Source organism: Corynebacterium sp. 401_CJEI, from assembly GCF_001076435.1.
Taxonomy (GTDB): Bacteria; Actinomycetota; Actinomycetes; order Mycobacteriales; family Mycobacteriaceae; genus Corynebacterium; species Corynebacterium jeikeium_D.
The window spans coordinates 1-57,671 of record NZ_JVIP01000039.1; the positions used below are offsets into that span (position 1 = coordinate 1).

At 60.5% G+C, this 57,671-nt stretch carries 45 protein-coding genes, 6 tRNA genes, 1 pseudogene and 1 riboswitch (1 of these 53 running past the window's edge); of the genes and pseudogenes, 16 read left to right on the forward strand and 36 right to left on the reverse strand.

Annotated elements, in window-relative coordinates:
- Window positions 1–43: 43 nt before the first annotated feature.
- The 10 genes from ADM64_RS08360 to ADM64_RS08405 form a co-directional block, all read right to left on the reverse strand.
- Complete coding sequence (locus ADM64_RS08360) at window positions 44–1,228, reverse strand: IS256-like element IS3503 family transposase (protein WP_049193114.1); 1,185 nt, start codon at window positions 1,226–1,228, stop codon at window positions 44–46.
- Window positions 1,229–1,444: 216 nt separating this feature from the next.
- A tRNA-Ser gene (locus ADM64_RS08365) sits at window positions 1,445–1,530 on the reverse strand.
- A 187-nt stretch (window positions 1,531–1,717) separates the two neighbouring features.
- Entirely contained in the window at window positions 1,718–2,065 is a 348-nt protein-coding gene (locus ADM64_RS08370; protein WP_065421667.1) for a metal-sensitive transcriptional regulator, read from the reverse strand.
- Window positions 2,058–4,268: a heavy metal translocating P-type ATPase gene (locus ADM64_RS08375; protein WP_049193841.1), complete on the reverse strand. Its 2,211-nt coding sequence runs from the start codon at window positions 4,266–4,268 to the stop codon at window positions 2,058–2,060. Before ADM64_RS08375 ends, ADM64_RS08370 begins: the two co-directional genes overlap by 8 nt.
- A gap of 20 nt (window positions 4,269–4,288) precedes the next feature.
- Window positions 4,289–4,498 carry a heavy-metal-associated domain-containing protein gene (locus ADM64_RS08380; protein ID WP_049172422.1) on the reverse strand — a complete coding sequence of 70 codons (210 nt, stop codon included), beginning with the start codon at window positions 4,496–4,498 and terminating at the stop codon, window positions 4,289–4,291.
- A 37-nt stretch (window positions 4,499–4,535) separates the two neighbouring features.
- On the reverse strand, window positions 4,536–5,714 hold the full coding sequence (locus ADM64_RS08385) for an HNH endonuclease signature motif containing protein (RefSeq protein WP_049193842.1): 1,179 nt from the start codon (window positions 5,712–5,714) through the stop codon (window positions 4,536–4,538).
- A 120-nt stretch (window positions 5,715–5,834) separates the two neighbouring features.
- On the reverse strand, window positions 5,835–7,355 hold the full coding sequence (locus ADM64_RS08390; RefSeq protein ID WP_049193843.1) for an AMP nucleosidase: 1,521 nt from the start codon (window positions 7,353–7,355) through the stop codon (window positions 5,835–5,837).
- Window positions 7,356–7,432: 77 nt separating this feature from the next.
- Entirely contained in the window at window positions 7,433–7,786 is a 354-nt protein-coding gene (locus tag ADM64_RS10695; RefSeq protein WP_065428898.1) for a hypothetical protein, read from the reverse strand.
- A 10-nt stretch (window positions 7,787–7,796) separates the two neighbouring features.
- A riboswitch (SAM riboswitch) is annotated at window positions 7,797–7,917 on the reverse strand.
- A 116-nt stretch (window positions 7,918–8,033) separates the two neighbouring features.
- A complete protein-coding gene (locus ADM64_RS08400) occupies window positions 8,034–9,272 on the reverse strand; it encodes an Nramp family divalent metal transporter (protein WP_049193845.1) in 1,239 nt (412 codons plus the stop codon).
- Window positions 9,273–9,340: 68 nt separating this feature from the next.
- Window positions 9,341–9,793 (reverse strand): flavodoxin family protein, encoded by a 453-nt coding sequence (locus tag ADM64_RS08405; RefSeq protein WP_049193847.1) that lies wholly within the window; start codon window positions 9,791–9,793, stop codon window positions 9,341–9,343.
- Window positions 9,794–9,934: 141 nt separating this feature from the next.
- Between ADM64_RS08405 and ADM64_RS08410 the strand changes: the two are divergent.
- Window positions 9,935–10,283: pseudogene (locus tag ADM64_RS08410) on the forward strand (DUF4288 domain-containing protein).
- Window positions 10,284–10,547: 264 nt separating this feature from the next.
- On the opposite strand, the gene gluQRS reads toward ADM64_RS08410, so the two are convergent.
- Window positions 10,548–11,486: a tRNA glutamyl-Q(34) synthetase GluQRS gene (gene gluQRS / locus ADM64_RS08420; RefSeq protein WP_241486352.1), complete on the reverse strand. Its 939-nt coding sequence runs from the start codon at window positions 11,484–11,486 to the stop codon at window positions 10,548–10,550.
- A 1,182-nt stretch (window positions 11,487–12,668) separates the two neighbouring features.
- Between gluQRS and ADM64_RS08425 the strand changes: the two genes are divergently transcribed.
- The gene (locus ADM64_RS08425; RefSeq protein WP_016421852.1) at window positions 12,669–13,445 is read left to right on the forward strand and encodes a queuosine precursor transporter; all 777 of its coding nucleotides are present in this window, start codon (window positions 12,669–12,671) and stop codon (window positions 13,443–13,445) included.
- A gap of 59 nt (window positions 13,446–13,504) precedes the next feature.
- On the opposite strand, the gene ADM64_RS08430 is transcribed toward ADM64_RS08425, so the two are convergent.
- From ADM64_RS08430 to ADM64_RS08450, 5 genes are all read right to left on the reverse strand, one after another.
- On the reverse strand, window positions 13,505–14,284 hold the full coding sequence (locus ADM64_RS08430) for an ABc transport system integral membrane protein (RefSeq protein WP_049190211.1): 780 nt from the start codon (window positions 14,282–14,284) through the stop codon (window positions 13,505–13,507).
- A gap of 13 nt (window positions 14,285–14,297) precedes the next feature.
- The gene (locus ADM64_RS08435) at window positions 14,298–15,251 is read right to left on the reverse strand and encodes an ABC transporter ATP-binding protein (RefSeq protein WP_049193911.1); all 954 of its coding nucleotides are present in this window, start codon (window positions 15,249–15,251) and stop codon (window positions 14,298–14,300) included.
- Window positions 15,252–15,515: 264 nt separating this feature from the next.
- Window positions 15,516–16,817: a tRNA guanosine(34) transglycosylase Tgt gene (tgt, locus tag ADM64_RS08440; RefSeq protein WP_049193859.1), complete on the reverse strand. Its 1,302-nt coding sequence runs from the start codon at window positions 16,815–16,817 to the stop codon at window positions 15,516–15,518.
- A 61-nt stretch (window positions 16,818–16,878) separates the two neighbouring features.
- Window positions 16,879–19,890, reverse strand: a complete 3,012-nt coding sequence (locus ADM64_RS08445) for an MMPL family transporter (RefSeq protein WP_049193860.1) — start codon at window positions 19,888–19,890, stop codon at window positions 16,879–16,881.
- Between the two features lie 426 nt (window positions 19,891–20,316).
- A tRNA-Ser gene (locus ADM64_RS08450) sits at window positions 20,317–20,407 on the reverse strand.
- 233 nt (window positions 20,408–20,640) lie between these two features.
- On the opposite strand from ADM64_RS08450, the gene ADM64_RS08455 reads away from it, so the two are divergent.
- Window positions 20,641–21,621 carry a diaminopimelate dehydrogenase gene (locus ADM64_RS08455; RefSeq protein WP_049193862.1) on the forward strand — a complete coding sequence of 327 codons (981 nt, stop codon included), beginning with the start codon at window positions 20,641–20,643 and terminating at the stop codon, window positions 21,619–21,621.
- A gap of 108 nt (window positions 21,622–21,729) precedes the next feature.
- On the opposite strand, the gene ADM64_RS08460 is transcribed toward ADM64_RS08455, so the two are convergent.
- The 3 genes from ADM64_RS08460 to ADM64_RS08470 form a co-directional block, all read right to left on the reverse strand.
- Window positions 21,730–21,918, reverse strand: coding sequence for a CsbD family protein (locus ADM64_RS08460; RefSeq protein ID WP_049193864.1), 189 nt, complete (start codon window positions 21,916–21,918; stop codon window positions 21,730–21,732).
- A gap of 137 nt (window positions 21,919–22,055) precedes the next feature.
- Window positions 22,056–22,640 (reverse strand): tRNA adenosine(34) deaminase TadA, encoded by a 585-nt coding sequence (tadA, locus tag ADM64_RS08465; RefSeq protein ID WP_414630317.1) that lies wholly within the window; start codon window positions 22,638–22,640, stop codon window positions 22,056–22,058.
- A complete protein-coding gene (locus ADM64_RS08470; protein ID WP_005510946.1) occupies window positions 22,612–23,169 on the reverse strand; it encodes a tRNA adenosine deaminase-associated protein in 558 nt (185 codons plus the stop codon). Before ADM64_RS08470 ends, tadA begins: the two co-directional genes overlap by 29 nt.
- 38 nt (window positions 23,170–23,207) lie before the next feature.
- Between ADM64_RS08470 and ADM64_RS08475 the strand changes: the two genes are divergently transcribed.
- Window positions 23,208–24,233, forward strand: coding sequence for a prephenate dehydrogenase (locus tag ADM64_RS08475; protein ID WP_049193868.1), 1,026 nt, complete (start codon window positions 23,208–23,210; stop codon window positions 24,231–24,233).
- Between the two features lie 9 nt (window positions 24,234–24,242).
- Entirely contained in the window at window positions 24,243–25,091 is an 849-nt protein-coding gene (locus tag ADM64_RS08480; RefSeq protein ID WP_049172453.1) for a CoA transferase, read from the forward strand.
- A 49-nt stretch (window positions 25,092–25,140) separates the two neighbouring features.
- Here the strand turns inward: ADM64_RS08480 and ADM64_RS08485 are convergent, their stop codons facing one another.
- The 3 genes from ADM64_RS08485 to ADM64_RS08495 form a co-directional block, all read right to left on the reverse strand.
- A complete protein-coding gene (locus ADM64_RS08485) occupies window positions 25,141–26,130 on the reverse strand; it encodes an LLM class flavin-dependent oxidoreductase (RefSeq protein ID WP_049193870.1) in 990 nt (329 codons plus the stop codon).
- Window positions 26,131–26,464: 334 nt separating this feature from the next.
- Window positions 26,465–26,537: transfer RNA gene (locus tag ADM64_RS08490), tRNA-Arg, on the reverse strand.
- Between the two features lie 232 nt (window positions 26,538–26,769).
- Window positions 26,770–30,429 (reverse strand): phosphoribosylformylglycinamidine synthase, encoded by a 3,660-nt coding sequence (locus tag ADM64_RS08495; protein ID WP_049193871.1) that lies wholly within the window; start codon window positions 30,427–30,429, stop codon window positions 26,770–26,772.
- A 211-nt stretch (window positions 30,430–30,640) separates the two neighbouring features.
- Here ADM64_RS08495 and ADM64_RS11185 point away from each other — a divergent pair, with 211 nt between their 5' ends.
- Window positions 30,641–30,766, forward strand: coding sequence for a hypothetical protein (locus ADM64_RS11185; protein WP_275043523.1), 126 nt, complete (start codon window positions 30,641–30,643; stop codon window positions 30,764–30,766).
- A 247-nt stretch (window positions 30,767–31,013) separates the two neighbouring features.
- On the opposite strand, the gene ADM64_RS08500 is transcribed toward ADM64_RS11185, so the two are convergent.
- Window positions 31,014–31,089, reverse strand: a tRNA-Arg gene (locus ADM64_RS08500).
- Between the two features lie 3 nt (window positions 31,090–31,092).
- Window positions 31,093–31,184: transfer RNA gene (locus ADM64_RS08505), tRNA-Ser, on the reverse strand.
- A gap of 211 nt (window positions 31,185–31,395) precedes the next feature.
- On the opposite strand from ADM64_RS08505, the gene ADM64_RS08510 reads away from it, so the two are divergent.
- Complete coding sequence (locus ADM64_RS08510) at window positions 31,396–32,535, forward strand: histidinol-phosphate transaminase (RefSeq protein ID WP_049193872.1); 1,140 nt, start codon at window positions 31,396–31,398, stop codon at window positions 32,533–32,535.
- A 14-nt stretch (window positions 32,536–32,549) separates the two neighbouring features.
- Here ADM64_RS08510 and ADM64_RS08515 read toward each other — a convergent pair whose 3' ends face one another.
- The 5 genes from ADM64_RS08515 to ADM64_RS08535 form a co-directional block, all read right to left on the reverse strand.
- Window positions 32,550–33,443 carry a hypothetical protein gene (locus tag ADM64_RS08515; protein ID WP_101688002.1) on the reverse strand — a complete coding sequence of 298 codons (894 nt, stop codon included), beginning with the start codon at window positions 33,441–33,443 and terminating at the stop codon, window positions 32,550–32,552.
- Entirely contained in the window at window positions 33,436–34,179 is a 744-nt protein-coding gene (locus tag ADM64_RS08520; RefSeq protein WP_049193873.1) for a hypothetical protein, read from the reverse strand. Before ADM64_RS08520 ends, ADM64_RS08515 begins: the two co-directional genes overlap by 8 nt.
- A 289-nt stretch (window positions 34,180–34,468) precedes the next feature.
- A complete protein-coding gene (locus ADM64_RS08525) occupies window positions 34,469–35,197 on the reverse strand; it encodes a hypothetical protein (RefSeq protein ID WP_049193874.1) in 729 nt (242 codons plus the stop codon).
- 62 nt (window positions 35,198–35,259) lie between these two features.
- Window positions 35,260–36,027: a DUF11 domain-containing protein gene (locus ADM64_RS08530; RefSeq protein ID WP_049193875.1), complete on the reverse strand. Its 768-nt coding sequence runs from the start codon at window positions 36,025–36,027 to the stop codon at window positions 35,260–35,262.
- A gap of 539 nt (window positions 36,028–36,566) precedes the next feature.
- Window positions 36,567–36,651 (reverse strand) — tRNA-Ser (locus tag ADM64_RS08535).
- 197 nt (window positions 36,652–36,848) lie between these two features.
- On the opposite strand from ADM64_RS08535, the gene ADM64_RS08540 reads away from it, so the two are divergent.
- A complete protein-coding gene (locus ADM64_RS08540) occupies window positions 36,849–37,817 on the forward strand; it encodes an NAD(P)H-quinone oxidoreductase (RefSeq protein WP_049193880.1) in 969 nt (322 codons plus the stop codon).
- A 16-nt stretch (window positions 37,818–37,833) separates the two neighbouring features.
- Here the strand turns inward: ADM64_RS08540 and ADM64_RS08545 are convergent, their stop codons facing one another.
- Window positions 37,834–39,102, reverse strand: coding sequence for an aminotransferase class V-fold PLP-dependent enzyme (locus tag ADM64_RS08545; RefSeq protein ID WP_049193883.1), 1,269 nt, complete (start codon window positions 39,100–39,102; stop codon window positions 37,834–37,836).
- A gap of 471 nt (window positions 39,103–39,573) precedes the next feature.
- Here ADM64_RS08545 and ADM64_RS08550 point away from each other — a divergent pair, with 471 nt between their 5' ends.
- From ADM64_RS08550 to ADM64_RS08560, 3 genes are all read left to right on the forward strand, one after another.
- A complete protein-coding gene (locus ADM64_RS08550) occupies window positions 39,574–40,542 on the forward strand; it encodes an ABC transporter permease (protein ID WP_080985633.1) in 969 nt (322 codons plus the stop codon).
- A gap of 46 nt (window positions 40,543–40,588) precedes the next feature.
- Complete coding sequence (locus ADM64_RS08555; RefSeq protein WP_005510871.1) at window positions 40,589–41,371, forward strand: ABC transporter ATP-binding protein; 783 nt, start codon at window positions 40,589–40,591, stop codon at window positions 41,369–41,371.
- Window positions 41,372–41,537: 166 nt separating this feature from the next.
- Entirely contained in the window at window positions 41,538–42,644 is a 1,107-nt protein-coding gene (locus ADM64_RS08560; RefSeq protein WP_049193884.1) for a glycosyltransferase, read from the forward strand.
- A gap of 363 nt (window positions 42,645–43,007) precedes the next feature.
- Here ADM64_RS08560 and ADM64_RS08565 read toward each other — a convergent pair whose 3' ends face one another.
- The 6 genes from ADM64_RS08565 to ADM64_RS08590 form a co-directional block, all read right to left on the reverse strand.
- On the reverse strand, window positions 43,008–44,138 hold the full coding sequence (locus ADM64_RS08565) for a hypothetical protein (RefSeq protein ID WP_049193885.1): 1,131 nt from the start codon (window positions 44,136–44,138) through the stop codon (window positions 43,008–43,010).
- A 155-nt stretch (window positions 44,139–44,293) separates the two neighbouring features.
- A complete protein-coding gene (locus ADM64_RS08570; protein ID WP_049193886.1) occupies window positions 44,294–45,469 on the reverse strand; it encodes a hypothetical protein in 1,176 nt (391 codons plus the stop codon).
- A 10-nt stretch (window positions 45,470–45,479) separates the two neighbouring features.
- On the reverse strand, window positions 45,480–47,402 hold the full coding sequence (locus tag ADM64_RS08575; RefSeq protein WP_016421829.1) for a glycosyltransferase: 1,923 nt from the start codon (window positions 47,400–47,402) through the stop codon (window positions 45,480–45,482).
- A gap of 18 nt (window positions 47,403–47,420) precedes the next feature.
- Window positions 47,421–47,954, reverse strand: a complete 534-nt coding sequence (locus ADM64_RS08580) for a GtrA family protein (RefSeq protein WP_053093006.1) — start codon at window positions 47,952–47,954, stop codon at window positions 47,421–47,423.
- A gap of 77 nt (window positions 47,955–48,031) precedes the next feature.
- On the reverse strand, window positions 48,032–49,015 hold the full coding sequence (locus ADM64_RS08585) for a hypothetical protein (RefSeq protein WP_049193889.1): 984 nt from the start codon (window positions 49,013–49,015) through the stop codon (window positions 48,032–48,034).
- A 51-nt stretch (window positions 49,016–49,066) separates the two neighbouring features.
- Window positions 49,067–49,720, reverse strand: coding sequence for a hypothetical protein (locus tag ADM64_RS08590; protein ID WP_049193890.1), 654 nt, complete (start codon window positions 49,718–49,720; stop codon window positions 49,067–49,069).
- Between the two features lie 19 nt (window positions 49,721–49,739).
- Between ADM64_RS08590 and ADM64_RS08595 the strand changes: the two genes are divergently transcribed.
- The 5 genes from ADM64_RS08595 to ADM64_RS08615 all read left to right on the forward strand — a co-directional run.
- Window positions 49,740–49,967, forward strand: a complete 228-nt coding sequence (locus ADM64_RS08595; RefSeq protein ID WP_005510976.1) for a hypothetical protein — start codon at window positions 49,740–49,742, stop codon at window positions 49,965–49,967.
- Between the two features lie 113 nt (window positions 49,968–50,080).
- On the forward strand, window positions 50,081–51,550 hold the full coding sequence (locus ADM64_RS08600) for an FAD-binding oxidoreductase (protein WP_049193891.1): 1,470 nt from the start codon (window positions 50,081–50,083) through the stop codon (window positions 51,548–51,550).
- A 25-nt stretch (window positions 51,551–51,575) separates the two neighbouring features.
- A complete protein-coding gene (locus tag ADM64_RS08605; RefSeq protein WP_049189783.1) occupies window positions 51,576–52,337 on the forward strand; it encodes a decaprenylphospho-beta-D-erythro-pentofuranosid-2-ulose 2-reductase in 762 nt (253 codons plus the stop codon).
- Between the two features lie 110 nt (window positions 52,338–52,447).
- Entirely contained in the window at window positions 52,448–54,469 is a 2,022-nt protein-coding gene (locus tag ADM64_RS08610) for a galactan 5-O-arabinofuranosyltransferase (protein ID WP_049193892.1), read from the forward strand.
- A 118-nt stretch (window positions 54,470–54,587) separates the two neighbouring features.
- On the forward strand, window positions 54,588–57,671 hold the 5' portion of the coding sequence (locus tag ADM64_RS08615; RefSeq protein ID WP_049193893.1) for an arabinosyltransferase domain-containing protein. 315 nt of this gene lie beyond the right edge of the window; only the first 3,084 of its 3,399 coding nucleotides appear in the window; its start codon is at window positions 54,588–54,590; the stop codon falls past the right edge of the window.

Sequence of the window (57,671 nt, forward strand, 5' to 3'; positions counted from 1 at the left end):
GGGTTAAGTAAAGAAAAGTGTGTCTTTTCCGGGCGTGTTGCGGTTATTTGATCCAGCCTTTTTGGATGCCGAGGTTGTGTTGGTAGCTGGTGTCGATGGCGGTGTCGTATTCTGCTGGTGCACCGATGTCATTGGTAGTGGCTGTGGTGTTGTGGGTGATCAGGTCTGTTGCTGTGGAAAGTGCGTCTTGACCCCATCGTTGGTCCCTGGCGATCTTGACCGGATCGTCAGGGACTTCTGTATGTAGATACAGCCACCAATCCATCACTGTGCGTTGATGCGGTAGTGATAGTCCGCGGTGTCTGCGGGCTAGTTCTTTTATGGGGGCGTTGATGCCACCTTCGAGGCTGTTTGTTGTTGCTGCAAGGTTGTCGGGGTCGATGGTTGTTGGTGGGGGTTGCAGGTAGGTAAACAGCAGGTCTCTGCGGTGCAGAGATAGCAATGATTGATAGGCCGCTCGGACGCGTTGGTGGGTGTAGACCTTGGTGTAGGCGCCGGTAACGGGGTCTTTGATGGTGGTTTTCTCGTTCATCCATTCCCGGTAGGTGTGGTCGAATTCGTGCAGGTGGGCGACCCATGTGGATGCTTGGTCAAGGTCGGTGATGCGAGTGAGTTTCAGGGCTAGGCGGTAGAGGGTTTTGCCGGCATCGGTGCGGGGGTTGCTGGTGGTGTGGCGGCAGACTGTTCGTTGGGCGTGGACGAGGCAGCGTTGGATGCGTGTTGTTGGCCAGCAGTGGTGGATGGCTGATTGGGCACCTTGTCCGCCGTCTGTGACTGCGATTAGTGGTGCGGCAATGGGGCGTAGGAGTTCGGTGTAGGCGGCGGTGGTTTCGTGTCTGGCCCAGGTCCAGTTGATGACGTGGGTTTTACTGGCTGCGATCAGGAGGCATCCGGACTTTAGATAGGTCGCGTCGAGGAAGATTTGGTCATGGATGCGGAATGAGTCGATGGTGGGTGTGGGGATGATCCACCAGCACCATCGGAATCGGTGGTGCATGGTTTGCCTGGTTACGCCATGGTGTGCGGCGAAGGTGGTTAGAGATTGGGTGCCGGTGGCCCATTGGATGAACAAAGCCATGGTGGCGGTGTTTTTGTTGTGGGTTTGGGTGTTGCGGGTAAAGGAGTGTCCGCAGTGGGTGCAGCGCCAACGGGTGGTTGATTTGCTGGTGGTGCCGTTTTTCTTTGTGTTGTTGCCGCATAGTGGGCAGCTGGGGCGGTTGGTGGTCATCCTTTAATCCAACCGGTGTGCGGTTAGCACAAATGTGGCCGGAGGTGCGGGATGGTGTGGGTAATAGCTTTCGGGGAGCTATTCTTTGGTGATTTGTGGTGTGTGGTCTGGGGTTATGGTGGCATGCGGACACACTTTTCTTTACTTAACCCGCAAATCCACTCACCTGCATAAATACAAGAAAACCCCCGGCGTAAACCGGGGGTTTTCACTCTGCGGAGGATGTGGGATTTGAACCCACGAGGGATGTGACTCCCGCACGCGTTCCAGGCGTGTGACATAGGCCGCTAGTCGAATCCTCCAACGTCGTTAAAGACTACCCAACAAACCTCATTTTCCCAAAACGCGCCCCCTACCTGGGAAAACGAGGCATTTAAGCGACACTTCCGCGCAACCGGTGCCACCAACAGCAACCAACTCCGGTTGCCGGTTGCCGGCTGCCGGCTGCCGACTGCTGTTTCGCCCCCACTCCCGGAATTTTTCCGGGAGTTACTTAGCCAGCCGAGCAATCGCCGCCGAGGCCTCCTCCAGCTTGGCGTCCAACTCCTCCGGGCCGCCCTCAGCCGCATGCACCACACAGTGATGGAGGTGAGCATCCAGAAGAGTTAACGCCAACGACTTCAACGCCGAATTCACCGCCGAAATCTGGGTCAAAACATCGATACAGTACTCTTCGTTCTCAATCATCCGACCAATGCCACGAACCTGCCCCTCAATGCGACGGATACGGGATTCATAACGCCGCTTCTCCACGAGATAACCGGGATCAGTGGTGTCATGGCAGCAAGAATCGTCGTCAAGCGAATGCGATTGCGACGAACAACAAGACTCACTCATGAGTTACTCCTTTTTGAATAGCTGGTTGACTCGGAGAAAAACCGCGCAGACGCAGACTGTTGCCGACCACAAAAACCGACGAAAACGCCATCGCAGCGCCAGCCAACATCGGATTCAACAACCCCAGCGCGGCGACAGGAATTGCCAAAACGTTGTAGAAAAACGCCCAAAAAAGATTCGAACGAATCGTGCGGAGCGTCCGGCGTGACAACCGCAGCGCATCCGCAGCCGCCAACAGATCACCACGCACCAGCGTGATATCCGCAGCCTCCATCGCCACATCGGTGCCCGTGCCCATCGCCATGCCCAAATCCGCCTGCGCAAGAGCCGCAGCATCATTGATGCCATCGCCGACCATCGCCACACACGCGCCGCCAGCCTGCAACTTCTCAATCGTCGCGACCTTATCCTCCGGCATCACTCCCGAAATCACATCCTCGCGAGCAATACCGACCTCATCTGCGACCCGAAACGCCGGGCCGGCGGCGTCGCCGGTCAGCAGAATCGGCCGCACCCCCCACTCCCGGAATTTCGCGACCGCAGCCGCCGACGTCGGCTTCACCGAATCCGACACCTCCAACGTGCCCAGGAGCTCGCCGTCGCGGCGCACCGCAACCACCGTCCCCCCACTCCCGGAATTTTCCCCGGAGCGGCCGACCTCGATGCGGTGGCCATCCACGGTGCCTTCAACCCCCACTCCCGGAATATCCCGGAAATCCGAAACCGGGAGTAGAGAATCCGGATCCGCCGCACGCACAATAGCCTGCGCAATCGGGTGATGCGACGCCGCCTCCACCGAAGCGGCAAGCGGCAGCAGATTTTCGGGAGTGGGAGGGACCTCCGTCAACTCCATCACACCCGTAGTCACCGTGCCGGTCTTATCCAGCACAACCGTGTCGACCTTCCGCGCCGACTCCAGCACCTCCGGGCCACGCAGCAGCACACCAGCCTTGGCACCTTCACTCGTGCCGACCAGGAGCGCTGTGGGCGTCGCTAAGCCAAGCGCACACGGGCACGCGATGATGAGCACGGCGACCGCAGCCGTGACCGCCTCACTCGCGCCGTGCCCCGTAAGCAACCACGCGCCCAGCGTGACCGCGGCGATCGCGATGACGGCGGGCACGAACACTCCCGAAACCCGATCCGCCAGCCGCTGCACCGGCGCCTTACCCGTCTGCGCCGCCTCGACCATCGCCGCCATCTGCGCCAACTGCGTCTCCGAGCCCACGCGCGTCGCCCGCACGAGCAGCCGCCCTGACGTATTGATTGTCGCTCCCGTCACCTCATCGCCAGGGCCGACCTCGACAGGCATCGGTTCGCCGGTCAGCATCGACGCATCCACCGCCGACGCGCCCTCCACGACAACGCCGTCCGTCGCGATCTTCTCACCAGGCCTAACGACGAACACCACTCCCGGACGGAGCTGTTCCACGGGCAGCCGCTTCTCCACTCCCGAACTTTCGAGAACGGAGACATCCTTGGCGCCAAGCTTCATCAACTCCCGGAGTGCCTGACCGGCGTTGCGCTTGGAGCGCTTCTCGAAGTAACGACCAATCAGCACAAACATGATGATGCCGGCCATCGCCTCGAGGTAGATGTTCATATCGGCATCACCAGGAGTGACCGTGAAGTGGAACTCGTGCTTGAGCCCCGGCAGCCCGGCACGCCCGAAGAACAACGCCCACACACTCCAGAGGAACGAAGCGGTCGTCCCCATAGTGATCAGCGTGTCCATGGTGACCTCGCCATGACGCAGATTCTTCAGTGTCGCGCGGTGGAACGGCCAGCCGGCCCACACAAAGACCGGCGCCGAGAGCGTGAGACACAGCCACTGCCAATTAGTGAACTGGAGGGCAGGAATCATCGACATTGCGATGACGGGAGCAGTGAGGATGACAGCGCCGATGACTCGGTTGCGCAGGTCTTCCAGCTCCCGGTCTTTCCCTTCGGGAGCAGCACCCGGTTCCTGTTCGGGCTCCTCCTGCGGAAGCTCAGCGGTGTACCCCGCTGCCACGATTGTGTCGATCAGTTGCTGCGGGTTGATGTCCGCCGGCGCCTCCACATGCGCCTTCTCGGTCGCATAGTTCACGCTCGCGTTAACGCCATCAAGTTTGTTCAGCTTGCGTTGGATACGGTTTGCGCACGACGCACACGTCATCCCGCCGACGGGGATATCAAGGGTGAGAAGTTGCTGCTCAGACATCCGCTTTCCTCCTTGGGGGTTTAGTTTGCGACCGCCTTGTAGCCAGCTTCATCCACTGCTGCGATTACGGCAGCGGTGTCAATGTCTGCATCCGAGGTCACGGAAAGGAAATTCCGGGAGCGGTCAACCTGGACATCAGTGATTCCCGGGAGTTCAGAGACTTCCTCCCGCACCGATGCCTCGCAGTGTCCGCATGTCATGCCAGTAACAGTAAAAGTTTGATTAGCCATACCCCAATATATACCCCCTATGGGTATATCTGTAAAGCTATTCGCGCTGACGGTAGCCCGAGTAGGCCCGCCCCGCGAGAGCTGTCGGGAAGGCAAGGTTGAATTCGGGCGGCGCGTGCGGAGACGGCGGGTGGCGGTAGACCGCGCCGGAGCCGTCGTCACGCTCGAGGTGCCCGTTGAGGCCTTGCCTGTCGTCATCGTTGGCGGCGTTGTGTTCTTTGCAGGTCATGACCATGTTTTCCATAGTCGTGGCGCCGCCGTTTTTCCTGGCGACCAGGTGATGGGCCTGCCCAGCGTGGGCGGGGCGCGGGCACCCGGGCCACGCGCAGATGGGGTTGTCGAGGATCATCGCGATGCGCTGTTCCTCCGTCGCCAGGCGCGGGTTGTGTATCGGGAGTAGGTCGGTCGGCGTGTTGTGCTCGTCGTAGACCAGCACCCAGCCGGTGTCCGCGAGCAATGCCTCGACGAATTGTCCGGGAGTGAGGACGGAGCCGTTGGAGGTCGCCGCAAACCGCGGGCTGTACTCCACGATGTCTTGCGCGGTTACGATGAGCGCGGGCTGGTAACGGAGCTTGTCGACGTCGTCAAGCGGCCCCTCCGACCCGTGTGCCAAGCGTTCTGCCAGCGCCTGACCGACACACCGATCCCGGGTGTAATCCTCGTGCGCTTTGGCGATTTCAGCTGCGCGCACGGTCAGCGGCGCGACCAGGTCGTCAATCATGTTCGCCGGACCGGTGACCTGCAGATGCTTCATCCCGCGGATGTCCGGATTCCGGGAGACGTGGGCGCGCAGGTGCTGCGGCGGCTCGTCGGTGCGGTTGAGCTCCTTGACCTTGGTGCGCATGTAGGTGTCGAGGCCCTCGAAGTCGTATGCTGCGGCGGCGCGGGTGAAGTCCAGGCGGTAGTACTCCCGGATTTCGACGTTGTTGAGTTGCCCGGAGCGCTTGTCGATCTGCATGACCGTGTCCAGCGACAGCTTCAGCTCCCGGGCGATCGCGACGGCTTTGTCGCGGGATTCGACATCCATATCGCCCTCGACCGTGCCGAACAGCCGCTCGGCACAGCGCAGCAGGCGCTTGAGGCGGAAGGGGTCGAAGCCGATGCTGGCTGCCAACTCCCGGTGCCCGGTGGATTTTTCCGGGAGTGCGGCGCGCAGGTCGGCGAGCACGTCAATACCCCGTGTCGCCAGCGCGCTGAGCAGTCCCAATGTCGTCATGGGGCTAAGGCTAGTTTCCGGGAGTGGGCGGCTTCAATCGCTTTTTGGCGTTGTCCACAGCCGTCGTAAAGCATGCACAATCTGCACAAACGGGCTTGACGACGCACTCCCGAAAGTGCCCTACCGGAACGCGACCTCTCCCACCGGCCGTCGCAACTTCCGGGAGTGGAGGGTGTCGGGAGCCGCGGCCATGTCCTCGCACGCGCGCACGGCGGCCATGAGGTGCTCTTCCTTGGAGGACTGGTAGAACTCGCGGGCGGATTTCGGGAGTTTGGGTTTGTCGTGCAGCGGCATGTCGGAGACGCTGAGTAGCGCGCCGTAGGGCACGCGGAAGCGGTAGCCGTTGGCGGCGATGGTGGCGGATTCCATTTCGACGCCGATGGCGGTGGATTTCTGCAGCTCTCGGTAGAGGTCGGCCTGGGAGCGCCACTCCCAGTTGCGGTCGGAGGTCGACAGCACGGTGCCGGTGCGCAGGCGCTTTTTCAGTTCGTCGCCGGTGAGTCCGGAGACGCGGGCGAGCGCGTTAGTGACAGCGAGCTGAATTTCCGCAATCGGTGGGATGGGCTTTTCCAGGGGCACGTAGTTGTCGAGGACTCCGTCGGCGCGGTCGTAGCCGTTGGCGAGAATCATGTCGCCGATGCGCATGCGACCGTCGAGGCCAGCGCAGTGTCCGACCATCATCCAGCAGTGCGGTCGCGTGACGGCGAGGCAGTCGGTGATGGTTTTGGCATTGGAGGGGCCGACGCCGATGTCGATGATGGTGATGCCGCATTGGTCGTCGCGAAGCAGGTGGTACGCCGGCATCTGCGAGGCGTGCGCGTGCTGACGGCAAACTCCGGGAGTGGGGATGGCGCCGATGTCGTAGCGCTGCCCACCCGGGCACGCCAGCGCCGTGTACCCGTGCGGATTTCCGGGAGTGAGGGTGGCGGCGTATTCGAGGAACACGTCCGTGTGCAGCTGGTAGTTGGTAAATAGCACGAAGCGCTGGATGTTTGCGGCGTGCGACCCGGTGTAGTGTTCGAGGCGCTGGAGGGCGAGGTCGATGCGCTGGGCGGTAAAGAGGCTCAAAGGTTTGATGAGCAGGCCCAGGTAGTCGGCTTCACCGTCGGCGATGGTGTCGTCGATGCTGGCGGAGTCGATGGGGGTAAACGTCTTCTCCACTGCCGCCAGCATGCTTGCCGACGCCCCTTCCCTCCCCGCCGCTTCCTCGGCGGCCGCGTCGAATCCGCGGCACATCCGGAGTGGGATGGGCTGGTCGGAGACGCGCACCTCGACTTCGCCGCCGTGGTTGGCGAGCAGGTCGTTGATTTGCTCGATGAGGTAGGTGCGGAACATCACCGGGCGGGTGATGGTGGTGGCATACACTCCCGGACGGTCGACGAAGCCGTGTGACAGGGAGGGGTCGACATCCTCGACGGCGCTGCCGGCCGGGACGGTGAAGCGTAGTTCGGGGTAGTAGGCGCGCACCGGCCCACTCCCGGAATTTCCTTCGGTGGCGGCGGTGTACTGCTCGACTAGGTAGGCCATCCCTGCCCGGTGGATTTCGGTGAGCCGGTCGACGGCTGCGGCGGCGTCGGTGTAGAAGTCGCCTTCGCCTTCGGTGGGCCAGAACGGGGGTGTTGCGGAGTCTCGTACCTGCATAGCCCAAGGCTAGGCGGAGAGGTTCCCGCTCGCATCCGCGCCGCGCTCATCACGCCAGGCACGCTCACGCAACCAGCTCAGTGCCGGCTCCACACTCCCTCGCGGCTGCGGCGGACCTCAAAGACCTGGTGCACATGGTAGCCGCCGATGGTGGGGATGGTGAGGAAGTGACGACCGTCGTCAAGCTCGTGCCAGAGTATGCGGCCGTAGCGTACGCCGTCGCGGACGTGGGCGCTGAGGTAGTCGGCGCGTTGCTGGCCGCGGAGGGTGGCGTAGAAGGCGGGGTCGACGGGGAGTTGAACGAGATTCCGGGAGTGGGGGTCGATGTCGGCTTCTTGCAGCCGGATGGCGACGGGTCGGCCGTCGACGAGGAGGTCAGCGGTGTGACGGCTGAGGCGGATGATGTGGACGTCGCTTATTGTGGTGTGCATTTTGCGCTCCTATTCGCTCTTCCCCGCAGGCGGTCTGTGGGGCTGATCTTCCTTTGGGGCACCGGGTCCGCGAATCGGGCGGTTGCCTATCGACGCTGTCAAAGGCCATTTCTCGTCGATATCTTGTGATCGTGTCGCCCACCCTAACACCAACTAGACAGCTTTGTCTACCATCTCCCGCACACTTTACGACGAAGCCCCCCACCTTCCACTCCCGGAAGCTACCGCCTTCCACCGCGCCCGCTGACTACCCCTTCCCCATCAGCACCAGAACCACCAGCGCCACGTTGAGCGCGATAATGAGCCCACAGATAATCCACGCGACCCGGCGCAGTAGTGGGGTGTTGGCCCAGATGCCCATCTCGGCACGCGAGGAGGTCATGCGCACCAGCGGGACCAGCGCAAACGGGATACCAATCGACAGCACCACCTGGCTGAGCACCAGCGCCCAGGTCGGCTCCACGCCGCTGGCGATAATGAGCAGCGCCGGAATGATGGTGACTATGCGGCGCACCAGCATCGGCACGTGCACTTTCAACAGGTCACGCATAATCAGGTCGCCGGCGTAGCAGCCGACAGAGGACGACGCCAGCCCGGAGGCCAACAGCCCAACGCCGAAAAGTATGCCCACCACGGGACCAAGTGCGCTGGTCACAGCGGCGTGGGCGCCTTCGATAGAGTCAGTCCCCTCCACCCCCGGGAGCGCTTCGGCCGCAAGACACAGCATGCCGATATTCACCGACCCGGCCAGCACGAGCGCACCGAAGACATCGATACGCGTGGCACGCAGGTGTTGGCGCAGCGAGGCGTCATCTTCCACCTTGTACTCGCGGTCGCGCACCAGCCCGGAGTGCAGGTAGACCGCATGCGGCATCACGGTCGCGCCCAGCATGGACGCCGCCAGCACCACGGTGTGCGCGCCTTGGAAGCGCGGCAGAATTCCGCTGGCCATCTCCCCGAGACTCAAGCCCGTGACAAACAGCCCGGCCAGGAACCCCACCGTAATGACCAGCAGGAACGCCACAATCACGCCTTCAAAAGTGCGCTGCGAACGCCCGCCTTGCAGCAGCAACAGCCCCAGCGAGACCACACCGACAATGACGCCGCCGAGCAGCATCGGCGTCCCGAAGAGCAGGTACAGCGCGGTGGCACCACCAATAATTTCCGCCACATCCGTCGCTGCTGCCACAATCTCGGCCTGCACCCAGTACGCCAGTCGCCCCGGCCGGTTCGAACCAAAGCGGTCGGCAACACCTGCGGTCAGCGACCGCCCCGTCACCAGGCCGTACTTCGCCGACAGGTACTGCACAACCATCGCCATGAGGTTGGACACCACCAGCACCCACAGCAGCAGATACCCATAGCTCGCGCCCGCAGACAGGTTCGCAGCCACATTTCCGGGGTCCACGTAGGCAATCGCCGCCACAAACGCAGGCCCCAGCAGACTCATCATGGGCTTGCGGTTTTTCTCGCTTGACGACGTCACCTGCGACCCCTGTGCCCCTGAATCTTTCACCAGGCCATTATTTCACGGCTTCGACACTAAATCTTCAATCAGCCCAAAATTTGGGCAGCCATGGTGCCACCGAGATTTACCAGGCGGTCGGAGATGTCGTCGTCAAGCGAACCGACAAACACGACGGGTTCGGCCGCAAGCTCCCACTTGTAGCCGGTCGTGATGGTTTTCATGGCGTTTTCCGCGCCGGTGGTGTCGAAACCGCCGCGGATCCAGTATGAAAATGGCAGCCCCTTAGTGACTTCCTGCGCCTCCCGGAAGGTGGTGTCGAAGAAGTGCTTGAGCGCGCCGGAGATGTAGCCGAAGTTGGCGGAGGTGCCGAGCAGGATGGCGTCGGCGCTGGTCAGGTCATCGATGGTGGCATCGAGAGCCTCGACGACCTTGACATTCACGCCCTCTAGCGCGGGATCGTTGGCACCCTCGAGCGCGTGGCTTAGGACTTCCTGCAGAAGCGGGGTCGGGGAATGGTGGACGACAAGAAGAGTAGGCATGCCCCGAGGGTAACGAAGTAGTAGGGTAAGCATAGGTTTCAGCAACAATCCAATGTGTATCAATTCGAGTAGTCGTGGCATCCAACAAGAAAGCCTCAAATTCGTACTGAACTAGGCGGAATTCGAAGAACGGAAAATTAGATGGAACCATACATCGGAATTGCAGTTTTTGAGTTAATAAAGCAAAGAGATTCAACCTCAGTGAATGGGAGCTTCTTCCGTGAGAGACTTATACATTGTCTATGCCGATTCTGATAGTGCCGCATACGCGCAGGTCGAAGCATTAGCCCACGAAAATGAATTAGTCCCAGAAGAGCCTTCCCACTCGGGAGGATCTGTCACGTTGCGCCACATCGTAGATGTCGCCCCCGCTCTTTACGGTCGCGTCGATACAGACATCGACATCTATTCTCGCCACTTCGCTTCCCTCGAGGATTACAAGCGCTTCGAAATGAAATTAGGTGGCAAAGATCCTCTAGCAGAGCCCTAGGCCCCGCATCATGAATCGCTACCGAAACTTCGCCGCTGCCGCACTCTTCCTAGCCTTGGCTTGCTACATTGGACTGTTTTTCGTCAGCACTGCACTCTCCAATTTCTGGACAATACCCCTCGCTGCCGGAGTCTTCGGATTCGGTCTGGTTAGCTTTCTTGCAGCACTGAAGGCCCGATCAAACGGTTTGACAATCGTGGCGGCACTAGTTGCTTTCGCACTCTTGCCGATAACGTATGCGCTAGCGGTAGTTCTCGGCGGCCCCTAGAAAATCACCTGTTCGCGAGGAATTTTCATGCCCGCGCGTAGGGCTTCCGGGAGGTCAGCGATGGAGTCGATCTCTGTATTACCGCCACCATCGCTACCAACACCGCCACCGAGCGAATCCAGAATCCACCGCTGCGCTGCATCCACGGGCACCTCGCCGAGAGTCACGTCGCCATCACGCTTGGACAACCGGCGCCCCTCCGAGTTCACCACCAGTGGTACGTGCACGAACGAAGGCGTCGCGTACCTCAAAAGACCAGCCAAGTACGCCTGACGCGGGGCGGAGGACATCAGGTCATCGCCACGCACGACCTCGGTCACCCCCTGCTCGGCATCGTCGACGACGACTGCGAGGTTGTAGGCCCACATGCCATCGGCACGCTGGAGGACAAAGTCATCGATCGGGGCGGTAATCTCGCCATACAGTTCATCGGTCGCGGTCCCCTCAGTCACCTGCGATTTCAGGCGTATCGACGGTCTTCTCCCCGCCGCCGCAAATTCGGCTTTCTTCGCGGCGAGGTGCTCGTCGTCAAGCGAACGGCACGTGCCGGGATACTGACCTGGCACGCCATGCGGCGCGGAGGAGGCGGCGAGGATTTCGCGGCGCGTGCAGAAGCAGGGATAGGTCAGGCCGCGTTGCGTGAGGTCGGCGAGCGCGGATTCATACAGGTCAGAGCGTTCTGACTGGCGGACCGGGGCGCCATCCCAGTCGATGCCGATGGCCTCGAGATCGGCGAGCTGCTGCACCTCATACTCGGGGCGGGAGCGCTGGCGGTCGATATCTTCGATACGCACGATGAAGCGGCCACCCTGCGCGCGGGCGTGCGCCCAGGCGAGAACTGCGGTGCGCAGGTTTCCCAGGTGCAGCCGACCGGTCGGCGAAGGGGCGTAGCGGCCGGTGGGAGGTAGGAGCGTTGAACAGTTGATGGTTATCACTTGCTTTAAATTGGCCACCATTACAGATTAGCGAGCCGACTAGAAGAAATGCGACAATCCCTTCATCCAATTAAAGTTCATACAATCTTACATATTGACTATCGGCTACCCCCAGATTAGACGGTTACCAAAATAACGTCATTAATCCCCATAGGACATTAATTATTTTGTTATAGTTTTCCCATGTCGGCCTATCAAACATATTTGAGGACACTCAATAATGACTAAAAAGGGACACATAACCCGTCGTAAATTCACATCATTAATCCTAGCTGTAAGCGCTACCGTCACATCTCTTTGCGCAATGCATCCAGGAACAGCCTCCGCAAGCCCACATAGCGCTGACACATTACTCGACCAGGGAACAACCGTCTTTGGAGGCAGCGCACAGAGCAACAACCCTGCATCATATGATTATGTTCCCAAAACATCGACAGCTACTTCCGCCGTGAGAAGTGCTTCAGGATATGCATGGATTCCAGCATTCCACTACCAATTTGGAGGGGTAAACATCCCAGTTCCCGGCGGACAAATCTTCCACCGCATTGATGGCCAGCGCACTCACATTAACGAAGAAACTGCCACATACAGCGCACCTGCGAATATTTGCAATTATCGTTTCGACTTCCAAAATCGCGATAATTTCGGCCGAATTGTATCTACTAGATCGACTGGCATACATAACGGTTGTCAATTCGGAATGGTGGGGCATGCGCCACTCAAAAACTTTGATATCCAACCTGGAATGATGTGCGCCCGCCTTTTCGTAAGTGGATCTTTCCGAGGTGAGCAATGTCACCACATCTACAGATAAAATCACTACAGTTCATTTCCGCTGCAGGAATAGCGGTAAGCATTCTTTGCATACTAGGTATCGCAAATGGCATGTATACGCTGGGACAGCTTGCTCAGCAAACTACTCACATGAGCACAACCGCTGTCACTGCAAAGGCCGACAGGGCATTGCTCTATTCTGAAATTTCTCTAGTGTCTCTCATCGTTAGCTGCATTGCACTATTTATTTGCAGCATTCGTATGAAAAATATTAGTTACGAGAAGAAATCCTAGCGGCTCACAGAGAGACTGGCCCCCGGAGATTTCGGCTCTCGCTAGAAAAATTCAACCTCGAAGACTTCATCGGCGCTCGCTTGGAGCCCTAAGCGGCAGGTAACATTCCCTCCCGTGACAAATAACGAAAACCTGCCCAAGTCTGGGCCGGGCAACGCCGAGGCTGCCGCTGTGAGCACCTCGCACGCGCCCGAGAACGCAACTAAGTCCGACTCCACAGCAACCACGCCACGCCACATCCCGGTACCGAAATCGCTGTACCCGATGTTCACGGCCATTTTCATTGGCGTGCTGATTGTCTCCAACATCACCGCCACCAAGGGCGTGGAAATCTTCGGCCTGGCCACCGACGGTGCCTTCTTCCTCTTCCCCTTGAGCTACGTCATCGGCGACGTGCTTTCCGAGTGCTATGGCTACAAAGCCACCCGCCGCACCGTGTGGACCGGTTTCGCCATCCTCGCCGGCGCAATGCTCTGCTTCTTTGCCGCCATCAAGCTCCCGGCGGCACCGTGGTACGAGAATCAGGAAGCCTTCGCCACTGTGCTGGGCACCGTCCCGCAGCTTGTTCTCGCAGGTCTGGCCGGTTATGTCGTCGGTCAGCTGCTCAACGCCTGGTCGCTCAACGCCATTAAGAAGCGCACTGGTGAAAAGGCTCTCTGGGCGCGACTGATGGGCTCGACTGTGGTTGGCGAGTTCGTCGATACGCTCATCTTCTGCTCCATCGCCGCCACCGCTATCGGCATCGATACCTGGGGTACCTTCGTCAACTACGTCATCGTCGGCTTCATCTGGAAGACCGCCGTCGAGATTGTAGTCATGCCAGTCACCTACGCCGTCATCGCGTGGGTCAAGCGCCGCGAAGGCTACTACGACACGCGCGTTCCCGCTTAACGACGAAAAAAGTGCCGCGACCTCGCCTGAGAAGCGAGTAGTCGCGGCACTTTTTGCTTTTACTTCACATCCCGTTTGGCATTGACCCAATGAGCAACGCCAACAGCCACAACAATCCAGGCCACCAGCACCACGATGTTGAACCACATCGGCTGCGTCATGCCGGCCTCAAACCCGATGCGTGGATTCTCCGGATTTGCCATCAGACCGCCCAATTGCGTCGACAACTGCTGAATGCGTGCACCCGGCGTGACCAGCCACAGTGGCCGGAAAATCGCATACGCCAGCGCCGCGAACTCCAGCATGCTTTCCACCACCAGAATCCACACCAGCGGAATAGCGACAGCGGCCACGCGCGAGCGCGTCAGCACTCCCAGCGACATCGCGATTAGTCCAAACACTACAAAGCCAAGCACTCCGGCGAGCATGTCCGTGGCAGCGTCGCCGCCCTTGAACTCCACGCGCGGGGAAACCGTCACCGATAGCCAAGCAAGCGCCACACCAATGACCCAACAGACAGCAATCAGCACAAGGGTCAGCGTCATCCGTGCCGAAAGCCACAGGCTCCTTCGGTCCTGCGTCAAGAACGCATGCGCATTCATCTGATCGTTGTACTCACCCGCCAGGGTGGAGCCACCAAAGGCAATCACGATCATGTTGAAGATCACGGTCCCCAACAGCAGCAATTCCCAATCAGCGGTTGCACCAGCGTCCGCCGCCATGCTGAAAGCCGCCATCGGCCCAGCTATCGAGCCCACCAACAACACCACATACACCCACGTGCCACGCAGGCTGGCTAGCTTCGTCCACTCCGACCGCAAAGCGTTTCCAAAACTCATCTCAGTCACTCCCCTACTGCCCAATCGCCTGCGCGCGGTATTCCTGCGATTCCTGGGTCGCAGCCAGGAACTTTTCCTCCAGGTTGTCGCGCTTCGTGTGCAACCGCGTCACCAACAGCCCCTCACGCAGAGCAGCGGCCGCAATGTCGCGGCGGAGTTGCTGCTCGCTGATGCCGTCGTAAAGCGGAATGCGCAATTGCTTATCGACGTCAACCCCACGCGCGACCGGCCCTAACGCCTGCAGCAGCCGAGCGGGGTCATCGACTTCAACTTCGATGACCGTGCCGTCGGAAAGGAATTCATCCATGCTGTACTCGCCGATCATGCGACCGCGGCCGATGACGACGATGCGGTCGGCGGTGAGCTGCATCTCGGAAAGGAGGTGCGACGACACGAGGACAGCGCAGCCCTGTGCGGCCAGCGCCTTGATGGTGTGGCGCATCCACGAGACGCCTTCGGGGTCCAGGCCGTTGACCGGCTCATCCAAAATCAGATGCTGCGGCTTGCCGAGCAGAGCCGCTGCCACTCCCAGACGCTGCTTCATGCCCAGCGAGTAGCCGCCGACCTTGTCCTTCGCCGCCTCGGTCATGCCGACCTGCTCAAGGCACTCTTCCACGCGGGTGTCGGGGATGCCGGCGCCGCGGGCGAGGGCCCGCAGATGAGCGCGGCCCGAACGAGCCTTGTTGTGCCAACCGGCATCCAGAATTGCACCGGCGATGCTGGGCTTATTCTTCAGCGTGGAAAAGGGCTGGTTGCTGTAGGCGTTGCCCTGGGAATCCGTCCCGGTGAACAAGGCCTGGCCCGTGGTCGGGGTATCGAGGCCCAGCATGCAGCGCATGGTGGTGGACTTGCCGGAGCCATTTGGGCCGAGAAAACCTGTCACTACACCGTCGGGAACGGTGAAGGACAGGTCATCGACGGCTAATTTCGAACCGTACTTCTTGCTGAGTCGTTCAACCGTGATCATGTCCTCCATGATGCCGGTTGAGACTGCCTCGCGCAGTAGAGCTAGGTCTAGTTTTGGGCTTCCCCCGGGCCCGCCCAGCCGCCACTTCACGCCACTGGACTGATTCGGGTGTTCCCTGCCACTTCACGCCACTGGTGTCACCTCATGCCACCTCCACAGATGGCACGAGGTGACATGGCTGTCGTGAAGTGCGAAAAGGCAGAAGCCTAGCCCCAGCCCAGCCACAGCCCAACCGACCCAAGCACTCCCCAGCCCAGCCGGCCCCTAATTCCCCACCGCACGACCACCGTTGGCGTAGTAGCGGCCCATGAACTCATCGCGATACTCGAAGAACCGGTCCTCCAGGATCGCAGCCCGAATGTTCTCCACCAGCTGCACCATGAAAAACAGGTTGTGAATCGTGCACAGCGTGCCAGCCAGGTACTCCTTGGCCTTCAACAGATGATGCAGGTAGGCCCGGGAATAATTCAGCGAAGTGTAGGAGGGCACCTCCGCATCCACGGGGCGGAAGTCGTTCTTGAAGCGGGCATTCGTCAAGGTCATCCGGCCATCGAGCGTGTACACACCACCACGGCGGGCAAGCCTGGTCGGAGCCACGCAGTCAAAGGTGTCGGCACCGGCCTCGACAGCGGCGAAAATATCGTCCGGCTCGGAAATCCCCAGCAGGTGGCGGGCGCGGTCGTCGGGAAGCTCGTCGTTGACCCAACCGCAGATCAGGCCCAGATTCTGCTTCTCAATCGCCCCACCAATGCCATAGCCGTGGAAGCCGAGCTGGCCGGCGTCCTCGAACTCGCGGGAGAGCTCCACCAGCCCGCGCGCGGCCTTGCGGCGCAGGTCTTCGTACTGCGCACCCTGCACGACACCGAATAACTGCTGGATGGGCAACTGGCCGTCGTCAAGCGAATGGACGTGCGCGTCAACCTGACCGCGCGAAACTGTCAGCTCGTTGTGAGCCTCCAGGCAACGGCGCGCCCAGCGGTGCGTGCGCTCGACGGATGCCTCCTGGTAGCCGCGGGTGTTCATGAGCGTGGTGAGCTCGTCAAATGCCATCATGATGTCTGCGCCCAGCGCGTGCTGAATACGCATGGAAACTTCCGGCGTGAAGCGATGCTCGGAGCCATCGATGTGCGAGCGGAAAGTCACGCCGTCCTCATCGACGAACGCGTTGCGCTCTTTGCCCTCGGCGACGATGTCGTCTTTCTGCATGCCGGTGACGTCCATCGCGAGGGTCTTTTTAAAGCCCGCGCCGAGGCTGAGCACCTGGAATCCGCCGGAGTCGGTGAATGTCGGGCCGTTCCAGTTGGAGAACTTTGCCAACCCGCCGGCCTGGTCGACGATTTCCTCGCCGGGCTGCAGGTACAGGTGGTACGCGTTCGACAGCATGGCCTGCGCGCCGGTGGATCGCACCTGCTCGGGCGTGAGCGTCTTCACGGTCGCCTTCGTGCCGACCGGAATGAACGCCGGCGTAGCAATATCGCCATGCGGGGTGTGGATGGTGCCAGCACGTCCGCGCGCGCCTTCGATTTGCTTTACGACGTCAAAGCCCGTCGTCCTCGACTGCGACATGAAGCTCCTTGGTTGTGGTCCAGTGCTAATGCCTTGAGGTTACCTGGGTGCTATTCGCGAGTTACTCAGCGCTGTCGTTTTCCTCGGGTTGGGCAGCGTTTTCCGGGTCCCACACGGCGCGGCTACGACGTGGCGCTTCCTCTTCGAGTCCTTCGCGCTTCATCAGTTCCGCAACCGTAATCTTCTTCCGCTTACGAGCCGGGCTGTAGTACGGGCGGACCTCGACGTCCTTGGCATTTTCCGGGTTCGGCTGGGCGTCGGTTGGTTCAGCTGGTTCGGGCTGCATGAGCTGTTCGGTCGGCTCCGGCTGCTCCGGCTGCTCTGGCTGTGCCGGCTGCTCCGGATCAAAAGGCGCCGTAGGGGCGGACAGTTCGGCCTGCTCAGAGCGTTCGGCCTGCTCAGCCTGGTCAGCGGGTTCGAGCTCCTTCAGCTTTGCCTTCTTCCGCTTCGGAATCCAGCGGTTACGCTTCTTGGTCGCGACAGCCACAGCAGTACCACCAGCTGCGCCCGTTGCAGCGGCCGCGCCCTCTGCACCAGCACCGACTTCACCATCGGCACTGTCTGCTTCGTCCTCGTCAGCGTCAGCCCCGCCAAAGCCACGCCCAGCGCCTTCGCTTTCGGGCAACAGGGACTCACCGCGAGCCATACGCTCGCGGCGGCCCTTCTCCACCAGTTCCTCGGAAACCTCTTCCAGGGCAGAGCCTTCGACATCCACAGAAGGCAACACCTTGTCCAGCCACTTCGGCATGTACCAAGTAGCGCGGCCAAGCAGGAACATGGCTGCCGGGATGAAGGTCATGCGGATAACGAAGGCGTCGAAAAGCACTGCGGCACCCAGCGCGAAACCGAATACCTTGATGATCGCCAGGGGTTGCCCGGCGAACGCCGCGAAGACGGAGATCATAATAATCGCAGCGGCCGTGACCACACGAGCGCCAAGAGTAAAGCCTTCAACGACCGATTCTTCGACCGCGTTGTACTTCGATTCTGGCGAGGATTCACCCTTGTTGTGGGTGTAATGCTCGCGCATGCGGGAAACCAGGAAGACCTGATAGTCCATGGCCAAACCGAACGTCACACCAATGAGGAAGATTGGCACAAAGCTGACCAGCGGACCCGGAGTGCTAATCACACCCCAGAGGCCATCCTGGAAAAATGCCACCGTGACACCGAATGCGGCTGCGACAGAGAGCAAGAAGCCCACACCGGCAGTCACCGGCACCATCAGGGAGCGGAAAATCATCAGTAGCAGAATCACTGCCAGCCCCACGACAACGCCCAAGTAGAGCGGCATTGCGCCCTGGAGACGGTCGGTGATGTCAATTTCGATAGGAACCAGGCCAGTGACACCGGTGAATAGGCCGGTGGTTTGCTCAATCTGCTTCTGCTGATCGCGCACCGCGTTCATCAGCTGCTTGGTCGCAGGATCGAGCGGACCCGACTTCGGGGTCATAATCATCTTGACCGCAGTGCCGTCATGATTCATGCCAATCATCTGGATGTGCTCGACACCGACATTGGATTTGAACTGGTCGACAGCGTAGCTATAGGAAGCCTTACGGGCGGCCTCGATGTCAGAGAGTTCCGGGTTGGTCTGTTTCAGGGACTCGATAAGTGGTTTGAGCACCGGTGCGTCGGGCTTCACATCATCCGACTTGGCAATAATGATGAGCTGTGAATTACGTCCCGCGCCGAAGCCCTCTTCAATCATGGTGATGGCCTTGCGGTTCGTGCTGTCCTTCGCCGCAGTAGAGTCCGACGGCAGCGCCAGCTTCAAGTGCATGGCCGGGTAGGCCAACGCCAACAGCAAGACGATACAGCCGACCAGGAACAACCCTGGGGCCTTGTGCACGAAGGTGACCCAACGGCGCCCCATCGTCATCTCGCCGAAGAAGGAAGAGCGGCGTCCCTTGCGCGCATTACGCGAGGGGTTGCCGGCAACACCGGACACGCGACCAGCGAAGACCTTGTCGCCCAGCAGAGACATAACTGCCGGCAGCAGGGTCAGAGAGACCAGCACTGTGAAGGCCACCGTGATTGCCGCCGAAATACCCATCAGGGACATGAACGGCACCTTGGCAACCGTCAGCGCTGCCAACGCAACGATCACAGTGAGGCCAGCGAAAACCACAGCGGAGCCCGCCGTACCGGTAGCCATGCCGATGGCGTCTTCGTTGGTCATCCCTCGGGCTCTTTCTGCCCTGTAGCGAGAGAGGATGAACAGTGCGTAGTCAATACCGACAGCCAGGCCGAACATGACGGCAAGCACCGGGGTAATCGAGTTGACGTCAGTGAATGCGGTCATCAATGTCACACCAAAGACACCGATGATGATGCCCACTACCGCCGTCACAATAGGCAAGAACGAAGCCACCAGAGAGCCGAAGGTGACAACCAGCACGATAAACGCCACGGTCACACCGATAATCTCCGAGGTCGGAGCTACCTCAATCGCGGGCTGCATGCCGGGGCCAGAGGCCTCGACCTTGATACCTGCGTCACGACCGGCCTGCATCGCGTCGAGAAGCGCCTGCATATTCTCCGGCTCGATGTCCTGCGGCATCTTGGCATCGAAAACGAAGGTGGAAATACCGTAGCGACCGTCATCGGACACGGTACGCATGGCATTGGCATCGGCCTCGGCAACATCCTTGGGCAGGCCGGCGGCCATGCCCTGTTCCTTGACCATCGCCTGCATCTTCGGATTGAGGTCTACCGGGTTGTGAAGTTGCAAATCGTCGGCGATTTGGCCGACATTGTCGCGGATGCCGTTAATGACCTGGTCAACAGCTTCTTTATTCTGTGGGTCATCGAGCCTCTGCCCCTCGGGGGCCTCGAAGGCAACATAAATACGCTGCTCGCGAATTGGGTTCGGAACATCGGGGAACTTTTCCTCAATCACGTGTGAAGCCGTTGCCGACGGCATGCCGGGGATCGAGAACTGGTCGATGAACCCCTTCTGGAATGCGGCAACTGCACCGCCCAGCCCCGCCAAAATCAGGAACCACGCGATGATCACAGTCCATTTATGCAGGTAGGAGAACCTGCCGAGTTTGAACAAGGCCTTTGCCATGTCAAGTTTCCCTTACGTCTAATATTCGCCTGGACCGCCCCCAACTGCAGCTTCCCCAAGTTCGCGCTACCCAAGCACTCCCTCGGACTTCACCTGCAGTTTGAAGCCTCTTCGCTACTCCGATGCTAGCGACCACCCCGGATTGGCCAACATCAACTCTGGCGCTGACGCGGTCACTGGGGGCGGGCACGACATAAAAACCGGAAATACTTTTGCTAAGAGTAGCGGACTTCCCGGATAAACGTGAACAATGGGGTGTGTGCTACTGATGTTAATTTTGTGATTTAGGTGCTCCAGGTCGGACGCCTCACCATTTGCCGCTTTACGACGGACACCTCCCACACCTCCACCACACCCAGACAATCAGGGCCGATTAAATGCAGAACCCCCGGGGCTCCTAATTAAAGGAACCACCGGGGGTTTTATTGGCGGTGACGGAGGGATTTGAACCCTCGGTACGGGGTTACCGCACAAAGCATTTCGAGTGCTTCACCTTCGGCCGCTCGGACACGTCACCGCTAGAAAACGTTACAGGTAGCCCCTTTATCTACCAAATCCCCAGGTCAGGGCGCCCAGGCCTTCGCTAAGCCGCTCTCGGCGCACTACAACCTGCGCCACCCCAAGCCCGTCAACCCTCCACCGCACTATTCGGGGCGGCCAACACCCGCTGAGATATGAAGGAATAGTCTGTAGCTTGAAATCTAGAAACTTAAACACAGAAGTACAGCCACACAGAAAGGGTTCTCCCTCATGATTCGTTCCGCCATCATCGGCTATGGCAATTTGGGCCGCAGCGTCGAAAAGGTCATCGCTGACCAGCCGGACATGGAACTCGTCGGCGTTTTCTCCCGTCGCGATTCGCTGGACACTGAGGCCCGCGTGCTCCCGGCTGCGGATGTCGAAAAGTACAAGGACGAGGTAGACGTGCTGTTCGTGTGCCTCGGCTCGGCCACCGATGTCCCGGAGCAGGCCCCTGAGCTGGCAAAGAACTTTACGACGGTCGACACCTACGACAACCACCACGAGATTCCGAAGCACCGCGCGGCCATGGACGCCTCCGCTCGTGAGGGTGACAACATCGCCATGATCTCGACCGGTTGGGACCCGGGCCTGTTCTCCCTGAACCGCGTCCTGGGCGCTGCCATCCTGCCGGGCGCAGACCAGATGACCTTCTGGGGGCCGGGCCTGTCGCAGGGCCACTCCGATGCCGTGCGTCGTGTGCCGGGAGTGAAGAAGGGTGTCCAGTACACCAAGCCGAACCCGGAAGCTATCGAGGCCGTGAAGAAGGGCGAGGGCGCAGACCTGAAGGGTAACGAGTGCCACCTGCGCCACTGCTTCGTCGTCGCTGAAGAGACCGGCAACGCCGAGGAGGACGCCAAGCTCAAGGAGCAGATCCGCGAAACCATCGTGACCATGCCGGATTACTTTGCCCCATACGAGACCATCGTGGACTTCATCTCTGAAGAGGAGTTCGACCGCGACCACCAGGGCATGCCGCACGGCGGCCAGGTCATTACCCGTGGCCAGGCCGGTACCTCCGGCCACGTCATCGAGTTCGGTCTCGAACTGGAGCGCAACCCCGACTTCACCGCAGCCGTCCAGGTTGCCTACGGTCGCGCTGCCTACCGCCTGAAGCAGGCTGGCGAGACTGGTGCCCGTACCGTCTTCGAGATCGCCCCGTACCTACTGTCCGCCGAACCACTGGATGACCTAGTGGCTCAGAAGCTGTAGCCAGCCCCAACGCTGACAGCCGGCCATCGAAACACAAAGAACCCCAACCGTCTCCGCACATCAGAAGCGGAGAAGGTTGGGGTTATCTCTACCCGAAAGCTAAGCGCTTTACTTGTCAGTCAGCTTGCCCAAGGCCTCAGTAGCCTTGTCCTTCAGGTCCTCAGCACCCTGCTTGACCTTCGAAGCAGCCTGCTCGCCCTTGCCCTGGTTTGACAGGTCGTCATTGCCAACGGCGTCGCCGGCAGCTTCCTTAACCTTGCCGCCCAACTCGTCGGCCTTGTTCTGCAGCTCGCTCATTATGTAAGCCTCCCATGTAAACGACTTAATCTATTTCTATAGAGCCACCGTCTAGCAGCCCCACTAGTTCCGACGGTACGTGAAAATGGAGGCTCGTCACGGCCACAGCGGGAATTGTGACCTAACTGTGACCCCGCTCACGCTCCCGACTGCCGTTGCCGTTCGAAGAATTCGCGCAGGTAAACGGAGCATTCGTCGGCAAGCACACCCCCGCGCACCTGCGGCGTGAATGCATGGGCGGGATCGCGGATGACATCGGCGATGGAGCCGCACGCGCCGGTCTTGGGCGACCACGCGCCGAAGACCACGCGCCCCACGCGCCCCATGACGCACGCGCCGGCACACATCACGCACGGCTCAAGTGTCACGACCAACGTGCACTGCTCCAGCCGCCAGCCGTCACCAACAGCGCGGGTGGCCTCGCGCAACGCAATGACTTCGGCGTGGGCAAGTGGGTCACCATCCGCTTCCCGACGGTTCGAGCCCCGACCCACAACCCTGCCCTCGGCATCCACGACCACAGCTCCCACCGGCACATCCCCGGGGGCCGTGTGAGCAGCTTCGGCGATAGCCAGGCGCATCCACTCTTCGTCGAGAATGTCCTGTTTTCGACGGGGCAGGGCGCTTGGCCGACCAGCTGGCTGGCTGGCCGCAAGGGCGCTTGGCCGCCCGGTCAGATGACCTTTGTCAGGGTTAGTCGTCATAGGGGTCGTAGTCGTCATCGTCACCGTCGTAATCCAGGTCGGCGACATCGGCGAGCTCCTCGGCGCACCCCAGCTCCTCGGCGATGGCCAGAAGCTGCTCGGACGCCCACAGCGACTGATCGTCACAGATGGACTCCAGGGCTTCCTCCGAACAGCCCAGGTCAGCGAGGATATCCATATCTCCTTCGGCCCAGGCGTCGACATCGTCGAGCTCGTCCTCGTCGAGGTCGGGGATATCCAGATCCAGCTCGTCGAACACATCTGCCGCAATGTCGTCGGTGACGGCGGCGGTGGCGTCGGAAAGCACAACGCGCAGCGACCCAACGCCCTGGCGCACGAGAATGAAGTAATCGTCGTCGATATTGAGCATTCCGACAGCGGCGCGTTCCGAACGCAGATTGCGCAGCGCCTGTGCAGCGTCAGCGAGGGAATCGGTGGCGTCGTCCCCAAGATCGACGACGCGCCAACCGCGCTCCCCCATAGTTACGGCAACCGCGAAGGAGCGGTCGTCATCGGAGGTGTACCCTCCGGAAAAGGTCGTGCTCATAACCCACAACGCTAGTCGCTGTATGTCATGCTTGTCAGGTGAGCAATTTCGAGTCCCCCTCCCCTGCTTCGTCCTCCCTGTCAGCTGCACAACTACCCGCGGTATGCATCCTCGGTTTGGGCCTCATCGGTGGCTCCATGATGCGCGATCTGCGGGCCCACAACGTCGAATGCTTCGGTTGGAATCGCTCGTCCACGACGGTCGAGGAAGCCACGAAGGAGGGATTCGACGCCAGTACAGATCTTCAAGCCACGCTCGAGCGCGCTGAGGCCAGTCGCGCGCTCATCGTAATTGGCACCCCCATGACAGTCGTCGGCACGATGCTCGACGCGATCAACGAGCACGCCCCCAGCTGTGGCATCACGGATGTGGTCTCCGTGAAGGCGGCCGTCGCCGCCGAGGTCTCCGCTCGCGGGATGGAGGAACGCTTCGTCGGCGCGCACCCAATGGCGGGTTCCGCGCAGGCGGGCTGGTCCGCCACGCTCGAAGGGCTTTTCGACGGCGCCCCCTGGGTCATCACCTACGACCTGGCAGCTGCTGCCGACGCTGCAGGCAAGCCCGTCCCGGAGCGGTGGATTGAAGTCTTTTCGCAGGTCGCCAACTTGGGAGCAGCTCTTGGCAGTCAACTCATTCCAGCGCTGAGCGATCACCACGATGCCAGTGTCGCCCGCATCTCCCACATGCCCCACCTAGCGGCCTACGCAATTGCCGCCGCCGGTGAAGCCGGTGGCCCCCTGGCCATTTCGCTTGCAGCCGGCTCTTTCCGCGACTGCACCCGCGTCGCCGCCGCTGCTCCTGACATGGTCATGTCCTGGTGTGAGAACAACACCGAACCCGTGCTCACCGCGCTTGACGACGTCATCGAGCGCCTCACCGCCGCGCGCACCCAGTTGGCCACCGAGGGAACCGCTATGGACCTGGCCAAAACCGGTCAGATTGCCCGTGTCCGCTACGAGGCCCGCCCTGCTCACCGCCCGATTTTCCGACTGCGCGTCGGCGAGGGCGGCTGGATCAACCAGTTGAAGTTGGCCGAAAGCGTCGGCGGACAGATAGATGTGTTCTAGTGTGGAACTATGTTTTCCCCCGAGCTGCACACCAGCCTCGCAGGCATCACTGTCGTCAACTTCGCCATTAACGTACCGGGACCACTGGCCGCTCAGCACTTGGGCCAGCTAGGCGCCCGGGTGATTAAGGTCGAGCCACCAACAGGCGATCCGCTCGGCGCCTTCGGCCGCTCCTGGTATGAAGCTATGTCCGCAGGTCACGAGATTATCCAGGCGGATCTGAAGAGCAATGAGGGTCGCGCACAGCTGAGCTCGCTGATCGATGAGGCCGATGTGGTCATCACCTCGGTTCGCCCCTCCGCGCTGGAACGCATGGGGCTGGCGGGCCTCCACGAGCGCCCGAATGGGCCGGTACATATCGACATTGTCGGTGATACCGAAGCTCCAGAAACCCCTGGCCATGACCTGACCTACCAGGCGGAGGCCGGAACCCTCACGCCTCCGGCGATGCCGCCGGTGCTGTTGGGCGACATTCTGGGCGCGCACTTTGCGGTCACCGCTGCCCTTGCCGGGTTGATTAAGCGGGCGGGTGCTGGGGCGGACGTCGTAAAGCAGCCTGGACTGCACTGCCGCATCGGCCTAAAGCAGGCGGGCGAGGCCGGTGCCGCGCCGCTGAAGTACGGCATGACGGCGCCCGGCGGACTACTCGGTGGCGGCCTGTGGACGTACGGCCTCTACCCCAGCGCCGACGGCTACGTGGCCGTGGCAGCGCTGGAGCCGCACTTTGCCGCCGCCCTGACCGAGGCCACTGGCGCGAGCAACCGCGAGGAACTTGCGGATTTCCTCCGCGAGCGCACCAACGCCGAAATCATGCAGCTTGCCAGCGAAAAGGCGCTGCCACTGGCTGCGGTGGAGTAAGAGGGCGACTTAAGGCCGCGTGCCTCGACGTACTCCTGGGCCTGGAGCCTTACGCGGTCAGCCCCGTGGCCTCCGCGGTGAGCTCCACCGAACGCAGTCGGTCAGGAACCTTCAACGACTGATGAGCCACGATCAGCTCATCCGCCGCCGAGTACTCACCGAACTGCGCAATCTGCTCACGCACCTGTGCCACCGTGCCGACTGCCGTATGACGGAACATATTCTGCACCTGGCGCCCCTGCGGGGTATCCATCAGAATCTCTGCCTCATCGTCGGTGAGGTGGTGACCACCGCGGCTGAGGAACCGCCTGACCATGTTCCTGCGGGTAGCGAAGTACTGCTGCTGCGCATCCTCTTCGCTTTCCGACGCAATCACGTTCATGGCCGCAAAAGCGTACGGCTTATCCAGCTGCTCAGAAGGCTGGAACTGCTCGCGGTAGACCGCGATGGCATCGCGAAGCGCGTCCGGCGCGAAGTGCGAAGCAAACGCGTACGGCAAGCCGAGCGCCGCCGCGAGCTGAGCACCAAAGAGCGAGGAGCCCAGGATGTACAGCGGCACGTGGGTGCCGCGGCCCGGAATCGCGTTGATGCCCTTAATCAGCGACTCGTCGGAGAGGTAACCGCGCAGCTCCTGCACATCCTGCGGGAAGGAATCGGACGAACGCGGGTCACGCCGCAGGGCGCGCATAGTGGCCTGGTCCGTGCCCGGGGCACGACCAAGCCCCAGCTCGATGCGATCCGGGTACAGATTCGCGAGCGTGCCGAACTGTTCCGCGACCGTCAGCGGTGCATGATTCGGCAGCATGACGCCGCCGGAGCCGAGGGTGATGCTCTCGGTTTTTGCAGCCACGGCTGCGATCAGAACAGCCGGCGACGAGGAGGCAATGGCGTTCATATTGTGGTGCTCAGCGTACCAAATACGCTGATAACCAGCCTTTTCCGCTGTCTGTGCCAAATCGATGGAGCCCTGTAGGGCGTCGGCGTGGGACTGCCCCGAGGCTACGGTAGCGAGGTCAAGAATGGACTCAGTACGAATCATGGTTCCACAGTCTAGACCGTTAGTCGGATATTGCGAGTTTGAGATGTTTCGAATACTGAGGCGCTGGGGTTTGAGGTTTTGGGGATTCGGGTGCGGGTGGCTCATGGGTGGCTCGTGGGCGGCTTGCGGGTGGACGGGCTCATGGGTGGCTCGTGGGCGGTATTCACTTGTCGATGAGGTATTCACATATCGATGAGCTATAGCCTGGCCACAAGTGAATAGCTCATCGATATGAGCGCAGGCAGAGCCAATACCGCGCGCATAAGTGCCGGAAAACCATCGATAAGTCGGGCAGACAAAAAGACCCGCACCTTACCGGTGCGGGTCTGCGTTGTGCGCCCGAAGGGATTCGAACCCCTAACCTTCTGATCCGTAGTCAGATGCTCTATCCGTTGAGCTACGGGCGCATTTTGTTGTTATTCAGCGACTCTGGGGTAATCCCCTCGGCCCCTGCAACGAATAGATACTTTACTCATCCTGCTAAGTTTTACAAAATCGCCTGTTCAAGCAACCTTTTCGGCACTTATTCAAGTACATATTCGTTGCACATTAACAACAGGTTTCGTAGCGGTTACCCCGGCCTATCCGAACAGGACCGACCGAGGTACCCCTGACCGAGGTAACGAAGAAACCGAGGAACTACTCGCCGCGGACCCAGCGGACAGCGTTGCCAAAGATGTCCTGCTCACCAATGCCCGGAATGTTGCGCATCAGGCCTTCGCGGAAACGCTCCGGGTGGCCCATCTTGCCCAGAATCCTGCCGTCAGCACTGACAATGCCCTCAATGGCGTAGGAGGAACCGTTCGGGTTGGCTGGCGCTGTCATCGTCGGCACGCCCTCGGCATCGCCGTCGGCATCGACGTACTGGAAAGCGACCTGACCGGCCTCGAACAGGCGGCGGGCCTCGTCCTCGGAAACCACGAAACGGCCCTCACCGTGAGAAACCGGCATGAGGTGGGTCTGGCCTGGCTCGAAACCACGCAGCCACGGGGAATTCACGGTCGCGACGCGAGTAGTAGCGATGCGGGAAACGTGACGCAGCTGGCGGTTGTGGGCCAGGGTCGGCGAGTCCTCGCGGAGCTGCGCAGGGTCGCCGTACGGCAGGAAGCCGGACTTGACCAGCGCCTGGAAACCGTTACAAATACCGAGCACAAGACCGTTGTCGGCCACGAACTCCTTGACGGCGGCTGCGACATCGTCGGAACGCAGGAACGCGGCGATGAACTTGGCGGACCCGTCCGGCTCATCCCCCAGGGAGAAGCCACCGGAGAACGCCAGGATGTCGACGTCCTGAAGCTTCTCGATGAACGCCTTCGTGTCCTCCGCCAGCATTGCCGGGGTCAGGTTGCGGATAACGTGGAACTCGTAGGTAGCGCCAGCAGCGACGAATGCCTCGGCCATGTCGTACTCGGAGTTGGTACCCGGGAAGACCGGCAGCAACACGTGGACATCCTTCTTGCCCGGGCTCTGCAGGTCAGTCTTGGTCTCGCTGACCTGGTTAGCGAACTCCGGCAGGGCCTCGCCCTCGTAGTCATTGAGCGGGAAGACCTCACGGTAACCGGACTCCATTGCCTCCAGAGCCTCGGCGACAGTGAAGGACTCCTCACCGAAGCGCAGCGTGCCCGACTCGTCGGTGGCACCGATCTTCACAGCACCCTCAACAGCACCCTCAACATCCTGACCAGCCGGAACAGCCACCACAATGGAACCCAGCGGAGCCTCCGGAAGGGATGCCTCCAGGCCCACGCCATTGCCCACAGCCATGTTGACCAGGGTCGCAGCCAGATCCGCGTTAGTAACAGCCGAGGCCGCAGCCGGGCGCAGCTCCCGCACGGCAGCAAACAGTTCGTTGAGCTGCTCGTAGTTCGGTTCCCCGGACTCGAGCGGCTTGTGCGCAAACAGGTAGAGGTCGAAGTTACCGGCCGGGATTGCGGCAGAGACAGCGTCGGTCTCGTCCATTGCAGCGACCGCAAAGGTCACCAGGGTCGCCGGCACGTGCAGGTCCTCGCCGTAAGTGCCGGACATGGAGTCCTTACCGCCAATAGCCGCAACCTGGAAGCCATCCTGAGCCTCCAGCAGGCCAAGCAGAGCCTGCGCGACCTCGCCCCACCGCTTCGGATCCTGGTCCAGGCGCTGGAAGTACTCCTGCACACTCAGCCAGGCACCGCGCGGATCGCCACCGGCCGCTGCGAGCTTAGCCAGTGCCTCCACGACGGAGTAGGAACCCATGAGGTACGGGGACTCGTCGGCAAGCGATGGCGAGTAACCCCAGGTCATGATGGACGCGGTGCTCGTGCCGCCATCGACCGGCAGCGTCTGGATCGACGCCTGCTCGTCGGTCTTCTGCGTCGCACCGCCGTACGGCATGAGCACGGTGGAGCGGCCGACGGTCGAGTCGAACTGCTCGATCATGCCCTCCTGGGAGCCCGCCGTCGCCGCACGCAGCGACTCCAGTACGCTCGTCGGAGCCTGCTTTACGACGCCGCCCTCCGCAGCAACCATCTCGACGTTCTGGGCGCGGTCGGCGCCGTTGGTGTCGATGAACTCACGGGAGAGGTCGAACACGACCTCGTCGCCCATGAACATGCGCAGCCGACCGGTGTCGGTGATGTCTGCCAGCGCGACTGCCTCAATGTTCTCCTCGGCAGCGGCGGCGATGATGAAGTCGGCGTCCTCCGGGCGCACGACCAGCGCCATGCGCTCCTGGGACTCGGAAATCGCGATTTCGCGGGCATTCAGACCGGCGTACTTCAGCGGCACGCGCTCGAGGTGAATGTCAATGGAGTCAGCCAGCTCACCGACCGCGACGGATACGCCACCAGCGCCGAAGTCATTACAGCGGACAATCTTGGTGGCGACGTCCTCGCGGCGGAACAGGCGCTGAATCTTGCGCTCGTTGACCGGGTTACCCTTCTGCACCTCGGCACCGGAGCGGCCCAGCGAGTCCTCATCGTGAGCCTTGGACGAGCCGGTCGCACCGCCGACGCCGTCACGGCCGGTGCGGCCACCGAGCATAATCACCACATCGCCCGGCGCAGGTTCGAGGCGCTTGACGTTGTCTGCCGGGGCAGCGGCGACGACGGCACCGAGTTCCATTCGCTTAGCGACGTATCCCGGGTGGACCAGCTCGCGCACACCAGTGGTGGCCAGACCGATCTGGTTGCCGTAGGAGGAGTAGCCGGCTGCGGCGCGGGAGGAAATATCGCGCTGCGGCAGCTTGCCCTCGAGGGCCTGCTCGCGCGGAGTGTTGATGTCACCTGCGCCGGACAGACGCATGGCCTGGTAGACCCAGGAACGGCCTGACAGCGGGTCACGGATTGCGCCGCCGAGACAGGTGGAGGCGCCACCGAACGGCTCGATTTCGGTCGGGTGGTTGTGGGTCTCGTTCTTGAACATGAGCAGCCACTTGCGGTCATCGCCCTCGACGTCGACGTAGACGGAGCAGGCGTTGATTTCCTCGGAAACTTCCTGGTCATCCATCACGCCCGTGCGACGCAGTTCGCGGCCCATGATGGTGCCCATGTCCATCAGGGTGCGTGGCTTGTGAGTGCGGCCGTTGAGTTCACGCAGCTCGTCGTAGCGACGCAGCGCGCGATCCAACTGCGCGGCAAAGCGCGGCTCGTTGTTCTCGATGGAGGTCAGCTCGGTGTTGAAGGTGGTGTGGCGACAGTGGTCTGACCAGTAGGTATCCAGCGCGGACAGCTCCACCTCGGTCGGAGTGCGGCCCTCGGAGCGGAAGTAGTCCTGGATGGTCTTCAGATCGGCCAGCGACATGGCCATGCCGTCGGCTGCGAGCAGCTCGGCCAGGCCTTCGTCATCCAGCTCGGTGAAGCCCGGGTACTCCTTCAGCGGCTCAATCTCGCCCATGCTCGGACGGCGCAGGACGTTCAGGTTCTTCTCCCCCGACTCGACCGGGTTAATGAGGAAGGAGCGTACGGCGTCATTCACCGGAGCGTCGAAAACATACAGCGTTGCCGAGGTGATCTGCGCGCGGGTTTCCGGGCGGAGTAGCCGCAGGGCCTGCTCGGCGGCATCGGCACGCTGGTCGTACTGGCCAGGAAGAGGCTCGACAGCAAGGTAGTTCCCCAGCTCGGCGGGCGTCGGGAGCTCGGCCAGCTCGTCGACACGCGAATCAGCAACTACCGACTCACGCAGCGCGACGAGGTCCTCCTCCGTCGCATCGAAAGCATCGTAGAGATAGTAGATTGCCACCTCACCGTCCTGGCCGATCGAGGACAGCAGCGTAGCTTCCTCATTGCGGAACTCGGGCTTACGGCGAACGGCTAGACGGGCGTCCATCAAGGCTCCTATCGAAATACGGGGAGGGCAACCGGGGTCTAAGTCTATTGCAACTGTTCAGGATAGGAAAATGTCCCCCGGCGTGCGAGGCGGCGCGGGGCGGCGCGGGGCGGAAGCGTCGCGGGGCGGAGGCCCCGATTGACCAAGTACAAGGCCAGGCTAATCGGATTCAGCCGGGCAAAGGCTGCGCGGGGGTGTTGGAGGTACGGCCGTGGCTGCTCAAGGAGGTGGCGAGTCGGTCGGCAGGTCCGGGTTGGTGCCTGTTGCTGCGCTTTGCTACCTGTTGCTGCGCGTTGTTGAAGCAAGGGAGCTGGTTCGTTGTCTTATCGATGCATAGTTCACCCATCGATTCGCTATAGCCTGGCCACAAGTGAACAACGCATCGACAAGTGCACACGTAGCACCCACAGCGCGCGCATAAGTGGCGCAAAACCATCGACAGGCCACGAGAAACCATCGATAAGTGACCGAACCCTGGCCACAAGTGAAGGACCGCGCTGCCCCCGCCCCGCAATGCCCCGGCTCGCGCTGCACTGCCAGGTAATAAAACAAAAAGACCCGCACCTACAAGGTGCGGGTCTACATGGTGCGCCCGAAGGGATTCGAACCCCTAACCTTCTGATCCGTAGTCAGATGCTCTATCCGTTGAGCTACGGGCGCGTGTGGCGGAGGCGAGAGGATTCGAACCTCCGGCCCGTCGCAAGACAGGCAACTCCTTAGCAGGGAGCCCCATTCGGCCGCTCTGGCACGCCTCCAAAACCACTGGCATCGATCCCGCTTCAGCAAAGCTGTTCGCCATTGCGTGGACGAGACCAAATAACCGCAGCCAATCCTACAGAACACAAGAATTGAAAAGCAAAACACCCGCGGAGCCACCAAATACGGCGCCACAAATAGCGACCACACCTTGGGATTTTGCGGGGATTCTGTACTGCCCAATCCGGGCCATGTTCTACAGTTAGGCCTATGACCAACGATGCATCTTCAGTTCAGCCCAAAACCCGTGCCGACCTCGAGCAGGTTCCGGCCTATGTCCCGGGCAAGGCTGTGCCCGGCGCGCTGAAGATCGCGTCCAATGAAATGACTCAACCGCCACTGCCCTCGGTGGTGGAGGCCATCTCACAGACCATCGCTGACCCAACCACCAGCCCGAACCGCTACCCGGACATGGGCGCGGTTGACCTGCGCATTAAGCTCGGCGAGCACCTGGGTCTGCCCATGGAGCAGGTCGCGGTCGGCTGCGGCTCCTCCGCTCTGTGCCTGCAGCTCGTGCAGGCCACCTGTGAGGATGGGGATGAGGTCGTGTTCCCGTGGCGCAGCTTCGAGGCCTACCCCATTCTCGCTCGCGTCGCCGGGGCTACTCCGGTGCCGGTGCCGCTGGATGCGCAGGGTCGCAATGATCTTTCGGCAATGGCTGCCGCTATCACCGGCCGCACACGCCTGGTTTTCGTCTGTAATCCCAATAACCCGACGGGCACGACCATCACTCTCGCGGCTTTCGCGGAGTTTATGGCGCAGGTTCCGGGCGATGTTGTGGTCGCTCTCGACGAGGCGTACATCGAGCTGGTGGACGAGGCCACTCATGCCGCTACCCCGTTGGCGCATGAGCTGCTGGATACCTACCCCAACCTGGTCGGTTTGCGCACATTCTCCAAGGTCTACGGTTTGGCCGGGCTCCGCGTGGGCTACATGTTCGGCCCGGAGAAGCTTGTGGAGGCCGTGAATAAGGTCGCTATCCCCTTCTCCATAAACACTCTCGCGCAGATTGCCGCGCTCACCTCGCTCGACTCACAGGAAGAGCTCACCGCCCGCATTGCTGAGGTCCGCGCACAGCGCGTCGCCGTCACCGAGGCCATCAACGCCGCCACCGGCCGCGAGACGGTGCTGCCGAATTCGCAGGCCAACTTCATTTGGATTGACGAGGGTCGGATTGCGGATCTCTCTTTGCTTGACGACGTCTCGGTGGCCACCACCACGGATCTCGGTGACTTCCTGGCGCAGCGCAACATTCTCATCCGCTGCTTTGCCGGCGAAGGTGCTCGTATCACCATCACTACTGAGGAAGAGACCTCGCAGCTGCTAGCTGCGCTCGGTATCGAGCGCTAACAGCTATCGCTCAGCTAGCAGCTACCGGCACGGCCGGTGGTCGCGCCACCGCTGCGCTCAATCGCCTTGGCGATGCGGTCAAGCATTTGCTGGCCGGTCTCATAGGTGCCGTCGTCAGGCTGGGCTGCGATAGCTACACCAACGAAGGTGCCCGGCTTCTTGCCCGGCAGATAGCCGAACTGCCGCACAAGGTAGACGCCTTCATCATCTGGGCCCCAACCGCCCTTGAAGTGGGCGCCGCGGATGCGTCCGAGGCCGTAGGACTGCTCGTCGGCAATCTGTCCCATGAGGTCAGCGACCTTTGGGCCCGCCTCGATGCACTGCAAATTGGCGCCGAAAATAGCCTGGTCGCGCAAATCCCACTGCGTCTGCCCGAAGACGGTGTATTCCGCACGGATGCGGTCAGTGCCCATGACGGTGCGGGTGTCGTGGCCCTCTCGGAGAATCTCGTCGGTGGTCGCGCCCGCGGTCGCGTCATCGCCCAGGGAGTACCACATGGACTCAGCCGCATCGTTATCGGAAACCGTGATTGCGGCTTCGACCAGGGAATCCACGCCCGATTGGCGCACATAAGCCACCGCAATCGGCACCTTGGAGGTCGACCAGGCCGGACCCGTTTTGAAGTCACCTGTGGCAACCACTTCGGAATCCTTATCCGGCGTTGCCAGAGCGGCGCCGGCCAAACCACCGAGTTCCTTTTGCGCGGATTTCACGGCCTCGACAACTTCGCGAGGCATCTCACCGGGCACAACTTTCCCGTCGGAGGATGCGCCGCCGGGGCCGTCGTCAAGCGGATTGGACAGCGTCGGCGACGGCATGTCCGCCGAATCGGTGCCAATGGTGCAGGCGCTAAGGCCGAGCGTGACGACGGCGGTTGCGGCCAGAGCTACTCGGAGACGTTTAGACAATGTGCACCGTCGCATTCGTACCGCCGGTACAAGTGACAACCTCACCGTTATCGCGGCAGGTCATGCTGTATGTCTTGCCTGTTGTTGGGCTGCTAGCGGTGACAGTACCGTTAAGCTTCTTCGTAAGTTGGTACTGCTCAACGAAGGAATTGCGGACGTTGGTGGCAAACTGACAGGTCGTCGTGTTACCGCCGACATCTTCTGCATATACCAAGTTCAAATCACCCGGATCGCCCGAGCCGGAGCAGTGACGCCAGTTCGATGGCGGCTGGAACCCTTCAGCGCGACGCTTCTGCTCAGCGGTCGACGAGGTGGAGGAACCCTCAGCACTAGCGGACTGAACCGACTGGGACGAGTTGCTGCCAGCCGAATTCACTCCCTTCGAATCGGAGAAGTAGAAGTATGCCATTGCGCCGACGAAGAGAGCGACCGCAACGAGTGCCAGGACAATAACCGCGATGGTCAGTCCCTTGTTGTCATTGCGCGGCGCAGCAGCCGGGCCAGCTTGCGGACCTGGAACATAGGGGGCAGGGCGGTATGGTTCAGGCTGCTGGGACTGTGGATACTGCTGCTGCAGATACTGGGTTTGCCCCTCAGGCTGCTCCCACTGTGACCCATCCACAGCGCTCCACGCATTTGCCGGCGTATCAGCGGAGGGTTGATCATCTGACGTGCCCGGATTTATGCTCCACTCACCGAACGAGTCGTCCGAGTGGTTGCTCCGATTCGTTGCCATTGTTCGACCTTTTCCTCAATACCGTCCGCCAGCATGACGCTGGGTTTGTATTACAGCAAGACCGAGCTTACCGGTTTTAGCAATTTGCCCGTATTGTTTCAGGCCACAGTACACGTTGGTCGGAGCAATTAAATTGTCTCCGTAAAACTACGTGTGGCAAATTTCGGACACACGAAACCCCCGACCGCATGCGACCGGGGGTTTACGTTCTGTAATTCGCTCTCTATCTGGGGAAGTTTTTACTCATCCCTCAGAGAGAACTGCCGCTAATCGCGACCTCGAACAGTCGTTAGAACGGCCACCACGACGGCTTCGCATTCTTGTTCACGACTACCTTTTCGCCGCCAACGACCCAGTTCGCGGTCGGGTTAAAAGCCGCGCCCAAGTTGGCGTAGCCGCCGTTGTCGAACTCACCTTCATAGCCTGGAGCCCTGTACGTGAAGTCAACGGAGACAGACTTCGAACTGCTGACAGTCGGGTTGTCCTTGAAGACACCGAGGAAGCCGCCCTCCGTCCAAGACAGGCGCACCTGACGATTACCGTTGCGCTCGATGTTGACGTACCCCCCCTCCTTCAGCGTGTAAATACCGCCACCGAGGATATTGTCCTGCGACTGGCGAGTCACACGAACGAGCTCAAAGTCAGCCGGGATGTTGTGGCCGATTCCCCGCAGTTTGCCTTCGCCATTGACGCCGACGACCTCAATACGGATGGTGACCTCGTCACCCGGTCGGACCTCCTTACCGCGGATAATCTGCGAGTAAACATCAGCAGACCAAATCGGGCCACCGACAGTGCCGAGCTTCACCTTCGGGGCGCTCGAGCCCGGCAGGGTCAGACCAGGCGAATTAAGTCCTGGCGAGTTCAGACTCGGCGAGGGCAGACCCGGGGACTGCGCCATGGCAGGAGCGCCGAAACCGAAGGTCAAGCCAGCTGCGAGGGTAACTGCGGCAATGGCGGTACGGGAGCGACGTCGCGGACGAGAGGCCTTAGTGGTCTGGGCGTGTGCGTTGTACATGTTGAGAAGCTTTCTGTGAGACCTGAGAACTATCGAGATGAAAGTGCGCAGATGGAAACTACTTAGCGGTTAATGCCCGGCGACGGCAGCCCCGGGGACTGGAAGCCCGGCGACTGCAGGCTCGGGGAGCCCAGCGAGCCACCCGGAACACCCGGAATACCCGGAGCCGGCGCCTCCCGCTTCACAGTGAGCTTCGGCCCCATGTCATGCAGCTTCTCCACCTTGTCGCCTGGGTTGAAGTGGATTTCGGTTCCCGTATTCAACGCACCGTCGGCAATTGCGTCCGTGACGCGGTACTTCCACTTGAAACTCACAGTCGACGTGGTCGGGGAACCCCATGCCTGTGTGATTCTGTCGGCTGCAAACTCCACCGCACCGTTGTTAACGATTTCCAGCCACTTGTCTGACTCGTTCTGGTTTGCCCACTCATCGTCACCGACCTTGTACGTCGCCGAGTTGGCCACGTACTGCAGGCCGTTCGGAATGACATCGGTCATGCGCTGAATGTAGGACTTAAACAGTTTCGGATTGTTGTCCGTGTAGGTCAGAGTAAAGGTCACGACATCGCCAGGCTTGACGACGGCACCCGCGACACCATTGACCTCAACGGATCGCGTCACATTGGAGTTCTTCCAGCTATGCGTCGCGCTGGAGGAACCAGTACCGGTGACTTCACCAATGGCGTCGGTGACAGTCTGAGTGATGGAATCAACGCTCAGCAGGTCCTGAGCATGTGCAGTATTACCGAATCCCGCAAAGGTCATACCTGCGGCTAGAGAGAGTGCAGCAATGCGAGCAATGCTGCGGTTACGTACGGTGCGAGTTGCCATCTGTCACGGGCTCCTTTTAACGATGCGAAGACTTGTGGTCGGAGTAGGCCAACATGGCGGTTCTCCAGCAGGAATGCACGCGTGATGCATCGGCGTGCGATTCACTTGGCGATAGTTAATACGACACCTATCGACGGCGGCAACAAGTAGCCATTTTTCGAACATCAACCTAAAAATCGAAAACTATGTCGCCACATCAGTCACACCAGTCACATGTCCGCACGTGCGTTACAGGTTTGGGCCGGCTGGAATACTTTTAACTATAGAAATACGCACTGCCCTGAAATGGCTGTTCCCCACCGCTGCCAAAATTGCCCCCATTTTCCATCCCGCGACAAAACACCCCAGCCCGCCCCCTGTAACGCTGTTCAGGGGTATCCAAAGAGCCCAATTACATGCCCGTCCGACCACCCCATAACGGGGTTAACCACGAAAGCCTCCAAAAGGTCCGACTATCCGTCGCTGACCTCAGCACATACGCCAACTTTTAAGAGAAATGAAGAAACCCCCGGTAGAAAATCTACCGAGGGTTTCATCTGCGGAAGTAGAGGGATTTGAACCCCCGGAGGTGTGACCCTCGCTGGTTTTCAAGACCAGTGCATTCGGCCGCTCTGCCATACTTCCAACGCCAACATCATAACCGCATACCGCCGTAAGGCAGCAAACGCCCTCATAACACCCCTTGCCAGCACCTTTCGCAAGCCCTTCATCGGAAACCACACCCCAAGCATCCACCTCTACAGACATAACTATTTTTGCTAATTGCAAAAGAGGTTGAAATACCGCGTGCATAACCAGTTTTTGCATTACCTTTGAAGACTATGAAGGCAATCATTCAGACTGATCTTTCCAACCCCCGCGCCCTGGAATGGGCCGATGCTCCGGAACCGACTCTCGAGGATGGGCAGGTGCTGGTCAAGGTCAAGGCCGCTGGCGTAAACCGCGCTGACCTACTGCAGGCCGCTGGACACTACCCGCCGCCGAAGGGCGTGACCGACACCCTCGGCCTGGAGTGCGCGGGTGTCATTGAAGAGGTCAAGGGGGACTCCCAGGGCTGGAAAGTCGGCGACGAGGTCTGCTGCCTTCTCTCCGGTGGCGCTTACGCCGAAAAGGTCGCAGTCCCGGCCGGCCAGATTCTCCCCCTGCCACATGGCTACTCCTTCACCGAGGCAGCATCCATCGTCGAGGTTGCCTGCACGGTGTTCTCGAATGTCGTGATGATTGCCGGCCTCAAGGAAGGCGACCTACTGCTGGTCCACGGTGGCGCGGGTGGCATCGGCACTTTCGCTATTCAGATGGCCAAGCGGCTCGGTGCTCGCGTCGCAGTCACCGCCGGTTCGGCGGAGAAGCTGGCTAAGTGCAAGGAGCTCGGCGCCGACATCCTCATCAATTACAAGGAAGAGGACTTCGAGGAGATCGTTGCAGCTGAGGGTGGCGCCAAAGTCATTCTGGACATCATGGGCGCAAAGTACCTCGACCGAAACGTCAAGGCCCTGGCGAAGGACGGCCACCTGGTCATCATCGGCATGCAGGGAGGCGTTAAGGGCGAGCTCAACATCGGCCGCCTGCTGAGCAAGCGCGGCTCCATCACCGCCACCGGCCTGCGCTACCGCGATCTCGCTGACAAGGCTCGCATCGTCAACGCCACAGAGGACACCATCTGGCCAATGCTTGCCGACGGCACCGTCACCCCTCAAATTCATGAGGTCATGGATATGCGCGACGCAGCCAAGGCCCACGAACTGCTCGACAGCGGCGCGGTCAGCGGCAAGATTGTGCTGACCGTCTAGTTAGCTGACTACCTAGTTAACCGAGCGAGGCAACTGCGCGCACGAGCTGGTCAATGTCGTGCGGCGTATTGAACGGCTGGAGGCCAACTCCCACGGCGCCTCCAGCCTCATCGATGCCCATGGCCTCCAGCAGTGGCGATTCGTATGCATCAACAATGCTGGTCACGAGGCCATTATCCAGCAACCTATCCACGACCACCTTCGCCGACACCCCATCGACGAGGAAGCTAACGCGCGGAATGTGCTGTGCCCGCGACACACTCGCGAAAGAATCATCTTCGGTATCCATGCCGATGATGTACACCCGCGGCAGGGTCATCAACGCCGCAATTAGGCGTTCCGACAACGTCGTCAAGTAGCGAGAAACCTGCGGCATCGCCGTTTCAATGCGGTGCCTACGCGACCCCCTCGCCGTGCTATCCAGCGATGCCAGGTGCAGCACCGATTCCGACACTCCGCCGAGCAATGCCGGCGACACCGGGGAAACCTCGATCCGCTCGACGCCGCGCACATTCGGCACATAGCTTAACGACGTCATGCGCTCGAACATCTCGGGATCCTTGAACACCAATGCTGCGACCTCAGGCCCGCCCAGCACGGAGGCATCAACCAGCATGATGTCGGCGCCCAGCTTGCTCATCGACACATCGCGGTAGGCGACAATATCCGAGGCATCAACCAAAACCCAGGCGTTGGAGTACTCATGCACCCGCCGAGAAATGTCAGCTACCGGGGCAATGGTGCCAATGAACGGATCCGCGGCCGGGACGACAACGAGGCGAGTGTGCTCGTCTACGAGCTCGTCGAACTGCCAGGACGGCAACGTACCCGAGGACAAGTCAGCCTCAGCAATGCGGACTTGAGCTCCGTAGAGATTGGCTGCTCGGCGTAGTGGTGCGTGTACGACCTGCGAACCAATGCGAGAAATCACCAGGTTAGAGCCGAGCGTCAAGCGTCGACTCATTGCGGACGTGAACTGCTCCATGAGCACCTCACGCGAAGATCCCAACACCACGCCGGCGACCGGGCCACCAGTGAGATCGGCAAAAGCCCGGCGCGCACTGGCGGTTAGTTCCGCTGCAGCGGGAACGCCCGAGCTGCGCGACTGGCCATGAGCCCCCGCCCCAGTCTCACCAGGAAGGGACTTCTGCGCATTGCGAAATGCAGAAATCATCGCAGCCTGGACACGCTCGGGTACCTGGGTGCGTTGACCCGCATTGAGGTATGTCCACCCGTCGGAAAGCGACGAGTAAGCACCCCTGGTTGTCGGCACATCGAAGGCCATGAAAACCCTTTCCCGGTTTCGAATTCAAGCTGCGATATCTATTTCAGAGTTAACTGTGCAATCACCCACGAATCGAGCATCCATGCCCCGAACCGTGTATCGCTTGCACATCTTAGTTGGAGCCAATTCTATCGAAGCAACCCCATATAGGATAATCTTTATCCCTTTTTAGCAGTTGCTTAAAATTGGCCGAACTTTTCCTGCCTGTATCCATGCGCAAGCACTCCCGATGCGTGAACCATATGCACCAGCTGCATGCCATAAAGCAGTTACAGCGGCGATTGTATGTAAGTTTTCCAGGGTCACATAACCAGTCACATAACCAACCGTGGAAACAGCCTCAGAAGCACCACGTCACCACCAATGACGACCGTCCCACGCGACCGTTGTTCGCTGTCACGACATGGAATAATGGCTCGCCCAGTGCCGTCGGTATTCAATCTAAACCGCCCTAGCTAGTATTTTGGAGACGTGACTAACGCAGAAAATGATCGCCAATCCGCAGCTGCAGCCGACCAGTCGGCCAATACTGTGCGCAATGGCTCCGCTATCCGCACGGAGGAAACTCTCCGTCGCGACATTGCGCGAATGGTTGACGCAACGGGTGAGGCACCGGCTTTCAAGTCGCGTTCCCGTACCATGGGCGCTGCCTGGCGGGATCTGGCTACCGGCTTTGGCCAGCGCGAACTGTGGCTGCAACTGGGCTGGCAGGACATCAAGCAGCGGTACCGTCGCTCCACGCTTGGCCCGCTGTGGATCACCATTGCCACCGGCGCGATGGCCCTGGCTCTCGGCCTGCTGTACTCGCTGCTGTTCCAGCAGGACCTGGCATTCTTCCTGCCGCACGTGACCGTTGGTCTGATTATCTGGGGCTTCATCTCCGGCTGCGTGCGCGAGGGCGCAACCGTCTTCATTGAAAACGAAGGCCTCATCAAACAGTTGCCCAGTGCGCTGAGTGTTCACGTCTACAGGCTGGTGTGGCGTCAGTTGCTTTTCCTGGCCCACAACATGGTGATTTGGCTGATTCTCGTGCTGGTCTTCCGTCCGGATTTGGGCTGGAACTTCTTCCTGGTCATCCCCGCGATGGCGCTGCTGGTGGTCAACGGTGTGTGGGTGACGATGTTCTTCGGCATCATCGCTACGCGCTACCGCGACGTGGCACCACTGCTGGATTCCCTAATTCAGCTGGTGTTTTACATGACTCCGATTGTGTGGACCACCAAGACACTGGAGGAACAGGGCGGTGCCGTCGCCGAACGCGCACGCATCGCAGAGATCAATCCCCTGTTCCACTACCTGGAAATCATCCGCGCCCCACTGACCGGCCAGCCGGTGGATACCTACCACTGGTGGATCGTCCTCGCCTGCACCGCAGTTGGCCTGTTGCTGGCACTCGGGGCCATGCGCCTGTGGCGCTCCCGCGTGAGCTACTGGGTTTAGGCCGCAAAGGCCGTCGTAAAGCGAATAGAACTAGCAAGGGATAAGCATGGTCAGCATTGATACTTACAACGCGTGCGTTGACTTCCCCATTTTCGACGCCAAATCGCGGTCGATGAAGAAGGCGTTCCTCGGCGCCGCGGGTGGTGCGATTGGCCGCAATGACTCCAATGTCGTGGTCATTGAGGCGCTGAAGGACATCAACATCCATCTGCGCGAGGGCGACCGCGTCGGCTTGGTAGGCCACAACGGAGCGGGTAAGTCCACGCTGCTGCGACTACTGTCGGGAATCTATGAGCCCACGCGCGGTGCCGCCGATGTGCGCGGGCGTGTGGCGCCGGTGTTCGACCTCGGTGTCGGCATGGACCCGGAGATCTCCGGCCTGGAAAACATCATCATCCGTGGCCTGTTCCTGGGGCAGACGCGCAAGCAGATGAAATCCAAGCTCGACGAAATCGCAGAATTCACCGAACTCGGCGATTACCTGCACATGCCATTGCGCACTTACTCCACCGGTATGCGCGTGCGTTTGGCGCTCGGTGTGGTCACGTCCATTGAGCCGGAGATCCTGCTTCTCGACGAAGGCATCGGAGCCGTCGACGCCGCATTCATGGCGAAGGCCCGGACGAAGTTGACCGAATTGGTCGACCGCTCCGGTCTGCTGGTGTTTGCGTCGCACTCGAATGAATTCCTGGCGCAGCTGTGTGACACGGCACTGTGGATTGATCACGGTACGGTTCGACAGGCAGGGCTTGTCGACGAAGTGGTCGAAGCCTACGAAGGTAAAGAGGCCGCCGACCAGGTGCGCCGCGTGCTCGCGCAGCGACGGTAGCAGCTTCGCCGGGAGTCCGGGCGCGGTTCCCCCATCGTGGCCGAGCGAGCGGCTCGCGGGCAGCCGGCCGGCGGCTGGCGGGCGGCACGGATGCTTGGAATTGCTCACCCGGAGCAACATGGCAAGATAGACAGCAATAAAAACAGTAATAAACGGTACGTCCCCGATGGAGAACGAAGTGAGCGAAAACTCGGCTGACCACCCAAATCACGATGAGGCAGCAACGGCCGCAATCGTGGTGACTCACAACCGCATCGAGGACCTGCGCCAATCGCTTCCCATCGTTGCCAGCCAGACCCACATGCCGAAGTGGCTCATCATCGTCGACAACGGCAACGACCCGAAGGTCAAGGAACTCGCCGAGCAGGTGGCGGCGCAGCAGTCGTCGGAAAGCGGATCGGCGCCGGAGATTCACTACGTCGGTTCCAAGACGAACCTGGGCGGCGCTGGTGGTTTCGCACTGGGCATGCTGACTGCGCTGTCGCTCGGCGCGGAGTGGATTTGGTGCGCCGATGACGACGGGCGCCCGGAGGACTCCTACGTGCTGAAGGCGCTGCACAGCTGCGCGCGACGCCACCAGCTCGACGCTGTCTCGCCGGTGGTCTGCGATATTAAGGCTCCGAACAAGCTGGCATTCCCCCTGCGCCGCGGGCTGGTGTGGCGTCGTCATCGCGAGGAGCTTTTCGAAAGCGGAATCAACCCCAAACTCCCGGCAGTGAACGACTCTGAGGGGCGGAGATGGTTCACCAATTTCGCAGATCAGAAGGCTGCGACCGGACTCGAACTGCCTAGCGACCTCGAAACCATCGACGGCAACCACGACCTCCTGCCCGGCATCGCATCCCTGTTTAACGGCGCACTGTTTAGCGCCCGCTCGCTGGAACAGCTCGGCGTTCCCGACTACCGCCTATTCATCCGCGGCGACGAGGTCGAATTCCACCGCCGCCTGGTCCGCTCCGGCCTCCGGTTCGGCACATGCTTGACGACGGCCTACCTGCACCCCTCCGGTTCGGGTGAATTTGTGCCCATTCTCGGCGGCAAAATGCACACGCAGTACCCGACCAATGACTTCAAGCGCTACTTCACCTACCGCAACCGTGGCTACCTGATGAGCCAGCCTGGCATGCGCAAGCTCATGCCGCAGGAGTTCCTGCGCTTCGGCTGGTTCTTCCTGGTCCAGCGCCGCGATGTCCGCGGCTTCTACCGCTGGTTCAAGCTACTGAAGCAGGGGCGCGCGGAGAACTTCGAGCGCTTCGATCCAAAGTCGAAGTAGTTCGGGCTGGCGTTGCGGCTGGTGGGGCTGAGGCTGTGGCGCTGGCCTGCATATTTGATCTCGCCCGGGTCGTGTAGTCCGCATTTCGAGTGCTCAGTGCGCAAAAGTGTTACCTAACCCCTGGTTCCCTTCTCCTCCACTGACATATCGATGAGGTATTCACTCATCGATGCGCTACAGCCTGCGCATAAGTGAATAGTCCTACGATAAGTGCGCGGGCCAGGCCAACAGCGTGGCCATAAGTCCTGAAAAGTCATCGACAAGTGGCGGAAAGTTGGCCATAAGTCGCTGGAAATCCGAGCCAGTCCGCTCGAAATCGTTCCAAGTCCGGTGAGCACAATTGCAATAGGTCAGCAGCTGAACTTAGCCTGAGTCGCGCGAGGCCGGTGCATTTTCCAGAAGCTGCAAACGCTGCTTACGCTCCTGGATTCTGGAATCACGGAGCTGCCGATCTTTATACGGGACAGTGGCTTGACGAAAACGCCCAACTTCGGACGAAAATACCAACCCACCTGCCTGAATGCGCTGCCTCTGCCGAATAGCAAACTGTCGCAAGACCTCCACGCAGTCCCCATTAATGACCTGCGCCCATTGGAAGCGGAGTACATCTAAGTGGAGGTTCCTCAGACGCTTCTCGCGAGCTTGCTCTTTCAGAAGTACAGTTTCCGTGGCTGCTACCCCGCCACCGGAATACTTAGTCAGCCCATCGAACTCAATGATCAAATTCAGATGAGGCACATAAAAATCGACGCGCCCAATGAATCCTTCACTGTCATAGAACTCGACTTGCTGCATGAGCACGCATTTTTCGTCGTAAAGCGTGGCAATTCCTGAGTCGATTATGCATTTCTTTGTGATCGACTCACCGATGGTTTCGCTGTGTTCGCTGGCAGTTCGAAGTAGCTCGCGGGCGCGACGGGTCCCCGGCGAACGTGGGTAATTTGTGAGGACGGTGTGCAGTTCTTCGAGGTCACACCACTGTCGCAGTGCGGTGTCAACGATGATTGGCCCGTTTTCGGACTCGGCGGTGCGGCAGATATCGATGACGGTTTTCGGCACATCTGTAACGCAGCGCCCACCAATGCGAACGATGTCTTGTTCGAGGATTCTGCCACTGACATGGCGCAATCCGCCGCCAGGTCGGCGCAGGCCGGAATTGGCAAGCGCGATTGTGGCATTTCGAACAAGCAACGGGATGCCATGCAACGCAGCGGCTGCTTCGCCCGTAATGATTGTCCCGGAACCTGGCTTGACCAGTGCCTTTATCTGTAGTTGAAAACGTTCGAATGCTGACAGCGCATTCCAGCGAGAGCACTCGATGTAGGTGCCGTACGCCAGTCTGAGCAGGGATCCATCTCGAATATTTGCGCTTCCGACGTGCCCGTGCAGATTATCCAGCTCTGACTTGGCACTGACATATTCACAAGGATGCTTGATTTGTTTCTGCGAAGCCGCGTGGATGAGGCCATCGGAATCGTAAGTCCAGTTAGGCATTGGTTTAGGCACGCTCCCCGAGGTGGGCTACAGGAATTCACGCATTGGAATTAGTGCCTTTAGTTATGGTCGACCCCGCGGAAATTGGCAGCAGAAAAGCCGCCGAATTGCCCGTTTCTGTGGACAATTTGGCGGCTGTGGATAACTGTCAAACGTTAACCTCTTGGTGCATCCTCGAGACGGATACCAAAAGGAACTCCGGGATCAGAGGGCCAATAGTATTCATCATCCGAAAAGGTAATAGTGGCGCGCTCGCCATCTCTGTGCAGTGCCGGATTGACGATCGCCTGTTCAATCGTGCGCGTCTCCGGTCCGTTTTGCCCCGACAGCTGTGCAGTAACTTCGGTCGGCTGGTCCAGAATCAAGATTGCGTAAGGTCCCCTGTCCGGTGAACCGGGGTTAGGATCCTGGCGCTGCTCATAGGCTAGAACATCTGCCTTGGTCTGGAAAACCTTCACGGTTCCCGTAATCGAATTGGTTCCAGACGTGCTTGACGAAGAACTAGAACCCGAACCAGACCCCGACCCCGAAGCCGACCGCCCCGCCGTCGGATTCGGGCCACCGTTGCCACCGTTGCCACCGTTACCACCATCAGCGCCAGCACCATTCGAGCCCGAGTCCGAGCCCGGCGCGCAGTCATTACCAGCAGCAATGGCCTCGACGACATCCAGGTTGTCAGCCGGAATCCAGTTAAACTGCTCGAACTCCCCGGCACCCGGATTCGCAGGCGTTTCCACCAGCTCATTGCCCTGGCGCGTCACCAGCAAATCTTCCTGATTACGTCCGCCTCTCTCTGCAGAAAACGAGAACATACCCGGCTGCCCAGTTGCTCGCTGAAGAGCGCGACGTACACCGCCCGCAGAAGCCGCGCCGTCATGATAGGAATTCTGAAACTGAATTTCCTGGCCATTCTCGTCAACGCCGTAGACACCAATCGCATCAATTTCGGCGCTCATCGCACTTGTGCCATAGTTGAGCACCAGCTCGGGCACGCACCCATCATCAAGATGCACGAGCGCATATTTCATCGCCCGACCGGGGCTAACTTCTCCGACAAAAGTCTGCAGTGGCGCCGGGTTCGCCAGCACCTGCTTGTACACAACGACGGCCTTCTCCGCCTGCGCCTGCACCTTCGCATCGCCATTTTCGCTTGACGACGACGCACTGCCCTCGGCAGCCGCCGAATCGCCACCTCGATCCCCGGAAATCTTGGTTATTAGGAACACGACCATCGCAAGGATAATCAACACCAGCAGCACCAAGATGGTGATGAGCTGTTTGCGGGTTTTGTCACCTGAGCTAGTCGAAGGCGTGGGTGTGTGCGTGGTCATGATTGAAGAACTACTCGCCCTGGAAGAACTTTTCCCAGTTGTCTTCGCTGGTCAAAGATGGCACGGCGGCCCGCCACTGCTTTGCAAGGTCGTCCCACTTGGAGGACAGTTCGCGCATGAGGCTGATGGTCTCGGCGCGCATGGACTTTTCCTTATCCAGGTCGCGGACCAGGTGACGCACTCCATTCTGGGAAGCATCGGTAACCCAGACATCGTCGAAGGTGGAAATGTGCCACCAGAAGGAGTCCTCGAAGGCCACAGCCACCGGTCCCGGGCGCTTCTTACCCATCTGCGTATAAGCCAAACGCTTTGCCATCGTCTTATTTTCGCTGGAGATCTCGTGTGACGGCGGGCGAACTGGGGTCAGACCACCCGGCATCTCGTGCATCGGCAGCAGCTCGGTCTCCGGGAAGTTCTTTCGACCAGCGGAAATGCGAGCGAAGTCGCCCTGCGATGCGTTCTTCAGCACCTCCGGTCCACGCAGCAGGTCACGAACAGCTTCCATCTGCGTCCAGGCCAGACCGTAGCGCATAGAGACTAGGTTCGAGAGGATTCGTCGTGAAGCGACGTTGACCATGTCCTTTGCGGTGACATCGCCGTGCATGGTGGCGGCGATGAGGGAGTTGCGCAGGCCGAAGTACTGGGCGGCGTTTTCGATGTCCTTCCAGTAGAAATCGGCGTGCCAGACGGCTGCGCCCGGAATGGTGTCAGTCGGGTAACCGGCCTTGGCGGCGCGGAAACCGTAGTCGATGTCGTCGTACTGGAAGAACAGCGGCAGCGCCAGACCAATCTTCTTAATGACCTCGGACGGCACCAGGCAGGTCCACCAGGCGTTGTAGTCAACGCCCAGGCGACGCAGCTGGTGGTACTTGCGCACGTCCACGTCGGCATAACCGAACTTGGGGTCGTTCTCCTCGACCGTCAGCGCCTTCCAGTTGTACGTCTCGCCGGTGCGGAAGAGGCTGGTCGGGTTGAACAGGAAGAGCATCTGCGCACCGAGCAGCATCGGCTTTTCCGCGCATACGGCCAGGGCGGATAGGCGCAGGGTGGTTTCGGGCTCGGGGCGGATGTCGTCGTCGGTAAGCAGAACCATGCAGTCGCCCGCAGCGGTGGCGTCGCGCATGCCGCGGGAGAAACCGCCGGCGCCGCCGAGGTTCGGCTGGTGGACAACGTTCAGGCGCTCGCCGAGGATCTCCTTGGCCTGGATGAAGTCGGCTTCGTCGGCCGGGTGCTGTTCGCCCTGGTCAACGACGCGGATGGTGCGAACGCGCTCAAGGGCTGGCAGGTCCTCAGCCAGCGTGGCGACGGTTCGAGCACAGTCAACCGGTCGGTTGTAGGAACAAATGACCAGGTCAGTCGGAATATCGCGCTTGATAGCCGACTTGGGCACAACATAGCGGACATCGGAAATCTTTGCGCCTGCGTCCTCGGTGTCGAAGCGCAGGTGAATGGCACCGCCATCGGCGAAGCGGTCCAGCGGGACGGTCAGACGCACCTCTTCATTGGCAGAACCTGACATCGGCGAGTGCTCACCGGTCCAGTTGCCGTCGGCATCCGAGCCGCCCGCTGCCCAGGAGTCCTCCAAGCGGAGGTGGCCCCCAATATCTTCGGTGTAGGCCAGCACACGCGCGGAACCGACCACGCGCGCACGGATTTCGACCTGCTTAATTGAGGTCCAGCGCTGCCAGTAAGAAGCTCGGAAGCGACCGAAGTAGGTGTCAGTGCGCACCACGGTGTGGCGACCGAGCGTGATCGAGTTACGGGTGGCCTGCACCGAGCTGTCGTAGGCGCCAACGCCTTCGACTCGGTAGTACAAATCCGGCTCCACCCAGTCTGCGGGCGGAGCAAACAGCACGCGCTGAATAGTCAGCATGTCAACATCGGTTTCGGCGGTCAGCTGAGTGGATTCCTTATTAGAAGCAGTCGAAGTCACGTCCCCCAGCGTATCGCGCTATTTCACACGGAAGATGAATACACGCTGAATGATGAAGTTAATTACCGTCGCAACGCCCTGTGCGACGACGAATGCGCCGAACTGTGCCCACTGCGCGTTCCAATCCCAGGCCTCGACAAGCCAGGGCTGCAACACATTAAAGATGCCGACCTGTGTGGCGTAAGTAATCAAGTACAGCACCGCAACTGCCAGCACCTTCTTCGCCGAGGACTTCGACTTGAAGGTCCAGCGGCTGTTAATGATGTACGCCGTAATCGTGCCGAAAACCCAGCCGACCGTCTTACCCCAGAAGTTGGTCGCCCCGAAGGCGTTGAGCATGATGAACGTCAGGCCGAAGTCCACCACCGCCGCGATGACGCCGGAGATGATAAAGCGCATCATCTGCACTTTCAGTCCGTGCTCGTCCTTGGTCTCCGTCGCCATTGGCACTGCGGCCGAGTCCTCTACGACAAATCCGTTTTCGTGGGAGCCGTTTCCGAGCTTGCCGTTGTCGCGGTTCGGGTTTTCATTTGCTGTTTCATTCGCTGACACGCCTAGGAATTCTAGGCCACCGGCCAGCTAACAAACAGCCAGCGCGAACATAAACAGGCAATAAAGAGGAGAAAAATCTAACGTCGCAGCGCCTCACGCAGTAGATCCAGCCGCTCCACCGGCGAGAGCGTATCCTCCCCAGCTAGCCCCAGCGCGCTCATCTCCGCCCAGCTAGCCGCTGCCAATTCCTCCACGTCCTCGCCGGATAGCGGGATGCCCTCGTCGCTCTCCCAGCCGAGGCGCTCCATGACATGCGCCGCCACATCATGCCGTAGCTCATCCGAGGTCAGCGCCGCCAAACACAGCAGCTCCACCAACGCCGCATCGTGCCCGGCCGGGTCTTTCTCGGCGTCCTCTATAGGCAATGCGCGCAATCGCTTAACGACGCTCTCCCCCGCCTCCCCGGTCAATTCCAGCGCGGTTGATTCCGACCTCTGCAGGTCCAGAGCCTGTAACAGGGGCACGAATTCAAACACCCCCGACCGCTCGATGATGTCCACCACATCAGCACGAGCGGTGGCCAACGTATTTTGAATAGAGTCCCGTCCGGTCAATTCCCTATTGATTGCGGCAATATCTACCGGCTCCTCCGCGTCCACATCTCCCAGTGCGCGGATAGAGCCCGAGCCACCGATACACAGGGCATCCGGGGTGGCCTCATCGCGGGCAAAAGCTTCTCTGACCTGCAAGGTATGTTCCCACAAGCCCCACTGCCAGATAAGGGTATCGCCGGGACTTTGCAGCACCTCGGCAACTGTGGTGGACAGGGGAACATCGACGACTCCGACCGCTGCGGGTCTGCCGCCAGTCACCAGCTGCGCCGCAGACTCCACCGCAGAGCCGGGCAAATGGAACTTCGTCGGCACGCTTTCCTCGCCCCACCCAAAGATGACCGCTAACACGCGGGACAGGCTTCGCAGATCCATCTGGTCATTGACCCCGAAGACGCGGTGGGCACTGCACGGTTCTTCCTCTAAAGAGGCACCGATAATGAGCGTGGCCGGTTCCGTGGCCACGCGAACGCCTGGGAAGGCGACTACGTTATCGGTCTGTGCTGCCATACCTCACAGCGTACGCAGGAAAAACAATGTGGCCTGGATGGCAAAAACTCGCTACAATGCGCGCGTTTTTACCAGCGGAATCTGGCGCGGCTCCGCACCCCACGGCTCTACCAAGTACTTGCGACGCAGGCGCTGCGACTCCACCGCGGTCCACTGCGCCACCAGCTCTTCTACCCCGCGGGCAAGCCCCAGCACCGGCCCTGCGACTTCTTCGCCTACATGCGGAAAATCAATCACCTCTACGTCGTTGACCTTGGGGAACCGCGGCTCCGTCAGATTTCCCTTGCCGGGCTTGGCCTTCTCTTCCTTCGCGGCGGCGCGCAGCTGTCCGATGTGGTCACGAATGCCAGCCACCGATGCCGGCAGGTCCACCACCGTGGCCCCTGCCTGTTCAATCGCATGCGATAGCAGGTCCGCCCCCTCAGCGCTCTCTGCACTCTCTGCCGCAGCGTCACCGTCACCATCGCCCGCGGTCACAGACGCAACAAAGCAACCGGTGAGCAGATTGGTGGCGGTCTCCAGGGCTCCGTCGTCAAGCGGATCCACCAGCCATGCACCCGACAACCTCTCGCCTGCAAAGGACGGCGAGAGCTCCACATGCCAAATGACAACGGGCGATGTGGAACTACATACGGCAAGGGTCTGCGGAGTAGCAGCAGGCGTGGAAGTCATGAGGTTGATGGTATCGCGAGTGACGGATCCCACGCGGGGTAGCCTTTATCGCATGTTCGACTTTTTCAAGAAGAAGCCGCGTGAAACCATCAACATGGCCGCCGAGTACACCAACACCCCGCTGTCGAACCAGATGGTCATGCTGTTCGCCGAGGAACTGCCCATCCTCGACAGCAAGGAACGCGCACAGGTCTACCGCGCACTCGAGGCGTACGACGGCCCGCAGATCACCTCGCAGGAAATGCTGCCGGAAGAGATCCGAAAAATTATGGATCTATAGTCTCTCCGTATATTTCGCTTGCTTTCCGACGGCCCGTGCGCGACCTCAAGCGTGACCAACACCTCGGAGCGTCACGGGCGACGGAGCCGGTGCAAAGGGGTAGCCTAGCCTTGATGTCCACTAACACTAACGGCAAGTCCAGCACCGATGCTTCGAACGGTGCCTACGGAGCCGTACACACAGAAGCCAGGACCCTGACCGGTTGGGGTCGTACCGCCCCCGCTAAGTCCCAGGTGCTGTCGACGCCGGACTTGGATGAAATCGTTAACGCCGTCAAGGCTGTCGCAGACCAGAACTCCGACAAGCCTGCCCACCTGCGCCGCGGTGTAATTGCCCGCGGTATGGGCCGCTCTTACGGCGACCCCGCCCAGAACTCGGGCGGTCTGGTCATCGACATGCAGAAGCTCAACAAGATCCACTCCATTGACCAGGAGTCGGCGATTGTTGATGTCGACGGCGGTGTCACGCTGGACCAGCTGATGAAGGCCGCACTGCCCTACGGCCTGTGGGTGCCGGTGCTGCCGGGAACTCGCCAGGTCACTATCGGTGGTGCCATTGGTCCGGATATTCACGGTAAGAACCACCACTCCGCAGGTTCCTTCGGCAACCACGTGCTGTCGATGGAGCTGCTGGTCGCTGACGGCCGTATCCTGCACCTTGAGCCGGAGGGCTCTGCAGACGACCCGGACGGCAAACTGTTCTGGGCAACCGTCGGCGGCATGGGCCTGACCGGCATTATTGTCCGCGCTCGGATCAAGATGACCAAGACCGAGACGGCCTACTTCATCGCCGATACGGACCGCACGAATAACCTCGACGAGACCGTGGCATTCCACTCCGATGGCTCGGAGCACAACTACACGTATTCCTCCGCGTGGTTCGACGTCATCTCCCCGGAGCCAAAGCTGGGCCGCTCCACTATTTCCCGCGGTTCGCTCGCAACCTTGGCGCAGCTGGAGGAATTCGCCCCGAAGCTGGCCAAGGATCCGTTGAAGTTCAACGCTCCGCAGCTGATGACGGTTCCGGATATCTTCCCGAACTTCACCATGAACAAGCTTTCCCTCATGGCTATCGGTGAGGCCTACTACTTCATGGGAGCCCCGGCGCGTAACCAGGTCAAAAACCTCACGCAGTTCTACCAGCCGCTGGACCTCATCGGCGAGTGGAACCGTGGTTACGGCTCCAACGGCTTCCTGCAGTACCAGTTCGTGGTGCCGACCGACGCCGTCGAGCCTTTCAAGGACATCATCCGGGACATGCAGCGCTCCGGCCACTACTCCGCGCTCAACGTGTTCAAGCTCTTTGGCCCCGGCAACAAGGCCCCGCTGTCCTACCCGATGCCGGGTTGGAACGTCTGCGTGGACTTCCCGATCAAACCGGGTCTCGGCGCCTTCCTCGATGATCTGGATAAGCGCGTCATGGAGTTCGGCGGCCGCCTCTATCTGGCCAAGGAGTCGCGCACTTCCGCCGCTAACTTCCACCAGATGTACCCCGAGATGCAGAGCTGGCTGGACACCCGCAATGAGATTGATCCGCACGGTGTCTTCGCCTCTGACATGTCGCGTCGACTGGAACTGCACTAAAAGAACCGAGAGGATTTAAGCCCCAATGATTAATGCTGTAGGCGCTGCCCAGTCCATCCTGCTGCTCGGCGGCACTAGTGAAATCGGTCTGGCCATTACCGCCGAGTTCCTGAAGAAGGGCCCGGCCAAGGTCATCCTGGCTTCCCTGCCGAACGATCCGCTGCGCGAGGCCTCCGCTGAAAAGATGAAGGCCGCCGGCGCTTCCGAGGTGGTCACCCTCGACTTCGACGCAACGGACTTCGACTCCCACCCGGAGGTCGTCGATAAGGCATTTGCCGACGGCGACGTGGACATCTGCATCGTCGCGTTCGGCATGCTTGGCGACGCCGAGGAGCTATGGCAGAACCAGCGCAAGGCCGTCCTGGCTGCGAACATCAACTACACCGGCGCGATGTCGATGGGTGTTCTGGTTGGTCAGAAGTTCAAGGCGCAGGGTCATGGCCAGTTCATTGCCATGTCCTCCGTCGCTGGTGAACGCGTGCGCCGCTCCAACTTTGTCTACGGTTCCACCAAGGCCGGCCTGGATGGTTTCTACCTGAACCTGGGCGAGGCCCTGGAGGAGTACGGCGTCAAGACCCTGGTTATCCGCCCTGGTCAGGTCCGTACCCGTATGTCCGCTGACGTGGACGAGGCTCCGCTAACCGTGAATAAGGAAGATGTCGCCAAGCTCGCGGTGAAGTCCGTCGAGGCCGGTAAGACCCTGGTCTGGGCTCCGCCGGCATTCCAGCTGGTGATGATGGTGCTGAAGCACATTCCGCGCCCGATCTTCAAGAAGCTGCCGATTTAAGAGCGGGTTTCGAAGGACTCGATAGAACTCAGCGGGGCTTGACGGGCTGACGTACCCACCTTTAGCTCCGCCGTTCGTCGGAGTCCGCTTCCTGTGCAAAACTTGAGGGCATGGTAGACAAGCAGGCCGAAACCTCGAGCGCTGACACCACGGGTGCCGACAACACTAGCGCCAACACAACGGGCGCACGATCTTACAGTGAGCTGGTTGACGAAGATCGCTACGAAATCTTCAACGATGACCAGCTCTCCCTCAAGGCTGCTCTGACCTACCTGTTCGCAGCGCTTGTGGGCGGTTCGGTTATCGCTCTAGCGTCCTGGTTTGTGTTCCACCGCCTGTCGCTGCCGGCCTTTGGTGGCTCGCAGCTGACCAGGGCGGTCGCAACAGCGCTGATTGTCATCACGCTGACGCTCACCACCGTCCTGCTGTTTTTCTTCGCCACCAAGGGCAAAGATAATCGCCCCCGGTGGCTAACGTGGTTGACGTATCTGATGGCTTACATGTCACCGGCCATCTTGGTGGTCTCTGCCGTCGGCCTACTGATGGGCTCGACCAGGCTGTGGTTAGACGGTCTGTCTGTCGACCAGGAGTTCCGCACTGAATACCTCACCAGGATGGCCTCGGAGCCTGGCCTGCACGACATGTCGTACATCGACATCCCGTCTTTCTACCCAGCTGGTTGGTTCTTCCTGGGCGGACGCCTGGCCAATATTCTTGGCATTGCCGGCTGGGAGGTCTTCCAGCCCTGGGCGTTGATTACTCTCGCCGCTGCTGGCTGTGTTTTGGTCCCGGTGTGGCAACGCCTGAGTGGCTCCCTGCCCGTGGCCACTGGCATTGCGCTGACAACCACGGCGGTCGCCCTGGCGACTGTCGCCGATGAGCCCTACGCCGCAGTCGTTGCTATGGGTCTTCCGGCGATGACCGTGATGGCCTGGCGCGGTCTCACCGGCGCCTGGTCCGCCATGTTTGGCGTGCTCGTCTTCCTGGGTATTTCTGCGACTTTCTACACTCTTTACACTGCCGTAGGCGCGCTTATTGTGGTCGTGTTGGCCGTGGTCGCGTGGACGTCGTCAAGCTCTTGGATGCCCGTAGTGCGCCTGATCATTATGGGCGTGGGGTCGATGCTGATTGCGGCGACGGTGTGGGGTCCGTACATGCTGGCGGTTGCGACGGGGGCACCGCGCTCGGGCGCGACAGCGACGCACTACCTGCCCCCGGAGGGCGCGCAGCTGCCTTTGCCGATGCTCGCCGCCAGCGTAATCGGTGTGCTGTGTTTCATCGGCGTCGTGCGCATGCTGGTCAGCGCCACGGAGCCGGATGCCCGCGCGCTCGGCCTGGGCACGCTGGTGCTCTATGGCTGGGTAGTTGCCTCGATGGTGGCGACGCTGCTCGGACGCACGCTGCTGGGGTTCCGCCTCACCGCACCGATTACGTTCATGTTGATTGCGGCTGGTGTGGTCGCGCTTGCCGACGCCCGTCTCAACGGCATCGAGAAGTATTGGCCGCAGGCGGCACCAGCTCACATTGCCAAGCGCGTTTCCGCGGTAATGGCGGCAGTCTTGCTGCTGGCGGGCATTGGCTACGCGCAGTCGATTCCGAATAAGTTGCATGGCGCCATCGACTTGGCGCATACCGACACCGACGGTAACGGCGAGCGCGCGGACCGCTTCCCACCGAATGCCGGGGCGTGGTACTCAGCGGTGGACCAAACGCTGAAGGAGGCCGGGCTCGATCCGGCCCAGACAGTGGTGCTGACGGATGAGAAGAATTTCCAAGCACTCTATCCCTGGTATGGATTCCAGGCACTGACCAGCCACTACGCTAACCCTCTGGGTGAGTTTGACCGCCGTAATCAGGCATTGGAGGAATGGTCGGAGATTCGCGATCCCGATGAGCTCGTACAGGCCATGGATGAAACGCCGTGGCGCGGACCGGATGCCATTGTGCTGCGGGGCGAGGTTGAGACACCTGATGGCGAGGATGCCGCTCCACTGACGTTGGACATCGCGGATGATATCTATCCGAACGATCCGAATGTGGTCTTCCGGAGCCTGAATTTTGCCCGCTCTGCATTTGAGAAGCACTGGGAGCTAAACCAGGTCGGCCCGTTCGTAGTGGCGGTTCGCAAGTAGGTATTGGGCGGCTATCCCCTGCTGTAAACGTGATTCCTGTTACTAATGTGGAAACTGTGATGTAACTTTCGCGTTGCAAACTCAAAGAAAAACGCCAATTACCGTAGTATCTTTCCTTGTGACTGCCGAAACTAAAGAAATCAAAGAAAGTGTCGACGGCTCACCCGAAGTGACCATCGACCGCGTGGAGAGACCGCCTATGGACGGCCCCTCTCCTACGACACTGACTCGTTGGACAGCGATTATCGCTGGAATCGTCGGTTTCATTTGCTTTGTCATCACACCGTTCCTCCCGGTCGTGAATACTCAGTCCTCCGTGTCTTGGCCTCAGCGCGACACACTGAACTCAGTGGATGCACCGCTTATGGCGCAGGCACCGTTGGATCTGAGCATCGATCTGCCTCTGTCGCTGACGGATGAACTCTCCGACAAGCGGACAACCCTGTTGTCGACTATCCCCCCGACCGCGGATAAGCCGACCAAACGGGGCCTGATGGTGCGTTCGGGCAAGGACGGCCTCGACGTCATTCTGCGCGACAGCGTGGTGATGAGCCTGGATAAGAAGGAGCTTGCCAGCAACAAGGGCAAGATCCTGGAGATCCGCTCAAACGAGCATGAGACCACCGTCAACATCGACGGCGCCAAGAACTCAGATGGTGAGAAGCTCACCGCCACCACACACGGCGATTACCGTCCGCAGGTCACCGGTATCTACACTGACCTGCCCGCTGACGGTGACGCGGCCAAGGCCGTAGCCGATGGACTCGATGTCCACATGAACATCGACTCCCGCTACACCTCACACCCGACAGTGGTGAAGTACATCGTCATGTACTTGGGTCTGCTTCTGACGCTGGCTTCCCTGGTCGCGTTGGCTCGCATTGACCGTATCGACGGTTCCCCTTTCACTCCGCTGTTCAAGCGCGGTGCGTTGAAGCCGACTCCGCTGGACATCCTGGTCGGCACGATTTTGGTTGTTTGGCACTTCATCGGTGGCAACACCTCCGATGACGGTTACATCTTCACCATGGCGCGCGTCTCCGACGAGTCGGGCTACATGGCGAACTACTACCGTTGGTTCGGCGCTCCTGAGTCACCGTTCGGCAGCCCTTACTACGACCTGCTGTCGCTGATGGTGAAGGTGTCCACCTCATCTCTGTGGATGCGACTACCGGCGCTGCTGTCCGCACTGCTGGTGTGGTTCATTATTTCCCGAATGGTTATCCCGCGCCTCGGCGACAAGATTGCCCAGCGCCGGGTGGCCTACTGGTCTGCTGCTGGTGTGCTGTTGGCCTTCTGGCTGCCGTACAACAACGGACTGCGCCCGGAGCCGGTCATTGCGCTGGGATCCCTGCTGACCTGGGTATTCATCGAGCGCGCAATTCTGACTCGACGCCTGCTGCCAGCTGCAGTCGCAGTGGTTATCGCCACGCTGGCACTGGGCTCGGGCCCAACGGGCCTAATGGCAGTTGCTGCCCTGCTCGCAGGCATCCCGATGCTGGTGCGCATTGTCGTTGAGCGCCATAAGGCTCTCGGTGGTGGTTGGCAGGCCCCACTGATGCAGATTGCACCGTTCCTGGCTGCGGGCACCGCCATCTTGGTCGGTGTCTTCGGCGACCAGACTTTGGCCACGGTCCGCGAGTCCATTCGCGTCCGCAGCATCATCGGCCCGTCGGAGCCTTGGTACAACGAGTACGTCCGCTACTACTGGCTGGTGCTGCAGTCGGTCGACGGCGCCTTCCCACGTCGTTTCCCGGTTCTGATTGCACTGGCGTGCTTGACCATCACGATTGCCGCGCTGCTTCGTCACCGCACCGTTCCGGGGGCTCTGGCCGGCCCGTCGGCACGCCTGGTGTTCATGTTCATCGGCACCATGTTCTTCCTGACCTTCACGCCGACAAAGTGGACGCACCACTTCGGCGTATACGCGGGCATCGCGGCTTCCCTGGCAGCACTTGCCGCCATGGCCATTAGCCATTGGGTAGCAGGTAACCCGCGCAACCAGCTGTTCTTTGCCGGTGGTATCACCTTCATCCTCGCTTTCTCACTGATGGGCATTAACGGCTGGTGGTATGTGTCGTCCTACGGTGTGCCGTGGTTCGACAAGACCATTCAGTTGCGCGGTCACCAGCTGGGTTCAGCAGTATTGGCTCTGGCCTTGCTACTGCTGCTGGCTGGTGCCGTAATGAACTTCGTCCAGGAGTTCCGCACCAAGCCGAAGTCGCAGGAAAAGTCGGCACGCGCGCGCCGCATCAATGCAGTTGCATCGTCCCCGATTGCGGTGACGACGCTGCTGGTGACGATGTTCATGGTGGCTTCGCTGGGCAAGGGCGCAGTATCGCAGTACCCGGCATACTCGGTCGCCGCTGGTAATATCCGCTCCTTGGCTGGTCAGACATGTAATATGGCGAGCGATGTGCTGATGGAAACCGATCCGAACGATGGCTTCCTGAATACCGTCGATGGCAAGCCGCTAGCGGAATCGCTGCGCGGTGGCGGCAAGAACCGTGGCTTCGACCCGAACGGCGTCCCGTCTAATATGAAGGCCGAAGCTGTGGACACCAGCCAGAGCCAGGCAAGTACTGCCGACACTGATGATCAATCTACTGATCCGGAAGCCACAGTTGAGGGCGGTTCCGCGTCGGGCACCGACGGCGGCAAGCGCGCCGACAAGGGTGTCAACGGCTCGCAGGTCGAGCTGCCATTTGGCTTGGATCCGGATAAGGTGCCGGTGCTTGGCTCCTACTCCGAGGACATTCAGCGTCCTGCAAGCCTGGAAACTTCCTGGTTCCAGCTGCCTGAGATTGACGAGGACCACCCGCTACTCGTCGTATCGGCGGCCGGCCGTATCTTCCACCACGACATCAACGGTGTGGCTCAGCAGGGTCGCAAGCTGGTGGCAGAGTACGGTCGCAAGGGCGGCGACGAGGATGGCTTCGAGGTCCTCTCCGAGTCGGAGCCGATTGATATCGGCCCTGCTCCGACCTGGCGTAACCTGCGCTTCCTGACCGAGGAGATCCCAGAGGGAGCGACCGCTGTGCGACTGGTCGCGGAGGACAATGACGTCTCCGAGGATCAGTGGCTGGCACTGACCCCGCCGCGCCTGGCCGAGCTGCAGTCGATGACTGATGTCATTTCGCCGGAAACTGCGACTATCCCGGACTGGCCGGTTGCCTTCCAGTTCCCGTGCCAGCGTCCGTTC

Bases quoted from the DNA above. Each gene is read 5' to 3' on its own strand.
- ADM64_RS08360 (WP_049193114.1), bottom strand. From the start codon at position 1,228: ATGACCACCAACCGCCCCAGCTGCCCACTATGCGGCAACAACACAAAG.
- ADM64_RS08370 (WP_065421667.1), bottom strand. From the start codon at position 2,065: ATGAGTGAGTCTTGTTGTTCGTCGCAATCGCATTCGCTTGACGACGAT.
- ADM64_RS08375 (WP_049193841.1), bottom strand. From the start codon at position 4,268: ATGTCTGAGCAGCAACTTCTCACCCTTGATATCCCCGTCGGCGGGATG.
- ADM64_RS08380 (WP_049172422.1), bottom strand. From the start codon at position 4,498: ATGGCTAATCAAACTTTTACTGTTACTGGCATGACATGCGGACACTGC.
- ADM64_RS08385 (WP_049193842.1), bottom strand. From the start codon at position 5,714: ATGACGACATTGGGACTGCTCAGCGCGCTGGCGACACGGGGTATTGAC.
- ADM64_RS08390 (WP_049193843.1), bottom strand. From the start codon at position 7,355: ATGCAGGTACGAGACTCCGCAACACCCCCGTTCTGGCCCACCGAAGGC.
- ADM64_RS10695 (WP_065428898.1), bottom strand. From the start codon at position 7,786: ATGCACACCACAATAAGCGACGTCCACATCATCCGCCTCAGCCGTCAC.
- ADM64_RS08405 (WP_049193847.1), bottom strand. From the start codon at position 9,793: ATGCCTACTCTTCTTGTCGTCCACCATTCCCCGACCCCGCTTCTGCAG.
- ADM64_RS08430 (WP_049190211.1), bottom strand. From the start codon at position 14,284: ATGAGTTTTGGAAACGCTTTGCGGTCGGAGTGGACGAAGCTAGCCAGC.
- ADM64_RS08435 (WP_049193911.1), bottom strand. From the start codon at position 15,251: ATGATCACGGTTGAACGACTCAGCAAGAAGTACGGTTCGAAATTAGCC.
- tgt (WP_049193859.1), bottom strand. From the start codon at position 16,817: ATGTCGCAGTCGAGGACGACGGGCTTTGACGTCGTAAAGCAAATCGAA.
- ADM64_RS08445 (WP_049193860.1), bottom strand. From the start codon at position 19,890: ATGGCAAAGGCCTTGTTCAAACTCGGCAGGTTCTCCTACCTGCATAAA.
- ADM64_RS08455 (WP_049193862.1), top strand. From the start codon at position 20,641: ATGATTCGTTCCGCCATCATCGGCTATGGCAATTTGGGCCGCAGCGTC.
- ADM64_RS08460 (WP_049193864.1), bottom strand. From the start codon at position 21,918: ATGAGCGAGCTGCAGAACAAGGCCGACGAGTTGGGCGGCAAGGTTAAG.
- tadA (WP_414630317.1), bottom strand. From the start codon at position 22,640: ATGACGACTACGACCCCTATGACGACTAACCCTGACAAAGGTCATCTG.
- ADM64_RS08470 (WP_005510946.1), bottom strand. From the start codon at position 23,169: ATGAGCACGACCTTTTCCGGAGGGTACACCTCCGATGACGACCGCTCC.
- ADM64_RS08480 (WP_049172453.1), top strand. From the start codon at position 24,243: ATGTTTTCCCCCGAGCTGCACACCAGCCTCGCAGGCATCACTGTCGTC.
- ADM64_RS08485 (WP_049193870.1), bottom strand. From the start codon at position 26,130: ATGATTCGTACTGAGTCCATTCTTGACCTCGCTACCGTAGCCTCGGGG.
- ADM64_RS08495 (WP_049193871.1), bottom strand. From the start codon at position 30,429: ATGGACGCCCGTCTAGCCGTTCGCCGTAAGCCCGAGTTCCGCAATGAG.
- ADM64_RS08510 (WP_049193872.1), top strand. From the start codon at position 31,396: ATGACCAACGATGCATCTTCAGTTCAGCCCAAAACCCGTGCCGACCTC.
- ADM64_RS08520 (WP_049193873.1), bottom strand. From the start codon at position 34,179: ATGGCAACGAATCGGAGCAACCACTCGGACGACTCGTTCGGTGAGTGG.
- ADM64_RS08525 (WP_049193874.1), bottom strand. From the start codon at position 35,197: ATGTACAACGCACACGCCCAGACCACTAAGGCCTCTCGTCCGCGACGT.
- ADM64_RS08530 (WP_049193875.1), bottom strand. From the start codon at position 36,027: ATGGCAACTCGCACCGTACGTAACCGCAGCATTGCTCGCATTGCTGCA.
- ADM64_RS08540 (WP_049193880.1), top strand. From the start codon at position 36,849: ATGAAGGCAATCATTCAGACTGATCTTTCCAACCCCCGCGCCCTGGAA.
- ADM64_RS08545 (WP_049193883.1), bottom strand. From the start codon at position 39,102: ATGGCCTTCGATGTGCCGACAACCAGGGGTGCTTACTCGTCGCTTTCC.
- ADM64_RS08555 (WP_005510871.1), top strand. From the start codon at position 40,589: ATGGTCAGCATTGATACTTACAACGCGTGCGTTGACTTCCCCATTTTC.
- ADM64_RS08560 (WP_049193884.1), top strand. From the start codon at position 41,538: ATGGAGAACGAAGTGAGCGAAAACTCGGCTGACCACCCAAATCACGAT.
- ADM64_RS08565 (WP_049193885.1), bottom strand. From the start codon at position 44,138: ATGCCTAACTGGACTTACGATTCCGATGGCCTCATCCACGCGGCTTCG.
- ADM64_RS08570 (WP_049193886.1), bottom strand. From the start codon at position 45,469: ATGACCACGCACACACCCACGCCTTCGACTAGCTCAGGTGACAAAACC.
- ADM64_RS08585 (WP_049193889.1), bottom strand. From the start codon at position 49,015: ATGGCAGCACAGACCGATAACGTAGTCGCCTTCCCAGGCGTTCGCGTG.
- ADM64_RS08595 (WP_005510976.1), top strand. From the start codon at position 49,740: ATGTTCGACTTTTTCAAGAAGAAGCCGCGTGAAACCATCAACATGGCC.
- ADM64_RS08600 (WP_049193891.1), top strand. From the start codon at position 50,081: ATGTCCACTAACACTAACGGCAAGTCCAGCACCGATGCTTCGAACGGT.
- ADM64_RS08605 (WP_049189783.1), top strand. From the start codon at position 51,576: ATGATTAATGCTGTAGGCGCTGCCCAGTCCATCCTGCTGCTCGGCGGC.
- ADM64_RS08610 (WP_049193892.1), top strand. From the start codon at position 52,448: ATGGTAGACAAGCAGGCCGAAACCTCGAGCGCTGACACCACGGGTGCC.